57 protein-coding genes (2 of these 57 only partly in view) are annotated in these 57335 nt (G+C 58.2%); 29 read left to right on the forward strand and 28 right to left on the reverse strand.

The window, feature by feature from the left end; all coding sequences use genetic code 11:
- The 6 genes from AAF739_02195 to coxB form a co-directional block, all read right to left on the reverse strand.
- Positions 1-157, reverse strand: the start of a protein-coding gene (locus AAF739_02195; protein MEM6381458.1) for a cytochrome c oxidase subunit 3. Its footprint begins 671 nt before the window's first position; 157 of the gene's 828 nt are visible here — the first part of the coding sequence; the start codon lies at positions 155-157; its stop codon lies off the left edge, out of view.
- 57 nt (positions 158-214) lie between these two features.
- A complete protein-coding gene (locus AAF739_02200; protein MEM6381459.1) occupies positions 215-814 on the reverse strand; it encodes a cytochrome c oxidase assembly protein in 600 nt (199 codons plus the stop codon).
- A 9-nt stretch (positions 815-823) separates the two neighbouring features.
- Positions 824-967: a CoxF protein gene (locus AAF739_02205; GenBank protein ID MEM6381460.1), complete on the reverse strand. Its 144-nt coding sequence runs from the start codon at positions 965-967 to the stop codon at positions 824-826.
- Positions 968-1031: 64 nt separating this feature from the next.
- Positions 1032-2036 carry a heme o synthase gene (gene cyoE / locus AAF739_02210; GenBank protein ID MEM6381461.1) on the reverse strand — a complete coding sequence of 335 codons (1005 nt, stop codon included), beginning with the start codon at positions 2034-2036 and terminating at the stop codon, positions 1032-1034.
- Positions 2037-2117: 81 nt separating this feature from the next.
- Positions 2118-3728, reverse strand: coding sequence for a cytochrome c oxidase subunit I (ctaD, locus tag AAF739_02215; protein ID MEM6381462.1), 1611 nt, complete (start codon positions 3726-3728; stop codon positions 2118-2120).
- Between the two features lie 81 nt (positions 3729-3809).
- Positions 3810-4718 (reverse strand): cytochrome c oxidase subunit II, encoded by a 909-nt coding sequence (coxB, locus tag AAF739_02220; GenBank protein MEM6381463.1) that lies wholly within the window; start codon positions 4716-4718, stop codon positions 3810-3812.
- A gap of 378 nt (positions 4719-5096) precedes the next feature.
- Between coxB and AAF739_02225 the strand changes: the two genes are divergently transcribed.
- The 3 genes from AAF739_02225 to AAF739_02235 all read left to right on the forward strand — a co-directional run bounded on the left by AAF739_02225 (position 5097) and on the right by AAF739_02235 (position 9028).
- On the forward strand, positions 5097-5600 hold the full coding sequence (locus AAF739_02225) for an invasion associated locus B family protein (GenBank protein ID MEM6381464.1): 504 nt from the start codon (positions 5097-5099) through the stop codon (positions 5598-5600).
- A gap of 135 nt (positions 5601-5735) precedes the next feature.
- Positions 5736-7601, forward strand: coding sequence for a monovalent cation:proton antiporter-2 (CPA2) family protein (locus AAF739_02230; protein MEM6381465.1), 1866 nt, complete (start codon positions 5736-5738; stop codon positions 7599-7601).
- Positions 7601-9028 (forward strand): MATE family efflux transporter, encoded by a 1428-nt coding sequence (locus tag AAF739_02235; protein ID MEM6381466.1) that lies wholly within the window; start codon positions 7601-7603, stop codon positions 9026-9028. The genes AAF739_02230 and AAF739_02235 overlap by 1 nt, the downstream gene beginning before the upstream one ends.
- Here AAF739_02235 and AAF739_02240 read toward each other — a convergent pair.
- The gene (locus tag AAF739_02240; protein ID MEM6381467.1) at positions 9025-9930 is read right to left on the reverse strand and encodes a DMT family transporter; all 906 of its coding nucleotides are present in this window, start codon (positions 9928-9930) and stop codon (positions 9025-9027) included. The genes AAF739_02235 and AAF739_02240 overlap by 4 nt on opposite strands.
- Positions 9931-10078: 148 nt before the next feature.
- On the opposite strand from AAF739_02240, the gene AAF739_02245 reads away from it, so the two are divergent.
- On the forward strand, positions 10079-11023 hold the full coding sequence (locus tag AAF739_02245) for a patatin-like phospholipase family protein (protein ID MEM6381468.1): 945 nt from the start codon (positions 10079-10081) through the stop codon (positions 11021-11023).
- 113 nt (positions 11024-11136) lie between these two features.
- On the forward strand, positions 11137-11970 hold the full coding sequence (locus AAF739_02250; protein MEM6381469.1) for an alpha/beta hydrolase: 834 nt from the start codon (positions 11137-11139) through the stop codon (positions 11968-11970).
- A 77-nt stretch (positions 11971-12047) separates the two neighbouring features.
- Here AAF739_02250 and AAF739_02255 read toward each other — a convergent pair whose 3' ends face one another.
- From AAF739_02255 to AAF739_02310, 12 genes are all read right to left on the reverse strand, one after another.
- Complete coding sequence (locus AAF739_02255) at positions 12048-12614, reverse strand: cytochrome b (protein MEM6381470.1); 567 nt, start codon at positions 12612-12614, stop codon at positions 12048-12050.
- Between the two features lie 102 nt (positions 12615-12716).
- Positions 12717-13346, reverse strand: coding sequence for a uracil phosphoribosyltransferase (gene upp / locus AAF739_02260; GenBank protein MEM6381471.1), 630 nt, complete (start codon positions 13344-13346; stop codon positions 12717-12719).
- Positions 13347-13392: 46 nt separating this feature from the next.
- Entirely contained in the window at positions 13393-14430 is a 1038-nt protein-coding gene (gene add, locus AAF739_02265; GenBank protein MEM6381472.1) for an adenosine deaminase, read from the reverse strand.
- Positions 14385-15626 (reverse strand): phosphopentomutase, encoded by a 1242-nt coding sequence (locus AAF739_02270; protein ID MEM6381473.1) that lies wholly within the window; start codon positions 15624-15626, stop codon positions 14385-14387. Before AAF739_02270 ends, add begins: the two co-directional genes overlap by 46 nt.
- Positions 15626-16951, reverse strand: a complete 1326-nt coding sequence (gene deoA / locus AAF739_02275) for a thymidine phosphorylase (protein ID MEM6381474.1) — start codon at positions 16949-16951, stop codon at positions 15626-15628. The genes AAF739_02270 and deoA overlap by 1 nt, the downstream gene beginning before the upstream one ends.
- 30 nt (positions 16952-16981) lie before the next feature.
- Positions 16982-17785 carry a purine-nucleoside phosphorylase gene (locus AAF739_02280; GenBank protein MEM6381475.1) on the reverse strand — a complete coding sequence of 268 codons (804 nt, stop codon included), beginning with the start codon at positions 17783-17785 and terminating at the stop codon, positions 16982-16984.
- A 2-nt stretch (positions 17786-17787) separates the two neighbouring features.
- Positions 17788-18219: a cytidine deaminase gene (locus AAF739_02285; GenBank protein ID MEM6381476.1), complete on the reverse strand. Its 432-nt coding sequence runs from the start codon at positions 18217-18219 to the stop codon at positions 17788-17790.
- Position 18220: 1 nt separating this feature from the next.
- Complete coding sequence (locus AAF739_02290) at positions 18221-19192, reverse strand: ABC transporter permease (protein ID MEM6381477.1); 972 nt, start codon at positions 19190-19192, stop codon at positions 18221-18223.
- A gap of 17 nt (positions 19193-19209) precedes the next feature.
- Positions 19210-20358, reverse strand: a complete 1149-nt coding sequence (locus AAF739_02295; GenBank protein MEM6381478.1) for an ABC transporter permease — start codon at positions 20356-20358, stop codon at positions 19210-19212.
- 13 nt (positions 20359-20371) lie between these two features.
- Positions 20372-21220, reverse strand: coding sequence for a hypothetical protein (locus tag AAF739_02300; GenBank protein ID MEM6381479.1), 849 nt, complete (start codon positions 21218-21220; stop codon positions 20372-20374).
- A gap of 62 nt (positions 21221-21282) precedes the next feature.
- Positions 21283-22875, reverse strand: a complete 1593-nt coding sequence (locus tag AAF739_02305; protein ID MEM6381480.1) for an ABC transporter ATP-binding protein — start codon at positions 22873-22875, stop codon at positions 21283-21285.
- A gap of 71 nt (positions 22876-22946) precedes the next feature.
- Positions 22947-23951, reverse strand: a complete 1005-nt coding sequence (locus tag AAF739_02310) for a BMP family ABC transporter substrate-binding protein (GenBank protein ID MEM6381481.1) — start codon at positions 23949-23951, stop codon at positions 22947-22949.
- Positions 23952-24272: 321 nt separating this feature from the next.
- Here AAF739_02310 and AAF739_02315 point away from each other — a divergent pair, with 321 nt between their 5' ends.
- Both AAF739_02315 and AAF739_02320 read left to right on the forward strand, forming a co-directional pair.
- On the forward strand, positions 24273-24698 hold the full coding sequence (locus tag AAF739_02315) for a methylglyoxal synthase (protein MEM6381482.1): 426 nt from the start codon (positions 24273-24275) through the stop codon (positions 24696-24698).
- Positions 24699-24754: 56 nt separating this feature from the next.
- Positions 24755-25792, forward strand: coding sequence for an ROK family protein (locus AAF739_02320; protein MEM6381483.1), 1038 nt, complete (start codon positions 24755-24757; stop codon positions 25790-25792).
- 130 nt (positions 25793-25922) lie between these two features.
- On the opposite strand, the gene AAF739_02325 is transcribed toward AAF739_02320, so the two are convergent.
- Entirely contained in the window at positions 25923-27428 is a 1506-nt protein-coding gene (locus tag AAF739_02325; protein MEM6381484.1) for a hypothetical protein, read from the reverse strand.
- A 467-nt stretch (positions 27429-27895) separates the two neighbouring features.
- On the opposite strand from AAF739_02325, the gene AAF739_02330 reads away from it, so the two are divergent.
- From AAF739_02330 to AAF739_02350, 5 genes are all read left to right on the forward strand, one after another.
- Positions 27896-28138 (forward strand): hypothetical protein, encoded by a 243-nt coding sequence (locus tag AAF739_02330; GenBank protein ID MEM6381485.1) that lies wholly within the window; start codon positions 27896-27898, stop codon positions 28136-28138.
- A gap of 152 nt (positions 28139-28290) precedes the next feature.
- Positions 28291-29445, forward strand: a complete 1155-nt coding sequence (locus AAF739_02335) for a LacI family DNA-binding transcriptional regulator (protein MEM6381486.1) — start codon at positions 28291-28293, stop codon at positions 29443-29445.
- A 289-nt stretch (positions 29446-29734) separates the two neighbouring features.
- Positions 29735-31006, forward strand: a complete 1272-nt coding sequence (locus AAF739_02340; GenBank protein MEM6381487.1) for an ABC transporter substrate-binding protein — start codon at positions 29735-29737, stop codon at positions 31004-31006.
- Positions 31007-31013: 7 nt separating this feature from the next.
- The gene (locus AAF739_02345; GenBank protein MEM6381488.1) at positions 31014-32717 is read left to right on the forward strand and encodes an ABC transporter permease; all 1704 of its coding nucleotides are present in this window, start codon (positions 31014-31016) and stop codon (positions 32715-32717) included.
- A 55-nt stretch (positions 32718-32772) separates the two neighbouring features.
- A complete protein-coding gene (locus AAF739_02350; GenBank protein MEM6381489.1) occupies positions 32773-33429 on the forward strand; it encodes an ATP-binding cassette domain-containing protein in 657 nt (218 codons plus the stop codon).
- Here the strand turns inward: AAF739_02350 and AAF739_02355 are convergent.
- Positions 33421-34233, reverse strand: a complete 813-nt coding sequence (locus AAF739_02355; GenBank protein ID MEM6381490.1) for an alpha/beta hydrolase — start codon at positions 34231-34233, stop codon at positions 33421-33423. The two genes, AAF739_02350 and AAF739_02355, sit on opposite strands and share 9 nt — an antisense overlap.
- 80 nt (positions 34234-34313) lie before the next feature.
- On the opposite strand from AAF739_02355, the gene AAF739_02360 reads away from it, so the two are divergent.
- Positions 34314-35432 (forward strand): glycosyltransferase family 4 protein, encoded by a 1119-nt coding sequence (locus tag AAF739_02360; GenBank protein MEM6381491.1) that lies wholly within the window; start codon positions 34314-34316, stop codon positions 35430-35432.
- 110 nt (positions 35433-35542) lie between these two features.
- Positions 35543-36154, forward strand: a complete 612-nt coding sequence (infC, locus tag AAF739_02365) for a translation initiation factor IF-3 (protein ID MEM6381492.1) — start codon at positions 35543-35545, stop codon at positions 36152-36154.
- A gap of 80 nt (positions 36155-36234) precedes the next feature.
- On the opposite strand, the gene AAF739_02370 is transcribed toward infC, so the two are convergent.
- The 3 genes from AAF739_02370 to AAF739_02380 form a co-directional block, all read right to left on the reverse strand.
- Entirely contained in the window at positions 36235-37461 is a 1227-nt protein-coding gene (locus tag AAF739_02370) for a glycosyltransferase family 4 protein (GenBank protein MEM6381493.1), read from the reverse strand.
- A gap of 41 nt (positions 37462-37502) precedes the next feature.
- A complete protein-coding gene (locus AAF739_02375; protein ID MEM6381494.1) occupies positions 37503-38486 on the reverse strand; it encodes an NAD-dependent epimerase/dehydratase family protein in 984 nt (327 codons plus the stop codon).
- A gap of 272 nt (positions 38487-38758) precedes the next feature.
- Positions 38759-38962, reverse strand: a complete 204-nt coding sequence (locus AAF739_02380; GenBank protein ID MEM6381495.1) for a hypothetical protein — start codon at positions 38960-38962, stop codon at positions 38759-38761.
- Between the two features lie 225 nt (positions 38963-39187).
- Here AAF739_02380 and rpmI point away from each other — a divergent pair, with 225 nt between their 5' ends.
- The 7 genes from rpmI to AAF739_02415 all read left to right on the forward strand — a co-directional run bounded on the left by rpmI (position 39188) and on the right by AAF739_02415 (position 45441).
- Positions 39188-39388, forward strand: a complete 201-nt coding sequence (gene rpmI / locus AAF739_02385; GenBank protein ID MEM6381496.1) for a 50S ribosomal protein L35 — start codon at positions 39188-39190, stop codon at positions 39386-39388.
- Between the two features lie 33 nt (positions 39389-39421).
- Positions 39422-39778, forward strand: coding sequence for a 50S ribosomal protein L20 (gene rplT / locus AAF739_02390; GenBank protein MEM6381497.1), 357 nt, complete (start codon positions 39422-39424; stop codon positions 39776-39778).
- A gap of 136 nt (positions 39779-39914) precedes the next feature.
- Entirely contained in the window at positions 39915-41015 is a 1101-nt protein-coding gene (gene pheS / locus AAF739_02395; protein MEM6381498.1) for a phenylalanine--tRNA ligase subunit alpha, read from the forward strand.
- A 99-nt stretch (positions 41016-41114) separates the two neighbouring features.
- Positions 41115-41651, forward strand: a complete 537-nt coding sequence (locus AAF739_02400; GenBank protein MEM6381499.1) for a TIGR02281 family clan AA aspartic protease — start codon at positions 41115-41117, stop codon at positions 41649-41651.
- A gap of 107 nt (positions 41652-41758) precedes the next feature.
- Positions 41759-43282: a phosphomannomutase/phosphoglucomutase gene (locus tag AAF739_02405; GenBank protein ID MEM6381500.1), complete on the forward strand. Its 1524-nt coding sequence runs from the start codon at positions 41759-41761 to the stop codon at positions 43280-43282.
- A gap of 3 nt (positions 43283-43285) precedes the next feature.
- Positions 43286-44326, forward strand: a complete 1041-nt coding sequence (locus AAF739_02410; protein ID MEM6381501.1) for a histone deacetylase family protein — start codon at positions 43286-43288, stop codon at positions 44324-44326.
- Between the two features lie 71 nt (positions 44327-44397).
- Positions 44398-45441 (forward strand): PhnD/SsuA/transferrin family substrate-binding protein, encoded by a 1044-nt coding sequence (locus AAF739_02415; protein MEM6381502.1) that lies wholly within the window; start codon positions 44398-44400, stop codon positions 45439-45441.
- An 11-nt stretch (positions 45442-45452) separates the two neighbouring features.
- On the opposite strand, the gene AAF739_02420 is transcribed toward AAF739_02415, so the two are convergent.
- The 4 genes from AAF739_02420 to AAF739_02435 all read right to left on the reverse strand — a co-directional run bounded on the left by AAF739_02420 (position 45453) and on the right by AAF739_02435 (position 49603).
- Positions 45453-47105, reverse strand: a complete 1653-nt coding sequence (locus tag AAF739_02420; protein ID MEM6381503.1) for a hypothetical protein — start codon at positions 47103-47105, stop codon at positions 45453-45455.
- Between the two features lie 170 nt (positions 47106-47275).
- Positions 47276-47881, reverse strand: coding sequence for a TadE/TadG family type IV pilus assembly protein (locus tag AAF739_02425; GenBank protein MEM6381504.1), 606 nt, complete (start codon positions 47879-47881; stop codon positions 47276-47278).
- 59 nt (positions 47882-47940) lie between these two features.
- A complete protein-coding gene (locus AAF739_02430) occupies positions 47941-48495 on the reverse strand; it encodes a TadE/TadG family type IV pilus assembly protein (GenBank protein MEM6381505.1) in 555 nt (184 codons plus the stop codon).
- 253 nt (positions 48496-48748) lie between these two features.
- The gene (locus AAF739_02435; GenBank protein MEM6381506.1) at positions 48749-49603 is read right to left on the reverse strand and encodes a pilus assembly protein N-terminal domain-containing protein; all 855 of its coding nucleotides are present in this window, start codon (positions 49601-49603) and stop codon (positions 48749-48751) included.
- 299 nt (positions 49604-49902) lie between these two features.
- Between AAF739_02435 and AAF739_02440 the strand changes: the two genes are divergently transcribed.
- The 8 genes from AAF739_02440 to AAF739_02475 all read left to right on the forward strand — a co-directional run.
- Entirely contained in the window at positions 49903-50064 is a 162-nt protein-coding gene (locus tag AAF739_02440) for a Flp family type IVb pilin (GenBank protein ID MEM6381507.1), read from the forward strand.
- A gap of 290 nt (positions 50065-50354) precedes the next feature.
- Positions 50355-50864: a prepilin peptidase gene (locus AAF739_02445; GenBank protein MEM6381508.1), complete on the forward strand. Its 510-nt coding sequence runs from the start codon at positions 50355-50357 to the stop codon at positions 50862-50864.
- A gap of 251 nt (positions 50865-51115) precedes the next feature.
- Entirely contained in the window at positions 51116-51919 is an 804-nt protein-coding gene (cpaB, locus tag AAF739_02450) for a Flp pilus assembly protein CpaB (protein ID MEM6381509.1), read from the forward strand.
- Between the two features lie 4 nt (positions 51920-51923).
- The gene (locus AAF739_02455) at positions 51924-53384 is read left to right on the forward strand and encodes a type II and III secretion system protein family protein (protein ID MEM6381510.1); all 1461 of its coding nucleotides are present in this window, start codon (positions 51924-51926) and stop codon (positions 53382-53384) included.
- A gap of 36 nt (positions 53385-53420) precedes the next feature.
- Positions 53421-54170: a CpaD family pilus assembly protein gene (locus AAF739_02460; GenBank protein MEM6381511.1), complete on the forward strand. Its 750-nt coding sequence runs from the start codon at positions 53421-53423 to the stop codon at positions 54168-54170.
- Positions 54171-54185: 15 nt separating this feature from the next.
- A complete protein-coding gene (locus AAF739_02465; protein ID MEM6381512.1) occupies positions 54186-55463 on the forward strand; it encodes a CtpF protein in 1278 nt (425 codons plus the stop codon).
- A 3-nt stretch (positions 55464-55466) separates the two neighbouring features.
- Positions 55467-56948, forward strand: coding sequence for a CpaF family protein (locus tag AAF739_02470; protein MEM6381513.1), 1482 nt, complete (start codon positions 55467-55469; stop codon positions 56946-56948).
- A 19-nt stretch (positions 56949-56967) separates the two neighbouring features.
- On the forward strand, positions 56968-57335 hold the 5' portion of the coding sequence (locus AAF739_02475) for a type II secretion system F family protein (GenBank protein ID MEM6381514.1). The gene runs 643 nt beyond the window's last position; the window shows 368 of its 1011 coding nt (coding positions 1-368); the start codon lies at positions 56968-56970; its stop codon lies beyond the right edge, outside the window.

Raw genomic sequence — 57335 nt, forward strand, 5'->3', positions numbered from 1 at the left:
CACCAAGCATGCCGAGCGCAAACCAGATCCAGGCGCCACCATGCATCCAGACAATCGCTCCAACCGCAAGGACCAGTGCCGAAACGGAGCCGACAAACGGCCAAGGGCTTGGCGGGATAATATGATAGTCGTGATCTGTTGCGTGCCCTGAGGCCATATTCAGTTCCCCCGAAGTCTGTTTCAGTGCCGCATCGGCGAACAGACGGTGTTCAGCTTAATTCCTTTCGAGCGCGGATGGCGCGCTCGTTTCGTTTCCGTCATTACGAGCAGCAAGCTCTGCGCCGTCGGGCGCATCAGCTTCAAACATCGTATAACTCAGCGTGATCGTATCGATACGGTCGTTGGCAGGATCGTCGAGAATTGCAGGATCGACAAAGAACACGACGCCCATATCCATAGATTGTCCGGCCTCAAGGCCCTGCAGCTCGAAGCAGAAGCAATGCATCTTGTTGAAGTAAGCACCGGCCTGAGGTGGCGACACGTTAAAGGTCGCCGTACCCCAGCTTTCTGACGACCCCCAATTATGCGCTGCGTAGGCCGTTTCGTTCACCGCCCCAATCTGTACCTCAACCTCGGTCTCACCGGGCTCCAGGTCCCAGTTCAAACCGGCGGCCACATTGCCATCAAAACGAACCTTGATCGTGCGATCAGACACGTCTTCGGGCGCGACGTCTGCAACCTGCGTGGTGCCACCAAACCCTGTGACCTGACAAAACAATTCATAGAGCGGCACGGCTGCGTAGGCGACGCCAACCATAGAGGCGGCGAAAACACCCAGTGCCAATGCTGTCTTTTGAGGTTTGGAAGCAGACATCAGGCTACCTTACATCGGACGCTGCAGGATGGCCGGGCCCTGTATCAGGCTGACCACGTAAAACAGAACAACGACACCGGCCAACGCCAGAGCAAGCGCGATGGATCGCCCGCGGCGCTGTTTGTAGAAATGCGCCCGCTCTTCGGTGCCCATCACCAACGGCTCGGACTGTGTAGCGATGGGCTTCGGGGCGGCTGGTCGGGTACGAGCCATGGTCTCACATCCCCAGCGACATGGTCAGAGTTTCCGGCATTGCCAAAGTCCATCCCAACAATCCAGCGGCCAGTTCTTCAACGAGCATGACGATGAAAAGAGCAAAAAGATAGGTTATCGAGAAGCCGAAGAGCCGTCCGGCTGCGCTGTTGCGGGTCGCCAGGTCCGGTGCCTTGAGAAGGTTGAAGGCAAACCAAACGAACGCCAGGCCGCCAACAACTGCACTTACCGCGTAGATAACCCCGGTAAATCCCAGGAAAGCCGGTGCGGCGCCAAGCGGTGCGAGCAAAACCGAATAGACGAGTATCTGCACACGGGTATGCCGATCACCCATGACATTGGGCATCATCGGCACGCTCGCACGGCCATAGTCGTCCGCCTTCAGCAAGGCGAGCGCCCAAAAATGAGGCGGCGTCCACATGAAGATAATCGCGACCATCAGCACAGGTTCAAGCGACAGCGAACCTGTTGCCGCGAGCCACCCGATGGCGGGAGGAAACGCCCCGGCGAGACCACCGATGACGATGTTTTGCGGCGTGGAGCGCTTCAGCCACATCGTATAGATGACAACATAGAAGAAGATGGTGAAGGCCAGCAGTGCGGCCGATTGCCAATTGACCAGAAGGCCAAGAATTCCGACCGAAAAACACGACAGCAACAAGCCGAAAGCCAGTGCATCGCGCGGCCGGATGGCACCTGAGGGGACCGGTCGCTTGGCGGTTCGGCCCATCACCGCATCAATATCCGCATCGTACCACATGTTCAGGGCACCAGACGCGCCCGCGCCAACAGCAATGCAGATCAAGGCGGTCAGAGCCACGAACGGGTTGAGCTGAACCGGCGCTGCCACAAGACCGACCAACGCTGTCAAGACAACCAGCGACATCACGCGAGGCTTGAGAAGGTTTATGAAGTCTGCGGCAGACGCCGTCGATAACCCGGCGGCGCGCAGAGCATCCACGGCCAGTGCGTCAGGCTTTGCAGGGTTGGTAATGTCAGACAGGCTCATGGTTTAGCAGGCTTGGAAAGCTATCAATTTTGGCCTTAGGCCTGCGCTTTGAACGCGCAGACCACAGGGATTTACAGCCACCTAGTGCGAATCGAACTTGACCCGCGGCAGCTTCTCAAACTGGTGGAACGGGGGCGGTGACGACAAGGTCCATTCAAGGGTGGTCGCACCTTCGCCCCAGGGATTATCGCCTGCGCGGCGTTTGACAGCAAAGGCGTGCAAAACGCCGACAAGGAAGATCAAAACGCCAACAGCAGAGATGTATGAGCCGATCGACGAGACGTAGTTCCAGCCAGCAAAAGCGTCGGGGTAATCAGCGTAGCGCCGCGGCATCCCGTTGAGGCCAAGGAAGTGCTGCGGGAAGAACAACAGGTTCACGCCGACAAAAGTCACCCAAAAGTGCAGCTTCCCAATGAACTCGGAATACATGTAGCCGAACATTTTCGGGAACCAATAGTACCAGGCGGCAAAAATCCCAAAGACGGCTCCAAGCGACAGCACATAGTGGAAGTGCGCGACCACGTAATAGGTGTCGTGGAAGGCTCGGTCGAGGCCGGCGTTGGCGAGCTGCACGCCTGTGACCCCGCCAACCGTGAACAGGAAGATGAAGCCGAGCGCCCATATCATGGGTGTCGTGAACCGGATCGAGCCGCCCCACATGGTCGCGATCCATGAGAAAATCTTCACTCCCGTTGGAACCGCAATCACCATCGTGGCAGCAACGAAGTAGGCCTGAGTCTGAACCGAGAGACCAGCCGTGTACATGTGGTGCGCCCAGACGACAAAACCGACGACCCCGATCGCAACCATGGCGTAGGCCATGCCGAGATAACCGAAAATCGGCTTGCGCGAGAAGGTCGAGATGATGTGGCTGATGATCCCGAACGCCGGGAGGATCATGATGTAGACTTCCGGGTGCCCGAAGAACCAGAACAGGTGCTGGAATAGAATAGGGTCCCCGCCACCTGCTGGATCGAAGAACGCGGTCCCGAAGTTACGGTCGGTCAGAAGCATGGTGATCGCGCCCGCCAGGACCGGGAGCGCCAACAGGAGCAGGAAGCCGGTCACGAGGATTGCCCAAGCGAACAGCGGCATCTTGTGAAGACTCATGCCAGGCGCGCGCATGTTGAAGATGGTTGTGATGAAGTTGATGGCGCCGAGAATTGACGACGCACCGGCGACATGCAGCGACAGAATCGCAAAATCCATCGCTGGGCCAGGCTGGCCCGTGGTCGAGAGCGGCGGATAAATGGTCCAGCCTCCGCCGACGCCATTACCGCCTGGAGGCCCTTCGACAAACATGGAGGCGACCAACAGCAACAAAGCCGGCGGCAGCAGCCAGAACGAAATGTTGTTCATGCGCGGGAACGCCATGTCCGGCGCGCCGATCATGATCGGAACCATGTAGTTGGCAAAGCCGCCAATGAGAGCCGGCATCACCACGAAAAAGACCATGATCAGGCCGTGTGCGGTGACGAAAACATTGTAGCCATGGCCATCGGCGAAAATCTGCATGCCCGGCTCTTGCAGCTCGAGGCGAATGCCAATTGACAACGCTCCACCTATGATCCCCGCAATAATCGCGAAGATCAGGTAGAGGATCCCGATGTCTTTATGATTGGTGGAGTACACCCACCGGGTCCAGCCGCGCGGGATGTCATCGTGTGCCGATGCGTCTGCGTAACTTGCCATGGTTTAATTCAGTCCTTGTTTTGCGAAAACCGGGTCTCGCAAGAGAGGTGTATTGGTCGCCGCCTTGCGCGGAGCGACGGCTTAATTTGCTGCGACTTCCGTTGCGTCCGCCTCACGCAGCAGTTGCGCGAGCATTTCATTGGCCTCGGTCAGATCGTCGGATGCAACGGACGCCCACGCATCAAACTGCTCTTGGCTCACCACTCGGATGGCTAGCGGCATGAATGCGTGGTCGGTACCGCACAACTCCGAGCATTGCCCATAAAAAATGCCTTCACGCTCCGCGCGGAACCAGGTTTCGTTGAGCCGGCCCGGAACGGCGTCCATCTTCACGCCGAATGCCGGCAAAGCAAACGCGTGCAACACGTCCGCAGCGGTGACGATCAAGCGAACAGTGGTGTCAACCGGCACAACCACTTCGTTATCCACGGCCAGCAGTCGCGGAAAGTCAGCTTCTGTTCCGCCGCTCTCCTCGATCCGAGCCAAGCGCTCTTCGTCGTCCAACATAAACTGCAGAAAGTCGATGTCGTCATGGTCGGGGTATTCGTAACCCCAATACCATTGGTATCCGGTCGCCTTGATTGTGAGATCGGCCGGCGGGACGACCGCCTCTTCATATAGCAGGCGAAAGGATGGCACGGCGATGACAACGAGAATGAGGATCGGAACGACCGTCCAAACCACTTCGATCATCGTGTTGTGGGTCGTTTTCGACGGTGTCGGGTTCCGGCCTTCGGAGAACCGCCAGCAAACATAAATCATCAACCCCAAAACAAAGATCACAATCAGGGTGATGATGATGAGGGTGAAATTCTCAAACCAGTGGATGTGCGCCATCACCGTGGTCGCGGCCGCTTGAAGGTCGGTACCCCAAGGCGTTGGCTGGGCGGCCAGTGCACTGGTGATCGTGCCCAGCGTAACTGCGAGCAGCGTCCCCAGGAGAATTGCAAACCTAGCGAAAGGCTGACGAAATTTATCAGTCGAGATCATAAAATGGGCACTTTCCAACGACGTGGGCCGCCCAAGCGTTCATGCGCGGTTCGATAGACTGCACAAAACATCAGGGGGCCCAAAACAGGGCACACTGTGGCGCGCCCTCCTCCCGATATGTTTCTACCTATCCAAAGAGCGCACGGGATGGAAGCCCGAGAGCCTGTGGCAAATGCGCCAAATCCTCATGATACCCCCCTTCGATGGTCGAAGTAGCGGCGATGTTCCCCTTTAAACCGGCGATACGTGCAGTCTGTGCGCACAAAATGCCGTTTCAGGCGACCTATCGCCATATGGCGGACCCATTGCTAGGGTTTGGCGCCCATAGTGTACGAATCAATGATTTGAGGTCGCCCTAACATGATGGCGTGTGTGTCAATGTTGAAATTCCGGTCGTGGCTGGCGATCGCTGGCACCGCCTGTGCGCTGCTTGCACCCAGCCACGCAACCGCGCAGCCGGTCGTTCAGCAGCAGTTTGAAGCTTGGCAAATCCAATGCGAAACACCTACCGGAACGGAGACGGAGCTTTGTGCGCTCGTCCAGAACGTCGCGGCGGTCGACAGGCCAAACGTCGAGTTGCGCGTTACCATTGTTCGGACGCTCGACGGAGGCGCCCATATTCTGCGCGTTGCGGTGCCCTTGGGGGTCCTGCTTGATGGCGGCCTAGGCCTGCGGGTCGACGACACCGACGTTGGAACCGCTGACTATGCTCGCTGCCTGCCGTCTGGCTGTTATGTCGAAATGATCATGGATCAGGGTTTGATCGATACGATGGCGGGTGGCGAGACCGCTTGGTTTGTCATCTTCCAAACGCCAGATGAGGGCATTGGAATTCCGATAGAGCTCAGCGGATTCTCTGAAGGTTTCGCAGCACTGGAATAAGATTAGGCCGTCAAGATACGGCGCTGTCTGAACAAGCCCCGGTCCTGTGCAGCCGGTCACTTGATTTTCGTGCGCAACAAGCGCACCAGCCATAGGCATGCACGTTCATGTCCCACCTTTCACTGAGCTGACCCCATGAGCGAAGCATGGCTGGCTGCGCACCCGCTTGTCGTGGTTCTTATTCTTCTCGGCGCAGCCGTCATCGCGGTCCCGATCTTTCAGCGTTTCCGCCTAGGGGCAGTGCTCGGTTATCTGGTCGCCGGATTGATCATTGGCCCGGCAACCGGCCTCATTTCCGACATCGACAGCATCGCAACCGTCGCAGAGTTCGGCGTTGTCCTGTTTCTGTTCATCATCGGCCTTGAGCTAAAGCCCTCGACACTTTGGTCCTTGAGGCGCTCAATCTTCGGCTCTGGCGGCGGGCAGATGCTCGGGTCCACCCTTCTCCTCTCCGGTGCGGCGATGCTGCTGGGGTTTTCGTGGACTGCCGCCTTAATTATTGGTTGGTCTCTCGCCTTGTCGTCGACCGCGATTGCGCTTTCCATCCTCGATGAGAAGCGGGAACGTGAAACGGTCCATGGCCGCGCCAGTTTTGGAATTCTGCTTTTTCAGGACCTCACGGTGGTGCCTTTGCTAGCGCTGGCCTCCCTGCTTGCACCACGTGGAGAAGGCTCGATGGGCCTCACCGAAGCGGGTGTTGCTCTCGCTGCAGTGGTCTTTCTCGTCGCGGTTGGCCGGTGGGCGCTCAACCCGCTGTTTCATCTGCTGGCGAAAACGGGTGTCCGCGAAGTCATGACGGCGGGCGCCTTGATGATTGTGCTAGGTGCCGCGTTCCTGATGGATGAGGCAAACCTGTCATCGGCGCTGGGGGCGTTGATTGCCGGCGTGATGCTGTCCGAATCGGATTTCAGGCACCAGCTTGAAGCTGATATTGAGCCGTTTCGCGGTCTTTTGATGGGACTGTTCTTTCTCGCTGTCGGCCTTTCGATCGATCTTCAGGTTTTGATCGATCAGTTCGCCGTGGTGCTGGCCATCACCATCGGTGGTCTCTTGATTAAGCTCGCCGTGACCTACGCTGTTGAGCGCGCGATGGGCGAAGCGCATGCCTGTGCCGCCAAAGCAGCTGCCTATGTCTGCCAATTCGGCGAATTTGGGTTCGTCGTGTTCGGCGTTGCCCTCGCCGGCGGACTGCTCGACCCTGCAAGCCAAAGCATACTCGCCTCCTCGGTTGCGCTGTCGATGGCTTTCACGCCGGTGATCGTCAAACTCTCTTACAAACTTACCACCGCTCCGGAGAAACCGACGATCAACGAGGATTTCTCGGACGCCAACGCCCGGGTCTTGATTGTGGGTTTTGGTCGCTTTGGGCAGTTCGTCTCCCAGACAGTGCTTGCCGCCGGGGAACGTGTGACCGTTATCGACACCGATCCCGACAGGATTCGAGAAGCAAAACGGTTCAATGCCCGCATCTACTATGGTGATGGAACCCGGCTCGATATCCTCGCCGCCGCCGGCATAGGCCGGGCCGAAGCCTTGGTCGTCTGTACCGATGATCGGGCGACAACAACACGCATCATCGAAGCGGTGCGCGAAGCCTATCCGGAGCTTCCGGTTTTCGCACGGGCATACGATCGCGGGCACGCACTGGAACTTTTCAAGCTCGATGTGCAAGCCGCCGTCCGCGAAACCTACCATTCATCGCTCGAAATGGGGCGGCAGGTCTTGATGGGCATCGGGATACCGGAGGCGGAAGCCAATTTCCGGGTTCACGACGTCAAGGAACGAGACGCGGAGCGTTTGGCGATGCAACGCGAAAGCGGGATCATGGCCGGCTTGGACCTAATTTACGCAACCGGCAACGAACCGGTCGCGCCAATGCCCGTTCCCGAGCCGCTGTCAGGCAACGAAGGCGATGCGGAGGCGCTGTCGCCCGAGACGGAAGCGATTACCAATGAACCGCTGGCAGGCGAACCGTCATCCACCGAAAAAGCCGATAGCTGATGGCCGCGAACTCAAAAGACGATGACGCAAAACCTCGCTTCGTCACAGGTTCGACGATGCGCCACACGATCGTCATGACCGGCACGGCTTCGATCGGCCTCGTGGCGATCTTCATCGTTGATTTTGCGAACCTTTTTTACATCGCCCAACTTGGTGAGACGGAATTGGCGGCGGCCATTGGATATGCCGGCACGCTGATGTTCTTCATCACTTCCGCCGCGATCGGCAGCACCATCGGGATCGTCGCACTGGTGTCGCGGGCGTTGGGAGCGGGCGATCTTGAGAGAGCGCGCAGCATAGGCGGTACCGGGCTCGTTTTTATCACGTTGGTCATCACGACGCTCAGTGCCATCTGTTTCATCTTTCTCGAAACGTTTCTCCGCGGCCTTGGCGCCGAAGGCCGCACGCTTGAAGTCGCGGTCGGTTTTCTGCAGATCGTAATCCCATCTATGCCGCTGCTCGCGCTGGGCATGGCCATGTCTGGCCTGCTGCGAGCGGTCGGTGATGCAAAACGAGCCATGTATGTGACGCTTGGCGCTGGAATCGCAGCGGCGATCATGGACCCGATCTTCATCTTCGGTTTCGACCTTGGGGTAACGGGCGCCGCAATCTCAACAAATCTGTCGCGGCTGTTTCTGTTAGCCCTGGGGATACATGGCGCGATCGTCGTCCATGGCCTAGCCATATGGCCGAGCCATACCAGCTTTCGGACGCATCTTGTCGCGATAACCGGGATCGCAATTCCGGCCATTTTGACCAACGTCGCAACGCCGGTTGGCAACGCAATCATCACACGGGCGATCGCACCTTTCGGTGACGACGCTGTCGCCGGATGGGCAATCGTCGGTCGAATTATCCCCGTTGCTTTCGGTGCGATCTTCGCACTTTCCGGCGCGATCGGCCCAATCCTTGGTCAGAACTACGGCGCAGGTCAGGTTGACCGCGTGCAACGCGCATTCCGAGATGCGCTGACACTGATCATCCTGTACACGGTGGCGGTTTGGGGCATTCTGTTCATCGCCCGCGAACCGATTGTCGCGATGTTTGATGCGACCGGCGATGCCGCTTCGCTTGTTATCCTCTTCTGCACATGGGTTGCTGCAAGCTTTGTCTTCAACGGAGCTCTGTTCGTCGCCAACGCCTCATTTAACAACCTCGGCTACGCCACCTATTCGACGGTCTTCAATTGGGGCAAGGCGACGGTCGGCACGCTGCCCTTTGTCTGGCTCGGTGCCAGCTGGGGCGGGGCCGCAGGCGTCTTGATCGGTCAGGCAATCGGCTCAGTTGTCTTCGGCGTCGCGGCCGCTGCCACCGCCTGGGTCACCATGCAAAGGCTCGAACCGCCCATAGATCGTGATCCCGACCATCCATTGCCCGCTCGCGCCGAACCGGCCCCATTCGCTTCGGGCAAAGCGGCATTGAACTAGCCGCCTTTGTTGACCGTCTGCCGCTTGCCGCCAGCAAGGACCAACCAATTGCCCATCAGCGCAAATGCCACCCCAACGGCCGCAAATATGGTCCACTGGTAGCCCTCAAACACAGTTGAAGATGCCAGCGCGACTATGGGAAAGATGACGGTCGCATAAGCGGCGCGTGCCCCGCCGATCCGGCCCAACAGGCTCAGATAGCTCCAAAAGGCGATCACCGACGAAAACACGGCGAGCCATATCAAGGAGCCGACGTAAGCACTGGTTGCTTCAAAGATGAAAGGATGCCCTTGGGCAACCGTCAATACCAAAAGCCAAAGCGTTCCATAGAGCATTCCCCATGCGTTAGAGGCCAAAAGCGGCAGACCCTTTTTCTGGGCTCGCGCTGACAACACGTTGCCCACGCAAAAGCTCAACGTCCCCAACAGGCAAAGGCCAAGGGCTAAGATAGCCTGGCGATTGAATGTCGTTCCGACGATCTCGGGCCAGAACAGAAAACCGACCCCCAAGGCGCCGAATAGTGCACCTGCCAGCCTTCGCGGTTCCGGTCTTTGGCCAAAAAACAGGATCGCGATCAGGAAATTGATCACGGATGCAAGCGAAAAAACGACCGCCAGGAGACCGGCCGTGATCGTCAGCCCACCGTAGTAGAAAAAGAGAAAGTTGGTAGAGAACAGAAAGACGCCCATAGCCGCACACAGGCCATGCTCACGTGCGCTAAAGCGTAAACGCTGACCGGCGTAGGCCGCCCACACGAAGACTATGGCGCCGGCCAACGCAAATCGCCAGACCAACGACACCTCTGGCGCCACGACACCCAACTGCATGCGCAAGGCCAACCAGCTGGTGCCCCATACGAAACACGTTACCGCGAAGAGCGCATAATCGGACGCCGTGAGCATTGCATCATCATTGCTCGCTGCACTGCTCGAGGTGTCTGAGTTGGCTTGCGATGACACGACAGAAGACCACATAAGTGCGGACGGTGACCGCGATCGATGCCGTGCTCACCATGCCTTGCCCCTGTGTCATAAAATCGAAGCGATGACCATGACCCCTTCACAGTCTCATCCAACATCTTCGGGCAGCTTAGCCGACGTGCTTGAAACGCCGTTGACGGCGACAACCCGAACGCAAAGCGATCTTCCAACGCTGGGGCTTGCGTTGGGTGGCGGTGGTGCGCGTGGTCTTGCGCACATCGTTGTGCTGGAGGTCATCGATGAATTGAAGCTGCCCGTCTCTTGCATTGCCGGCACGTCCATCGGATCGATCATTGGTTGGGGCAGAGCATCCGGGATGACAGGCGCGCAGATGCGCGAAATCGCGATGACCACGTTTCTCGACAGCCGGGAAGTCGCTGCGCGCGTCTGGAAAATGCGCCCCAAGAATTGGGGCGCGCTCAGGGGCATGAGCATGCAGCTTGATGCGGACGCGGTGCTGTCAGCCTTTCTGCCAGAGGGCCTCAAGGCCACTTTTGAGGAACTCACCACGCCGCTAAGCGTTACCACGACCGACTATTATGGCTGGAGCTCGCACACAATCACCGCCGGCCCCATCAAGGCGGCCGTCTCAGCGAGCATTGCGATTCCCTTTGTTTTTCGCCCCACAGTTCTGAACGGTCGCGTCCACGTTGATGGTGGCGTGGTCAATCCCTTACCCACCGGAGCCTTGGGGGCTTGTGATCTGACGGTGGCGGTTGACGTTATTGGCGGGCCTGAGCCGGCGGGCGAGAACAGCGGCGATGCGGTTGACGAGCCACCATCGCAATTGGAGAGCATTCTCGGCGCCACACAGCTTTGCATGCAGACCATCACCAAGGCGCATCTTGAACGCCACCCGCCAGACATTCTTATCACCCCGCCAATCGCCAATTTTCCCGCGCTGAACTTTCTCAAAGCGCAAGAGGTGCTGATGGCCGCCGACAGTAAGAAAGAGCTTGTCCGACGGCAGATCAGCGAGGGTGTTGAGAAGTGGCTGAGGCAACGCACCGCGTGAACGGGGTCGGATGACAGCTTGGCCGAAGAAAGAACAGCTGGGCAAGCGAGGCCTATGGGCGACCGCAAAACCTGCCGCTTAGGCGAACCGTGCGTGTGAGAACTGGGAACGGAATGGCTAGTTGGGCGCTTGATCAAACCTTTCGCACGTCTGCAGGATCAGTCGCCGCCGGGCGCGCGGGCGACGGACCGGACCTGGTTTTGGCGCATGGATGGCCATGGTCCTCCTACTCGTGGCATCGCGTGATCCCAGAACTGGCCAACGCGTTCACGGTGCATTGGTACGACATGCCTGGCTATGGAAGGTCGGACAAATCTGAGAAGCAACGCACGTCCCTTGATATTCAGGGTGAAGTCTTTGCCGAGATGATGACGCATTGGGGGTTATCAACGCCAACCGTTGTTGCGCACGACTTCGGAGGCGCGACGACGCTCAGGGCGCATTTGCTCCTGGGAGTGGATTTCAAGAGATACGTGCTCATGAACGTGGTGGCCATGCGTCCCTGGGGCTCGGATTTCTTCGAGCATATGAAGCGGCACGTCGACGCTTTCCAAGGCTTGCCACCGCACATCCACAAGGCTGTCGTGGAAGCCTATATCAGGGGAGCATTGGTCAACGATTTGGCTCCTGAGGACTTCGAGGCGCTCGTCGCGCCATGGCTGACCGATCAAGGAGCGCCTAGCTTTTATCGACAGTTTGCGCAGGCTGATGAGAGGTTCACTGCCGAAGTCGAACCGCTGTTCGGAGAGATCCGATGCCCGGTCAAGATAGTGTGGGGCGAGGACGATCCATGGATACCGCTTGAGAGGGGCACGGCATTACACAAGCGGATACCGAGGGCGGAATTTGCGACCATAGCCGGCGCTGGCCATTTACCGCAGCTCGAGAAGCTCGATGCGGTTCTCAGAGACCTAGTGGAATTTCTCGTCCCAGCGGATCAGCCTTGAAACAGTTCGTCGGAAGCAAGGCCGCATAGCAACGCGATCAGCTCCTTCTAAAATGCGCTCAACCGATCCCAGCGCGGTTAACCGCGCCGTCCCGGTAGCATGCGCCACAAGAGCCCATCACGCATGAAGAATTGATGGCGCAGCACAAGAAGCACGTGACCCGCAACGGCGGCGGCGAGGACGTATCCCGAGACGATGTGCACCCATTTGGCGGCGAACTCGAGCCACTCACGCTCGCCAATGGGGTTCGGCAATCTCCACTCGCCAAACAGCAAGACGCCAAAGCCGCCAGCCATGACGTACAGATAGCCGCTGACCGGCATCACGAACATGGCGAGATAAAGCAGCTGCTCCGCGCGGTGGATAAAAACCTTCTCGCCGTCTCCCAATGTTGGCGCCCAGTCCGGTAACTGACCAATCGAACGGTTGATGATCCGGAAGATAGCAATGGCCAGAGCGACAAGGCCGATGGATTTGTGCCAATTGAAGTAGGCGTTTTGGTCCAATCCGGCGACGAGCGTACCGCGTTCCATACCAAGCATGATGTTGCCGCTGGCGTATTGCCACGCGAACAGTACCACGATCAGCCAGTGAAAGAGCTTTGTCAGGGCACCGTAACTGTCCGCAGAGTTGCTCAAAGCCATGACTGGAACCCCATCAATGTTGCCGCGCTGGTTGGACCGGACAAGGCTGACGGAAGGCGATGAGAAGCACAAGACCTTCACAGCCGGGTTGGGCCCCCAAAACTACTTCGTCCCGAACATCCGGTCGCCGGCATCGCCAAGGCCAGGCACAATGTACCCATGGTCATTGAGATGACTGTCGATCGCGGCGGTCACCACCGGCACATCCGGGTGGGTCGTTGTGAACTTCTCGATGCCTTCGGGCGCAGCGAGAAGACATACGAACCGGATGTTGTGCGCGCCCCGTTCCTTAAGCTTGGTCACCGCTGCCGACACTGAGTTTGAAGTCGCGAGCATGGGATCGAGCACGATCACCAAACGGTCTGAGAGATCTTCAGGTGCTTTGAAATAGTATTCCACCGGCTGAAGCGTTTCGGGATCGCGATACAGACCGATATGGGCAACACGGGCTGCCGGCACGAGGTCGAGCATGCCTTCGAGAAGCCCGTCACCGGCGCGCAGGACCGATGCGAACACGAGCTTTTTTCCCGACAGTTTCGGTGCCTTCATCGGTTCGAGCGGGGTCTCGATATCGACCTGCTCGGTCTCAAGATCGCGGGTCGTCTCGTAACAGAGCAAATGGGAGATTTCGAAAAGGAGCCGGCGGAAAGAAGCGGTGGAGGTGTTCTTGTCCCGCATCAAGGTGAGCTTGTGCTGAATGAGCGGATGATCAACGACGGTCACACCTTGCATTAGGGGGCTCCTTATTGGCTTTGCAGATGTGTTGTGGCGCAGGCTGCTAGGCGGACGCAACTGCCTCGTCTAGTTTTGCCAAGAGTTTTGCGCGGGTTTCCTCATCCATGAAGGCCGAGTTGAGCGCATTGCGCGTCAGCATGGCGCGCAAGGGGCGGTCGGCTCCGCCCAACAGGCGGACCATCGTCGCGTAGTCCTTTTCAAGCGACGTATGAAAGTGTGGCGGGTCATCGGAGTTGGCGGTCACGAGCACACCTTGATTGTGCAGCCGCATGGCAGGATGTGCTGTCTGCGATCGAACCGCTTGCAGCACCAAATTGGATTGCGGACAGACCTCGAGCGTGATTCCGCGCTGAACGAGCTCGGCCACCAGCAGCGTATCGTCGGCAGCCCGGATACCGTGGCCAATGCGCGTGACACCCAGCGTGAGCGCATCACGGATGGTATCTGGCCCGGTCCATTCACCGGCATGGCACGTCAGTCCCAGCCCGGCCGCGGCACACCTGTCGAAAGCCGGGCTGGCATCGTTGACGGTTCCTGCCGTTTCAGAACCAGCAAGGCCAAAACCCACAATGTGGGAGTTCGACTTGGCTGCGTGCACGGCTATCTCGGCAGCCCGATAGATACTGACCTTGCCGAAATGACGGACACCCGTTGGGATGATGCGGCACGCAATGCCATGCTCGGCTTCGGCGCGCTTCTGCCCTGCAGCAAGGGCATCGAGGTAGGCGACGGGGTCCACGCCGGCCTGTTCGGCATGGTCCGTCGATGCGAAAATTTCCGAATAGATCGTCCCCTGCTCCGCCAGAGCACAAGCATAGGCATAAGCGAGTTCGGCGTAATCCTCGGGCCGAGTGAAAACGCTTGCAGCCCGATCGTAAGCGCCGAGAAAACTGTCGAAATTCGACCAGATGTAGCCGTCATCTTCATCGATCAGTCCGGTGATGTCCTGCCCATTGCGTTGAGCCAGTTCACGCACGAGCTCTGGCGGCGCAGCCCCTTCGATGTGGCAGTGCAGTTCGGCGAGCGGAATGGCGATCACAGGATCGACACCCCATGGCGCCCTGCAGGGAGACCAAGCCATTTCGCAGCCGTCTCCCCGATGTCTGCAAACGTGTCGAGCACGCCTGCATCACCTGGCTTGAGCCCATGGGCGGTTATCAGAACCGGGACCCGTTCGCGGGTGTGGTCGGTGCCGACCCAGCTGGGATCATTGCCGTGATCGGCGGTGAGGATCAGAAGATCGTCTTCGCGCAGCGCATTCAGGAGACTTGGGACCAGCTGATCAAAGCGCTCAAGCGCATCGGCATAACCGGCTATATTCCGGCGGTGACCAAACTCGCTGTCGAAGTCGACAAAGTTCGCGAAGATCAGATCACCAGGTTGTGCTTCTCTATCGCCGTCCACTGTCTCCAAAAGAACCTCGAATAGGCCTTTAATGCCAGGGCTCTTGCGAACCTCGTCGATCCCGTTCATCGCGAATATATCGCCGAGCTTACCCAAGGCTATGACCTGCCCGCCCGCATCCTTGACCCGGTTGAGCACGGTCGGTTCCGGGGGCGGAATCGCAAAATCCTTGCGATTGGAGGTGCGCTGGAACGTCTGCCCGGTTTCGCCGACGAATGGTCGTGCAATCACCCGGCCGATATTCATCGGATCGACAAGGCGACGCGCCACTTCACAGATTTGATACAGGCGCTCGAGCCCAAAGTGGGTCTCGTGTGCCGCGATCTGGAAGACCGAGTCCGCTGAGGTGTAGACGATCGGCTTGCCGCTTGCGATGTGCTCCGCGCCGAAGTCCGCCACAACAACTGTGCCCGATCCGTGAGCGTTACAGAGCGTGCCGGGCAAACTCGCTTCAACTATGAAAGCTTCCATCAAATCGGGAGGGAAGACGGGCTGCGTCTTCGGAAAATAGCCCCAGTCGAACGGCACAGGAACACCCGCAATCTCCCAATGGCCAGAAGGCGTGTCTTTGCCCCTGGAAACTTCGCTTGCCGCCGCGAAGCGCCCCTTGAGGTCTGCTACACGCAAATCAGGATGGTCGACCCCGCTTGCGATTTCCATCGCACGGCCCAACCCAAGTCTTGCAAGGTTTGGGACGCGTAAGGGACCGGATCGAAGACCGACCTCATCGCCCCGACCCTCGGCGCAGGCTTCCGCAATGTGGCCCACAGTGTTGGCCCCTGTGTCGGGCACATCACCGTTGAAAAACCGGTCTGCATCAGGTGCGCCACCTATCCCGACACTATCGAGGACCACAAGAAAGACCCGGGCCATCACGACGTACCTGTGGGCGCCAAACGGCGATAGATCGCTGGTCGCGGATCAGACGCGTTACCGATGGTGACGGCCGCCGACACCCGGCGCTCGGCCTCGTCGGCTGCTTCAGGCGTACGCGCCAGAACCCGCGCCAGCGGCTCGCCCTTTTCGAGCCTTTGCCCGCAAGCGATGATGTTTGTGAGTCCGACAGCATGATCGATGGAATCTTGCGGATTTATCCGCCCACCACCGAGAGCAACAACGGCGTTTCCAACCGCTCTGGTGTCCATTGCGACCACTTCGCCGGTCTGCGGTGCCGGAATGTCTCGGACGACTTCCGGGGTGATCAGGTATGCGCGGTAGCGCTCAACGAAGTCCGAAGGTCCACCTAACGTCTGCACCATACGCGCGAACATCTCTGCGGCTTGACCGTTATCCAGTGCATCAGCAACTTTCGACAGTGCGTTTGTTTCGTCCGCCAAGTCCCCCAAAACCAGCATCTCAGCACACAGGGCCAGCGTCACCTCACGCACGCGCGGGTCTTGGGCTCGGCCGGTCAAAAATTCCACGGCGGTCGCGACCTCAACTGCGTTTCCGGCAGCGTGACCCAGCACTTCATTCATGTCGGTCAGGAGGGCCGAGGTCTTGGTTCCTGCGCCGTTCGCCACGGCCACAAGACTGTCCGCCAGCGCTTCGCTTTGCGCATGGGAAGGCATGAAAGCGCCCGAGCCGGATTTGACGTCCAGCACCAAGCCATTGAGGCCCGCAGCAAGTTTCTTTGAGAGGATGGATGCGGTGATCAGGTCGATGCTTTCGACCGTCGCTGTCACGTCCCGCACGCCATAAAAGCGCTTGTCCGCAGGCGCGAGGCTCGCGGTCTGCCCTATGATCGCGCACCCGCACGCTTCGACGGTTCTCCGAAAGGTCTCATTGTCAGGTTGGGTCTGATAGCCGGGAATGGAGTCCATCTTGTCGAGCGTGCCGCCCGTATGGCCCAAACCGCGTCCGGATATCATGGGAACGTAACCACCGCATGCTGCGACGATCGGGGCGAGCATCAACGACAGATTGTCGCCAACGCCTCCCGTTGAGTGCTTGTCGAGCGCGGGACCATTGAGATGCGACCAGTCGAGGACATCGCCGGAGTCGCGCATCGCCAGCGTCAGCGCAACCCGCTCGTTCATCTGCATGCCTTGAAAGAAAACAGACATGGCAAACGCCGAGATCTGGGCGTCGGTCACACCTCCGGATGTGATGCCATCGACCAGGAAACCAATCTCATCGGTTGTCAGCGTGCCGCCGTCGCGCTTCTTGGCAATCAACTCTTGGGGAAGGAAGTCCATGGGTGACTGTGTCAGGTGCGCCGCGCCAACTCAACTGGCGGCGCGATCAGCAACCAGGGCGCGGATCAGACGGCTGAGTTTGGGAACAATGGTTGCGCCGACATCTTTGGTTTCATGGTGCGAGAGCGCGTCACCCGTCATGCCAGCACCCAGGTTTGTGATCGACGAGATGCCCAGCACCTTTATATCGTGCAGCCGCGCAAGGATGGTCTCGGGCACTGTGGACATGCCGACAGCGTCCATCCCCAAGATGCGGGCCATGCGAATCTCAGCAGGCGTCTCGAATGACGGACCAAGAAACCAGCCATAGACCCCTTCGTGCAAATCGATTTTTTGTTCGGCGGCAATTCGCTTGGCGATGGAACGCCATGCGGGGTCGTAAGCATCGACCATATTGGCGAAGCGCCCATCACCTTCAACGCCGATCAGTGGGTTGCGCCCGGAGAAATTGATATGGTCGGAGATCAGCATCAGCGCGCCCGGCCCCATTTCTTCATGCAACGAGCCGGCAGCGTTCGTCAGGATCAGGTGCTCAACGCCAAGCGCCTTCAGTGTTGCAATGGGGGTCGCCATCGCATCGGCTGACCCGGTTTCATAGGCATGTACACGCCCCGCAAGCACCGCCACCTCGACGCCTTCGAGCTTCCCTATCACCAGTTCGGCCGCATGAGATGAAACGGTCGAAAGCGGGAAATGCGGCAGGTCCGTGTAGGGGAAATGGGTCGCGCCCTCGATTTGGTTCACCAGACCACCCAGGCCGGATCCAAGTACCAGGCCAAGCTTCGGCGCCGCGTCGGGAAGCCGAGCTCGAATGACGGAAGCGGCGTCCGACACGTCTACTCCTCCACCAAATTAAACGCGTGGGGCAGCAAGTCCCCGATGGTTGTCTCAAGCATCACGGTCTCCGGCGACACAATGATTACCGGTGTTTGTGCGCTTTGGGCGAACTCTGCAATGCGCTGCCGGCAACCGCCGCAAGGAGAGCAAAGGTCCCATGGATCGGTTTCAGGTTGATGATCAGCTCGTCCACCGGCGACCGCAACAGCGAGGATGCGGCGTTCACCGGCGAGGGCCATGGCTGAGATCGCCCCCGCCTCTGCACATGTGCCTTGAGGGTAGGCCGCGTTTTCGACGTTACACCCAGGGTAGACGACACCATCGGCGCCCAAGATCGCGGCTCCGACCCGGTAGCCCGAGTACGTGGCGTAGGCCGTTTCGCGGGCAGCGCGAGCGGCCTTGATAAGCGCCTCACTTTGCTCGGGCGACATCCTAGCGTTCCTTTACATAAGGGACGCCACCTGCTTTCGGGGGCTCAGCCTTACCGATAAAGCCGGCCAAAAGGACAACGGTCAAAATGTACGGCAGAGCCTGAATGATCTGCACGGGGACTTCACCAATGCCTGGGAATTCATAGCCCTGCAGGCGAATACCAAGCGCATCAAGGAAGCCAAACAGCAAGCACGCATAGAGCACCGGGACTGGTTTCCATTTGGCGAAGATCAATGCCGCAAGTGCAATGAACCCTTTGCCGGCAGACATGTTGGGGACGAAGCTCGCCGACTGCGCAGTGGACAGATAGGCGCCGGCAAATCCACATAAGACACCGCAAATGATTACGGCCTGATAGCGCATGAGGGTGACCGATATGCCTGCGGTATCGACCGCTGCGGGGTTCTCACCGACCGCACGCAACCGAAGCCCGAAGCGCGTGCGGAAGATCACGAACCATGTGACGGCCACAAACGCAAAGCCCAAATAAACAAGCAGATTGTGCCCGGAGATGAGTTCCTCATAGACCGGCCCGAGGAACGGCACGCCAGCAAGCGCCTCTGCCGCGGGCCATTCGATCGGCAGGAAACGCGCTTCGGTATCAAGGCGGGGCGTGCGACCACCCTGGCTGAAATAGGCATGCCCGATCAATGCGGTAAGGCCAGCGGCCAGGAAGTTGATAGCCACGCCCGACACGATTTGGTTGCCTCGTGCCGTGATGCAGGCAAAGCCATGGACCAGTGCCAGCGCAACCGAAATGGCGATACCTGCCAACAGGCCAAGCCAGACGTTCCCGACGACTGCGCCGACAGCGGCGGCGGCGAACGCAGCTGCGAGCATCTTTCCCTCAAGACCTATATCGAAGACCCCTGACCGCTCCGAATACAGGCCCGCCAATGCAGCAAACAGAAGCGGCATGGAAAGGCGGACGGTCGAGTCGAGTAAAAGAATAAAGCTCTCGAAGGTTCCCATGATAGCGCCGCCCCGCCCTACTCAGCCGCCTGCGCGCTCTCGGCCGCGCGTTCGCGGGCGCGGCGGCGGTCATAAAGGGCGTTGAAGAAGCCAACGATGGCCGGACGGAACAAACCTTCCAGCGCGCCAGCAAACAGAATGACGAGGCCCTGAATGGCAACGATCATGTCGCGCGTGATAGAGGGCATGGAGAAGGCGAGTTCTGCCCCGCCCTGGTAAAGCGCGCCAAACAGCAAAGCGGCAAGTACGATTCCGATGGGGTGACCTCGGCCCATAAGCGCAACGGCGATACCGACAAAGCCCGCCCCGCCGGCGAATTCGAGGATCAGCCGACCGTGTACACCCATGATCTCGTTGATGGCCATCATACCCGCAAGCGCGCCGGAAATCGCCATTGCGATCATGATCAGACGCGGGGGGCGCATGCCTGCATAGACTGCCGCGGTCGGGTTCTGACCGAGCGTACGCAAACGATAGCCAAGCCGGGTGCGCCATATGAGAACCCAGACAAGGAACGCCATGACCAGCGCGAGGAAGAAGGAGATATTGAGCTGCGCGCCGCCAAGATTTGCACCGAACCAATCGAACAGCCAATCGAGCCGCGGGATGCGCCCCCCGTCTTCAAAGGTGCGCGATTCGGGCGCCATGGCCCCCGGTTGCCGGAACACATTGACCAGCATATAGGTCATCAACGCGGCGGCAATGAAGTTGAACATGATCGTGGTGATCACGATGTGGCTGCCGCGCGTCGCTTGCAGATAGCCCGGAACAAACGCCCAGAAAGCGCCGACGGCGCAGCCAGCAGCGAGTGCAAGCGGTGCTGCGATGAACCATGGCACATATTGGTCGAGCATGAGCGCGACGATGGCGACCCCGAGCCCCGCAACATAGGCCTGCCCTTCGCCACCAATGTTGAAGAGACCGGCGTGGAAGGCAACGGCGACCGCAAGACCGGTGAAAATGAAGTTGGTTGCGTAGTAGAGGGTGAAGCCAACGCCCTCACCGTAACCGAAAGCCCCGAAGAGCATCAGTTCGACAGCCTCAATCGGATTTTCTCCGACAGCTATGACGACAAGGCCCGCAACAAAAAATGCGGCCGCGAGGTTCAAAAGCGGGATCAGGCCGTAGTCGACCCATTTGGGCAGTTCGCCGCGGGACAGGCTCATAGCATCCGACCCTTCACGGTGCCGCCTCCAAATAGCCCTGTTCGACCAGGTGACGCGTCAAAAACTCGACGAAAGTGAAACTGCGCAAATACTGTTCGTCGCAGGAAAAGCGCGACCCGCCCTTCAGGCAAACCTGGTAGGGCCAATCGACAGTGGCGTTGGCAAGCCTGAGGCGTTCGATCGCCTCTTCGCCGTGGCCCAAACGGGCGCGCATCGCTGCCCAGCCGGCAAGCGCGCCTGGCCGCTCGATATTCTGCTCAGGTATGAAATCGCCGATCTCCTCGGTGAAAGCCGACGCATACCCGTCGTCCGCGGAAACATCCAAAACCTCACCATCGCGAAGCACGAAAATCTGCGGCGGTGCCCAGGACCCCGCATAACCGTCGAAAGTATACAGAAACGACTGGTCGCGAACGGTGATCTCACCGACGCCATCGCCATTGTGGTCGGACAGATAAAAACCACCATCGTACAAGCCGAACTCTTCCAGCCACCAAGTCCCCTCTGCCTGAACCCACGCAATCTGAATGCGATCGCAACAATGCGCGCCACCCGTGTAGCTCGTCGCGACGAGCTCAGGTTCCGGCGTGTCAGGATCAAGCTGCGCCAGCGTCACGCGAACCGGCAGGAAATCGAAATAGGTTGGTTCGCCCTCGAATTGCATCACCTGGTTGTCATTGTGGAAGAGCGTGAAGATCGGGGTGACGGTGTCGTGTTCGCTCGGGCGATCGGTCACCCGCAACGTCCAGTTTTCAAAGGTCATCTGACGTAAGGTGTCGTCTTCCACCAGATCGATCGAGACACCGGAGAAACCCTCTTGTGAATCCGCCTGCCCTTTTTGTGCCAGAGAGTTCGTCGCCATCAGGCCGCTTACGAGCAGCGCAACAAATGCAAAAGCCAGCCGAGTAAAGCGGGAACAAGTGGTCATTCGGCCGCCTCAGGCGCCGCTTTGGCGGGCGTATCCTGGTTGGCGGCCCCGTCGATGCCCGCCATCATCAATCCGATTTCATTCTCATCGGTTTCATGCGGCAAACGCTCACCAACAATTTCACCGCCACACATGACGAGGATCCGGTCGGAAAGACCGAAGATTTCGTCCAGTTCAACAGACACAAGCAGGACCGCCTTTCCTGCGTCGCGCATCTCGATCAGACGCTTATGGATGAACTCGATCGCGCCAATATCCACCCCACGGGTCGGCTGCCCGACCAACAGAACATCGGGGTCCTCCTCCATCTCGCGAGCGATGACGATCTTTTGCTGGTTACCGCCTGAGAAATTGGCGGTCTTCAACCGGCAATTGGGGGGGCGGATGTCGTATTTTTCGATCTGGCTTCTGGCGTGCGTTCGGATGGCGTCGACGCTCATGATCATCTTACCGCCGATATCGGACGCATCATGATAGCCAAGAACCGAGTTTTCGTTCTCTTCGAAGGTCTTCACCAAACCCATGCGCAGGCGGTCTTCAGGGACGTGGCCCATGCCCAAGGTACGGGCTTCTGCTGGATCACCGGTGTGCGACAGGATCTTCCCATCTATGAGCACGCGCCCAGACGCCGGAGCCTCAATCCCCGAAACAGCCTCGAGAAGCTCGGATTGACCATTTCCGGAAACGCCTGCAATTCCCACGATCTCACCGCGTCGCACGGTGAAGGAAACATCCTTGACCCGTTCAACGCCAAAGCGATCACGAACAGTCAGGTTCTCCACCACCAGAACACCGTCGCTAGGTGCGGCTTCACCTTTGTCAACTTGCAGCAGAACCCTGCGGCCCACCATTTGTTCGGCGATCTCGGCGGGGCTGGTGTTGGCGGTTTGCAAGCTTGCGACCATCGCGCCACGCCGCATCACCGACACCTCATCGGTGACCGCCATGATCTCCCGAAGCTTGTGCGTGATCAACAAAATGGTCTTACCCTGATCGCGAAGCTGCCGCAGGATCTTGAAAAGGTTGTCGGCCTCCTCAGGGGTTAGCACGCCCGTGGGCTCATCGAGGATGAGGATTTCGGCACCTCGGTACAGCGCCTTGAGGATTTCGACGCGCTGCTGAAGACCGACAGAAAGCTCCGAGACAATAGCGTCCGGGTCGACCGTCAGACCGTAAGTTTCGGAAAGGTGCTTAAGCTCCTGCCGCACTTTCTCCCGCCCGGTCTGGAGGGTAGCAGCGCCCTCTGCCCCGAGCATCACATTCTCGATCACCGTGAAATTATCCACCAGCATGAAATGCTGATGGACCATCCCGATCCCGTTGGCGATGGCATCGTTGGAGGAACGAATGGATGCCTTTTGCCCAGCAACGTAGATGTCACCCTCATCGGCTTCGTAGAAGCCGTACAGAATGGACATCAAGGTCGATTTTCCTGCTCCGTTCTCGCCGACTATCCCATGAATGGATTGCCGCGCGACCTTGAGATCGATGGCCCGGTTCGCGTGGACAGCACCAAAGCGCTTATCAATACCGCGCAATTCGATTGCGAGCGGTGTGGAGGGCGTTTCAGGTTGAGGTTCAGCGCTCATGCCGTTGGCCGCAGGTCCGCCAGGAAAGCGCTGGTTCCCGGCTTCGGGCTGGGAACCAGCGGCTGCCAATTCTAGCTGTCAGTGGCCGGGCACGTGTTGTCCGACATGTAGTCGTGGACAACAACATCACCGGCAATGATAGCTTCCTTCGCCGCATCCACTGCGGCGCGCATATCATCTGTGATCAGCTCTTCATTGTTCTCGTCAAGCGCCCAATCAACGCCGCCTTCAGCAAGGCCAAGAACTTCGAAACCGTTGGTCCACTCCCCGTTTTGCGCATCGGTGAAGGCGTCGGAAACCGCAACATCAACTCGCTTGAGCATGGAGGTCAGAACCGACCCTGGCTGCAGACCGTTCTGGTTAGAATCAACGCCAATGCCAAGAATGCCAGCATCCGCCGCAGCCTGGAGAACACCGATACCGGTACCACCTGCCGCATGGAAGACGACATCGGCGCCAGCTGAAACATGGCTCTGGGTGATCTCGCCGCCGCGCACCGGATCGTTCCACGCGGCCCCTGTGGTGCCTGTCATAGCGGTCAGAACCTCGGCACCATCGCTGACCGACAGCACGCCTTCAGCGTAACCGCAGGCGAACCGACGGATCAACGGAATGTCCATGCCGCCAACAAAGCCGACAGTATCCGACTGTGACGCCATCGCGGCGAGAACACCCACCAGGTAGGACCCTTCATGCTCCTTGAAGACAATCGACCGGACATTGGGTTGCTCCACAACCATGTCGACGATCGCAAAGCGTGTGTCAGGGAACTCTTGGCTGACGGTATCGACGGCAGTGCCGTGCGAGAACCCGATCGCGATGATCGGATCATGGCCGCGGCGGGCGAAGTTGCGCAGTGCTTGCTCGCGTTGGCTGTCGTTCTGGATCTCGAAATCGACATACTCAATGCCGGTTTCGTCTTTAAAGGCCTCCGCGCCGGTGAACGCCGCTTGGTTGAAGCTTTCGTCAAAGCGTCCACCCAGGTCATAAACCACCGCAGGGTTGATGTCCTCGGCAATGGCTGGCGCTGTCAGCAGCGCGCCAAGGGCGGCCGTCGCAAGAAACTGCTTGATCATTGTATTCACCTCCATCTGAACCCTTTTTGGGTTCGGCCTTCCAGGCAATCCGTTCCGGAACGCTGCGCACGGCCTTGTTGACTCTGTTGAGCTTTATGAGCCAGCCGTTGCTGCGGCGGCTCTGTCGCTAAAGCTGGACCCTAAGCCATTGGGCGCGCCACGCAAGAGGTTCGCGAACCGCGTGCTGCACTTTCGCAAACCAGTTTTCACACTGGTCTGCCGCTTTCGCAGGCATCGTCGATGACCCATGCACCTGCGTTCGCGCAGGATAGGTCACGCCATTTGGTTTGCACGGACGGGAAAACGCAGTAGAGCGTGTCCATGGACAGCAATCTTTCCGGCGACCCTGACCGCCCCTCTAGCTTGACCTTGGCGCTCGTCGCGCATGACGCCAAAAAGGCAGCGATGGTCGAGTTTGCCATGCGGCACGCCGATGCGCTTAGCCAGCATGAGATCGTCGCGACGGGAACGACCGGCGGGCAGGTCAAGAAGGCTGCACCAAGCATTCCGGTGCGCCAACTCAAGAGCGGTCCGCTAGGAGGCGACCAGCAGATTGGCGCGATGATCGCTGAGGACGCGATTGATGCGTTGTTTTTCTTTGTCGATCCGCTTTCTCCCATGCCGCACGACGTCGATGTCAAGGCGCTCATGAGGCTGGCCCTTGTTTATGACGTCCCGATGGCTCTCAACCCCGCGACGGCGGAAGCGCTTTTGTTCGATCTTGTAGCATCGGTTCGCGACCGCTAAGGCAAAAGGATACCCATCTGTCGCGCCTCGTCGCGCCTTCATAATTGAACTCGCTCATGCCCGATCGTCGCAGCCTTGATATCGTCACGCCCTTTCCCGTCTTGATCGCTGATCTTGGTGGCACGCACGCGCGTTTCGCTCTGGTCAGTGATTCCCATGCGACAGAGCAGGGGTTCGCTCAGGTGCGAACACGCGAGCATCCAGATGTTCAGAGCGCAATTCAAAGCGGGGTGCTCGATCAGACCTCGTTAATACCGAGAACAGCGATCCTTGCCGTCGCCGGTCCGACCCTCGGTGAGGCCTTCAAGCTGACGAATGCGGATTGGGTTATTGAGCCAAAGCGGATCATGGACCAACTCGGCTTCGATTGCGTGATTGCGTTGAACGACTTTGAGGCCCAAGCGCTGGCGCTTCCCGACCTTACCGAAGACGATTGGGTTCTGATTGGCGAGCAGCAGCCACCAAAGCGCGGCACCAAGCTTGTGCTTGGGCCTGGGACGGGTCTAGGCGCGTCCGTTCTGGTGGATAGCATGGGGATGTGGATTACGGTACCGGGCGAAGGCGGCCACATCGCGATACCAATCGAATCGGAAGACGATGATCGGCTGGTTGCCCACATTACGCAGGGTGGGCAGCACCGGCTCGGCGGAGAACAATTGGTTTCCGGTGACGGGCTTGAGCGCCTTTACCGTAGTCTTGGCGCACTCGAAGGTACGGACACCCCTTTGCAAAAGGCCGCTGACATCACGCAGGCCGCGCTGGCCGGGGAGCCGCTCGCGGTCCAATCAGTCGAGCGATTTGTCGTCTACATGGCCCGCGTCGCACGCGAACTGGCGCTTACCGTCATGCCGGCAGGCGGCGTTTTCATAGCGGGCGGCATTGCTCCTAAGATCTTGCCGTTCATCGAGAACTCTGAGTTTCGCTCGATCTTCGAGGCTGCCTATCCGCATGAGGACAAACTCAGCGCGTTCCCGACCGTGGTGGTTACGCACCCGCGCCCGGCGCTTTCGGGATTAGGGAGCTTTGCCCGCACCCCAGGCCGTTTCATGGTCGATGTTGCAGAGCGTATGTGGAAGACAGGTGCCGACGTCTAACCGTTCGATCAGCATCGCCGCTAACCGCAGCCAGGTGTGCTAAACAAGGCACAGGCCGCGATCACACGGAGTTCGAGCAAGGGTCGCGGTCGGCTACCACCAGTTACCACGTCAAGCTCGAAAGACCGATCTAACGATCTTCCGGCTTTTCGGTCAGTGACACGACATTGTCGGGCAGACGGTCGCGGTCAAGCGACAGCTCTTCCTCGACGGTCAACTCGTCGAGATGATCCTCTTCGCCAAGCAGGTCGTCGAGATCACTGGTCATTTGCGCATCAGCTTCGGAGAGTGGCTGGAACGACGAACGCCCTGCGGCGATCAGCTTCTGGTAATCGGCAACCAGTGATTTGAACTCTGATGCCTGCACCATCAACTCGTCATGCTTGATCTTATATTCCTCAAGCTTGCGATTTTCGGAGATCAGCGTCTCAACACGCTGCTCGAGAATCTCTCGCTGCTTGCGCTGATGGTTCAAATCCGAGATCGCAGCGTTGTAGCGCAAATTGAGTTCGGCGACTTTGGTATTGGCGCGCGAGGCTTCATGCCGTTCGGTCTCTTTTGAACGCTGAAGCGAGTCCAATTTGGCCGTCACCGAGCGAAGCTGGGCTGTCAGGTCACGTATCTCGGAATTGAGACTGCGAACTTCGTTTTCCGCTTCCTTCAGCGACTGCCGAAGTACGCGTCGCTCGGAGCCCAGATTGTCGATATCTGTCTTGAAACCGAACAGACGATTGTCGAACGTCCGGCGCTCATCTTCGTGTGCCTGCTTCATGAACTCTGCTTCTTCACGCAGCGTCTCGATTTCCGAGCGCGCGGCGGTCAAGGCGAGATTCAATTGCGACAGTTCGCGCTGCGACGCCGAAAGCTCGTTGGCGTTGTTCTGCGAGCGCAGTGTCTCGTTTTCAAGAAGCGCGTTCGCTTCAGCAAGCGACTGCCGCAACTCGGTTTCGCGCTTGTTTTGGCTGTCGAGATCGTTTTTCAGGTCAACGATCTGGCGCTCTTGGCTTTCGTACCTGCGCGCATACTCATCGTTCTGCGAAACGAGTTCGGATATGCGGGCGTCCAGAGCGGCGATCTCTGTCGTCTTGCCTTCAATTGTGTCCAGATCATCGTTGCGCTGCTGGCGCATCGCTAGGATCGAAGAGCGGGCAACCTCGAGGGCGTTTCTATATTTCGAGGCGCGTTCTTTGAGGACCTGCAGCTCACCGGCATACTGATCGATCTGACGACCCTGCCGAGCAATCGTGTTGTCTTTCTCGATATTCGCGACAGACAACTTCGCGTTCTCGGACTGAATGCGTTTGTCAGCCTCAGCATCGATTTTTGACTGTTCGATGAACTGTGCAAGCAGACCAGCCGACTTTTCAGAGTTCAGCAGAAGGGTCGAAATCTGCGAAAACGTATCTTCGATGTCGGTGACGCTTGAGGAGAGCAAATCAAGCCGACGGTTGCGCTCACGAAACTTGATGTCCAGTGGCGAGGAAACCGGCGACATCTCGCTTGCTTCAAGACCTATGTCCTGCTCGGCAGCAGATGTCTCGCCTGTCAGCGCGGAATTGAGGGCCTGAAGCTGCTCGGAGCGCTCCTCTTCCTTGCCCTGTTCATTTGGCTTTTTAGAATTTGAAAATAGGCCCATAAACTCGCCTCAGGCTTCGTCAATGGCTGCAGTTCAGGATGCTACCCGGCACGCGCAGTACAGAGGTCAAAGGTTTCGGTGCGATTAAAAGCGCACCAAACTATCAAAACGCGAACGGCTTTACTGACCACACACAAGCGCACAACAGGCCGAGCGTTATCCCGAGCCCAGCACTGTCTTCGAGTTATCGGCACATCTATAGTTAAGTCAATGCCGGACGCCCCGTACTGTGGGGTTTTCAGCGCTTCCGCGACCCTCCAGACTTCCTGTGTTGCTAAGCGGATACAAGGTCACGCGCGGTGATCTGGACCGCCCTTGGGTGCTCAGCGCTGACCACATCGATAGAGCGTTACGGCTCCTTAACGCTGCTTGTTTACCTTCCAATTTACAGGACGCAGGGCAGGGTCGAGTTACGGGCCAGTGTGCCGCGCCTCCTGATTCTGTGCCCATTGCTTGGTGATCCCCCGATGCAAGACCCCCAAGATACCCGTTCCACCGCTGCCAAGCGGCTTGGCCCGTTCATGCTTCGAGCCTGCCTCACTGGTCTGGCTCTTGGGCTAGCTGGGATCGGCCTCGTGGAGAACAGTCAGAGGTTTTCCGATCCGGCCTCGCTGCGAACAGCGCAAGCCAGCTCAAGTGCATTGGAGCTGCCGGAGACGGACGCTGTACCGGGGGCCGCAGCTGCGCCACGTGGTGACCGTCTGAACTGATCTGCGCGGCAGGTTGATGCCACGAACCACGCGGCCGGACGGCCGCGGTACGGACCCGCATGCGTGCAGGAAAGCATTCGACTTTTCTTATATTGGAAATAATCTTGAGAATTATGTCCTAGAGTGCAATATTCAAGGCAAGGAGCCTTGCCATGAGTCATGACCGCCGAGAAACTCGCGCCGACGCAAAGCCGCTGGACGGCGATAAGCGCAGCGCTACGGACGTTCGCCCCAAACAAACGGTCGATCTGCGCGCCTTGTCTGAACACTTAGGTTTATCCAAGGGCACTATTTCGCGGGCGCTAAACGGATACCCCGAGATCGCCGAACGCACCCGCATCCGCGTTCTGCAAGCCGCCCAGGAGCTTGGCTACAAGCCAAACAGGGCTGCAAGGCGTTTGGCGACGGGCCGCAACGATCTGATTGCTTACATAGGCGTTGGTGCTGACTGGATGACGGTAGACCGAGCCTTCTTGGGCAGCCTGTCAGAAAATCTTGCAGCTAGCGGGTACGGCCTGCTCGTGAGCCTTGCCGACAGCATTGATCACGCCTGCGAAGCGATGACACAGCTTCTGGATGAGCAGCGCGTCGATGGCTTCGTTTTCAACAGCCCCAACCCGTTTGATGGACGACTGGACCTGGTTTCACAGCGCAGCGTACCGTCCGCGATTGTTGGCGCCTCAGGCGCTTACGGATCTTCGCCCCACCTCACAGACCAAGGCATCCCTGTCGTGGGCTTAAGTGATTCGGTCGTGCTTGATGGTTTGGTCGACTACCTAACCTCCATGGGACATAGCGCAATCGGCTACTTCGGATGCGACGCGCCCGACGTCTTGCAAATGCACCACACCAAAACATTGGCCGCCGCTGCGGGCAACCGGAACGCAAGCTTCTCAAGCTCACTGCTGAATGGCGATCGACTCAACGTCGAACAGCGCACCGCCCAGCTCGCCACCGAGAGTGCACAATCGCTTTCGAAACGCGCCACCGACCTGCTTAAGGAGCGCCCCACGGCCGTCTTTTGCGGATGTGAGCGTACAGTGGTTGCTTTGTACATGGCTGCCCGCGAGCAGGGGCTTAGCGTGCCGGCGGAGCTTTCGATCATCGGAATAGGTTCCAGCCAGCTCGCGTCGTGGTTGTCTGGAGGCTTGTCCACCGTATCGTGGTCGCTGGGTGAAGCGGGGCGCCTCGCAGCCGACTGCGTGGTCGCGCAAGTCGAAGGTAACAGCCTTCCCGAATTGCAGGCCGGGATCGAAGCTACGTTTTTAGCACGCGCAAGCCACGGGCCGGCGCCGCAAATCAGGTAGAGCAAGCAGCCCCCTCTCAGGCCTAGTGACGCGGTATGGATCAGGCAGGCGAAACGCACGCCCTCAGTTTCATCAATCGGCCCGGCGGGGTCTTCGCCGAAGATCGCCGTGCTGCTTCCTCCCAAATAGAGCTCTCACCGGTTTGTGATGTGCACGTGACGCGTGCGCTTGGCATGAAGGCCAAACCCGACCAATCTTCGCCTACGCTGTCCTGGTTCTAACTATCGCCCGCCGCTTAGGTTTTTTCTGCTTCGACCTCTCGTCATTGTCTTCAATAGGCCCGTTATTCATGTCTTCCAATTTTCCCACCAGCGCATGCAAGAGTGCGCACTTCCGGACCCGGCCGACTGCATCCGGGGTCGCCGCCGCACTCCTGATGTTGGCTGCCGCACCTGCCGCAAACGCAGCCTCGCTTGCCGATTTCGATGCGCTGGTCGCCCAGACTGAAGGCCAAACGGTGTTTTTTCATGCCTGGTCGGGGGACCCCACCATTAATGCCTACATCGACTGGGCTGGAGACGAGATCGAAGCGCGCTTCGGTATTGAACTGGAGCATGTTCGGGTCACCGACACATCAGATGTCGTGGGCATCGTGCTGGCAGAGACTGCAGCAGGTCGAGACAGTGGCGGGTCGGTCGATCTGGTGTGGATCAATGGCGAAAACTTCATAGCCCTTAAGGAAGCCGGGCTCCTGTTCGCGCCCGATGACGACGGCTGGGCTGACCGGCTACCGAACTGGAACTTTGTAGATGACGAAGGTAATCCTTCGCTCACAGTGGACTTTACGGTTCCGGTCGAAGGGCTTCAGGCTCCGTGGGGAACCGTTCAGTTCTCCTTCTACTATGACGCCAACCTTATTGCAGAAACACCGGATAATCCGCTGGCGCTTCTAGACTGGGCGCGCTCCAATCCGGGTCGCTTCACGTATCCGCAGCCTCCGAACTTTCTTGGATCAACTTTCCTCAAACTACTTTTGGCTTACACGGTCGATGATCGTTCGCGTCTTGCGGAGCCGCTTGAAGCAGCCGATGCAGACGATGCTCTGGAACCGCTTTTTGCGTACCTTGACGAGCTGCATCCTCATCTGTGGCGCTCGGGCAGAACCTTCCCCGCCAATCAAGCAGCACTGCGGCAGCTTTTCGCCGATGGTGAGATTGAAATAGGATTTGCGAACAACCCCGCCGAAGCATCGGGCGCTGTAGCGCGAGATGAGTTTCCCGCAAGCACACGCTCGTTCGTTTTCGACGACGGGATGATTGCCAATTCGCATTTCCTGGCGATCCCAGCGAACGCCAACGCGCCCGAGGCCGCGATGGTGGTTGCAAACTTCCTGATGAGCCCGGTGGCCCAGTTGCGTAAACAGGACCCCGCAGTTTGGGGCGACTTCACGGTGCTCGATATCGAGGCTCTCGATGACGCAACCCAGGCAGCCTTTGGCGCTCTCGATCTCGGCGTTGCCACGCTTGGCCCCAGCGAGTTGGGACCGGCGATCTCAGAGCCGCACACCAGTTGGCTTGAAGCGATCGAAGCGCAATGGGCGGCGCGCTACCAAGGCGGTTAAGACACCCATGCCGGCCGCCCTGCCAAGGCTCGTTCGGCTCGCGCCATCAGCAGCAATCGGTCTTTTGGTTTTTCCCGTTCTGGTTGGATTGGCAGGCGCTGCCCTCCCCGCTTTCGGTTTCTTCCCCGCCCTCGGTGGTCATACACTGTCGTTGGAGCCACTGCGCGACGTCTTCGCCCAACCTGGCATCTGGAAGTCGATTGGTTTGAGCGCATTGGTCGGTCTGTTCAGCCCACTGATCGCTCTGGTTCTGACGTTTGTCCTGCTTGCTGCAACCTGGGGAACGCCCGCATTGGCCGCCGTTCGGCGGCTCATAGCGCCGCTTCTTTCAGTCCCGCACGCGGCTGCGGCCGTGGGCTTGGCTTTTCTAATCGCGCCTTCAGGCTTTCTGTTCAGGCTTATCTCGCCAGAGCTTAGCGGTCTTACGCGCCCACCCGACCTGCTGATCATTCAAGACCCGCTCGGCCTTGCGATGACAGCCGGCCTGGTGGCGAAGGAGATGCCATTCATTTTGCTAATGTCTTTAGCGGCGCTCCCAGCACTTGATGGTCGCAGACGGCAGATGGTGATGACGTCGATTGGCTATGGGCGAGGCATGGGCTTTGCCCTGGCAGTTGCGCCGCAACTCTACCAGCTCATCCGACTTCCGGTTTTCGCGGTCATTGCGTATGCCTCATCGGTCGCCGATGTGGCCATCATTTTGGGTCCGACAACACCAGCTCCGTTGTCTGTCCGCATCCTTGACTGGGCGTCTGATCCCGATCTGACTTCGCGCTTTATGGCTGCTGCAGGGGCCCTTGTTCAACTCGCTCTGACGGTGTCGGCTCTCTTGATATGGTTCGCGGCCGAGAAGATTTTGGGGCGACTTTGGGAGCTGTTTGCAACGTCTGGGATTCGGTCGGGCCGGGGTGGCAAAGGCTGGCAAGCGCTGGCGCTGGCTGTTCCGCTTGTCCCGATGCTTGCCATCGCGGCCGGGCTGGCCCTGTTGCTTGTCTGGTCGTTCGCTGGGCCGTGGCGATTTCCCGACACACTGCCATCCAGTTGGAGTCTGCGTGCGTGGATGCAGATGGGATCGGACGGGTTTGAACTCGCTCAGACATCCATGCTCATCGCCCTCGTGCCCACACTGGTTGCCGCGATCCTTATAATCGGTTGCCTCGAGGTTGAGTTTGCGACAGGTCGAACGGGCGGCAGTCGATCGCTTCTGATCCTCTACTTGCCATTGCTTATCCCACAGGTGACGTTTCTTTTTGGCCTGCAGTTCCTTGCCATCGTGCTGCGCGCCGACGGCATGATTGTTTCGGTTATGATGGCGCATCTGGTTTTTGTGCTACCGTACATGTTCCTTTCGCTCGCAGACCCTTACCGTCGATTCGACCGCCGAGTGATTCAGGTCGCTTCCGGTCTCGGGCTGGGTTTTTGGCGCAGGCTTTTTCAGGTTCGTCTGCCTATGATGATCGCACCGATCCTGACAGCTCTGGCGATCGGCATCGCGGTTTCAATTGGTCAGTACTTGCCTACACTGCTGGTGGGCGCTGGTCGCGTTCCGACACTGACCACCGAAGCGGTCGCACTTGCCGCGGGCGGAGATCGGCGCGCGTTAGCAGTCGCTGCCACGCTGCAGTCTGTCCTGCCGTTCGTCGCATTTTGGATGGCGTTGGCACTGCCGGCTTTCGTCGCACGCAAACGCAAGGGCATGCAGATCGCATGATACCCTTGGCTCTCAGCGCGCGATACGATCAGCGGAACCTCGAAAGGTGCATCCGATGAGGGGGATGGCCCAGACGCAGGAGGCCTTGGTACTCGATAAGCTGTCGGTCAGCCTTCACGGCCGTAGTCTACTGGAGTTGACCGCGCGCATTGAGTGCGGCCACGTGCTGACGGTCATGGGGCCGTCCGGGTCAGGCAAATCGACCTTGCTTCACGCTCTGGCCGGCTCGCTGGCTCCTGTCTTCAAGCTGCACGGTAGCGCCAAGCTCGGCGCACAGAACGTATTGGCTCTGCCTGCGGAGACCCGACGTATGGGCCTTCTTTTCCAGGACCCTCTGCTTTTTCCGCACTTGTCTGTCTGCGGGAACCTGATGCTCGCCATTCCGCGTACCGCTGCAAAGGGCCGCAAAGCGCGTCAGGCACTTGCCGAAGACGCCTTGGCCGCAATCGGCCTGAAAGAGTTTGGTCCACGTGATCCCGCGACCCTGTCGGGAGGCCAAGCAGCGCGCGTTGCGCTTCAACGCACCTTACTTTCGCAACCCCGCGCGCTGCTCCTCGACGAGCCTTTTTCAAAACTCGACGTTGCCCTACGCGAAGACATGCGCCGTTTGGTGTTTGAGCACGCCAAAGCGCGAAACCTGCCGGTCATACTCGTTACGCACGATGCGGACGATGCACATGCGGCAAACGGAGAGATTTTCTCGCTAGAGTAAAGTTCCGCCTGCCGTGGTGCCGATGTTGTGCATCAGAGCCTCAAGGGTTCGGTTCAAGACTTCGATGTCTTCCGGGCGTGACAGCCGATGGTCACCGTCCTTGATCAGGGTCATCTGCACATTCTCTCCCACCAGTGCATCAAACAATTTGAGCGCGTGTGTGTGTGGCACATCGGGATCCGCAACACCCTGAATGATCCGAACCGGGCACTGCGTCTCAATCGTGCCATCGAGAACGAGGTTTTGTTTTCCGTCCTCAATCAAGGCGTGGGTGATAATCGTTGGCTCATCATCGTACGGACTTGGCTGAGACAGCTGTCCAGTAGAAAGAATGGTTTGGCGCTGATCCTCAGTGAAGCGTGGCCACATCAGTGTTTGCGTAAAATCCGGCGCTGGCGCAAGCAGAACGAGCCCCTTGATCGGCGATGGGACGTTTGTCTGTTTGGCGCGAAGGGCGGCATCACGAGCCAGAAGCAGCGCGATCCATCCACCCATAGATGATCCTATCAGCACAACCTCGCCGGCCGCTTTTGCGTTTATCATCGCCTGTGCGTCATCGGCCCACGAGCTGATGGTTCCGTCCGTGAAGGCACCGGTCGACTTTCCGTGTCCGGCGTAATCAAAGCGCAAACATGCCTGCTGCCGCTGCCGCGCGAAGGCCTCCAAGGCCAGCGCCTTCGTGCCGTCCATGTCTGAGCGAAAACCGCCGAGCCAAACCAGCGTTGGCCCGCTGCCCTTTAAGCCGTGGAAAGCAAGTTGATGCGTTTGCCGGTCCAAGAATTGCGGCTTCGATTCAGCGTTCATAAGGAGCAAGCCCGTTGCACATCTGTCGATCGTCGGTATAGCAGGCCGCATGGTCCAAGCCAGCGCCCCGACCGCGTAAAATGCGTGTACTGCAACTCATCCCCGAACTTGAGACCGGCGGAGCCGAACGCACGACGATTGATATTGCTATCGCCCTGGTCGAGGCGCGGAAAGGCGCTTGGGTCGTCAGCGAGGGCGGACGCATGGTGCAAGAGCTGCCAGCCGAAGCTCACCATCGGACCTTGCCGGTCAAATCGAAAAATCCGCTTGTTATCCTTGCAAACGCAGTCCGGATCGCTCGGCTGTGTCGGCGTGAGAACATTTCGATCATTCACGCTCGAAGCCGTGCGCCGGCCTGGTCCGGGTTGATCGCTGCGCATTTGGTCGGAGCCAGATTCGTAACGACCTACCATGGTGCTTATAGGGGCCAGAACGCCGCCAAGCGGTGGTATAATTCGGTTATGGCGCGTGGAGATGCCGTTGTTGCGAACTCAAAGTTCACAGAAGCGTCTATCGCCAAGGTCTATCCGTTCGCCCGCAGTCAGCTTGTTACCATTCCCCGAGGAACAGACCTCGGTCAGTTCGATGGGCATGCGAAGCCTTATGACTGGCGCCTGCCGGCCAACGCACGGACGATTGTCCAGATTGCCCGGCTGACCGAATGGAAGGGGCAGGCCGTGGCGATTGAAGCGCTTCAACTGCTCGACGAAAACACCCACCTTGTCCTGTGTGGTGATGATCAAGGGCGAGCCGGCTACAAGAAAACGCTCGAAGAACGAGCCGAAAGACACGGTTTGACCGATCGCGTGCATTTCGTGGGCCACGCCGATCCAGCCCGAGCGCTCGCCTCAGCGGATGTGTGTATCGTCCCATCAATTCGGCCAGAGGCCTTTGGGCGGGCTGCAGTGGAAGCGCAGGCCGCCGGCGTTCCGGTGGTTGTTTCGCAACTCGGTGCTGTTGGGGAAACGGTCATGGCACCCCCCAATGTTCCCGAAACAGCCCGGACAGGCTGGCACGTCACTGCAAACGATGCGTCGGCTTTGGCTCAAGGCATCACCGAAGCGCTTACTCTTGCGCCCGCTGCACGCGATGCCCACGTCAAGCGGGCAAGCGAGCACGCGCGGCGACATTTTTCACTCAGCGCCATGCGATCTGCTACTCTCGCCGTTTACGAACGCTTAGCCGCATCAGGCAGCTGATCAGACCACACGCTTCAAAGGTGTATTTTTGGTCGCAGGACTGCTTGCAAGCGGGCGTTCCATGCGGCACAAACTGCATCCCATCATTCAACGTTCAAGGAGACAAAGCCATTCGCCGTCCGCACCGTAGTCAAGCCGTTGTCAAAGAAGGCCCTCGCACAAACGACAAAATCCGCGTCCCCACCGTCCAGCTCATAGATGAAAACGGTGACAATCGCGGTGAGACCGATACCAGTGAAGCTCTTGAGATCGCGATGGCCGCTGGTCTCGACCTGGTGGAGATTTCACCGAACGCCCAACCACCGGTCTGCAAGATCATGGATTTTGGGCGCTTCAAATATCAGCAGCAAAAGAAGGCTGCCGAGGCGAAGAAAAAGCAGAAGACCGTTGAGGTCAAAGAAGTGAAGATGCGGCCCAACATCGACATCCATGATTACGATGTGAAAATGCGCAACGCGCGCCGCTTCTTCAACACAGGCGACAAGGTGAAATTCACGTTGCGGTTCCGGGGTCGCGAAATGGCCCACCAAGAGCTGGGCATGAACGTTCTCATGCGCGTGAAGGATGAGACCGAAGACTACGCAAAGGTCGAGGCGCATCCGAAAATGGAAGGCCGTCAGATGATGATGGTTCTTGCGCCCATCCCGCAAATGGTCGGCAAGATCGACGTCAAGGGTGAAGTCGAGCCCGAAAATGACGGCCCGGAGCACGATGAGGACTAGAGCGGCAGCAAGGACACACGATCTGGAGCGCTGCTTGCCCTGGAATTATTGACGACGCTCTAAAGGCGGTGATGCCTGTCTCAATCTGCCAAGCTCGCCTCAACAAGCCTGTTCCATTCGCCGGTAACTTTAGCGCGCGAAAACTGTGTTTGGTAGGTTTCAAAGCAACGCTGCTGGATACTGGCCAAGGTTTTTGGATGGTTTGAGGCTTCTTCCAGCTGGCTAGCCACCAGATCAAGCGTTTCCGGTGTCAGTGTCCAACCTATATCGTAGCGATCAATCCAATTGGCGATCGCGCTGTCCTGCGGACCCGCGTAGAGCACCGGCCGGCCCGTCGCCAAACTACCGAAGAACTTGGACGGAACGGCAACGCCGGACCATTCCGGGAAGAGGCTGGCCATATGGATGTCAGCGCTCCCCAGCCTCTTCTCAAGCATCTCAATTGGCGCGAACCCGGCAAACGAGATGTTGGTGTCCTCTTCAGTCACCGCCGCTTTAAGGGCATCCGCCCTATTGCCTCGGACTGCGAAGCAAAAATGGATATCGGGTCGATGCCTCAACCGTCGCGCAAGGCGTAATATCTGCTCATGGTCGTGCGCTTCGCCGAAATTGCCGGAATAAAGGACGCCAACTCGGGCGTCTCCGAAAAGCTCGCGGCGAACCTCTGCGTCTTGGCTAGTGGGCTGCTCCGGCTCGACCAGCGCCCATGGCGTGAGCTCGAGCTCGCGCGCACCGTGGTCGTACAACCTCAGTAGGCGCCGCATGCACACGCCAATGTCGACGATGGCGTCATACCTGCGGTAAGCCATGCGCATTGCGGCTTTCACAGCTTTGAGCGCTGCGGAAGTTTGAGCGACCGTACCCGACACTTCCGCTGCTTCCGGGTGCAAGTCAAAGCACCAATGAACCAGCTTGATGTTTGGCGCGAGAAGCCGCAGCGGGATCGCCACGAGAGCACCGAACATCGGGTCTGTTCCTACAATGACGAGATCAGGCCTCCGGCTCTGTGGGCGAAGGGCCAAACCGGTCCATTTGGCGATCATCCAACAGGAATTCGCGAGCCGTCCAAAGAAGGACGCCTGCCGGAAACGGGGGCGGCTCACTCGGTTGTACGTAACCCCGTTATGCACCTCATGGCGGCGATAGGTTTTGGTTTCATCGCGGCATCCGCGGTTGCACGGTAGCGCCTCGACCAACCAACCTTGGGCTGTAAGGTCCTCGGCAAGCCCATCCAGATGCTGCGCGCTGACGACATCGTCTGGATGCATGAAGTGATATAGGATCGCAACCTTGCGCCTCGCCTGCATTACCTAACCTATAATGCTGACGTGCTTAATCGAACGGTGGTTCACGCTGCGTCGCGGTCCTGCTGCGGAAGCACTTGGGCGGAAATCCAATTGTAGGTCTTCTGCATGCCAACTGCCAAAGGTAACTGAGGTTTCCAGCCCAGCTTCTCCGCGATCAGGCGATTGTCCGAGTTTCGGCCACGAACGCCTTCGGGGCCGGGTACGTTGTTGATCTGTAGAGACTTATTGGTGAAGCCGATGACCATGCGCGCCAAATCATTGATCGAAATCATCTCTTCGGAGCCAACATTCACCGGACCTTCGAAGTCCGACCGCAGCAGACGCGTTGTGCCTTCAATGCACTCATCGATGTACAGAAATGAGCGTGTCTGCAGACCATCGCCCCATATCTCGATATTGCCGCCGTCCGGCGCTTCGGCCACCTTTCGGCAAACGGCAGCAGGCGCCTTCTCCTTGCCCCCTGTCCAAGTGCCTTCGGGGCCGAAAATATTATGATAGCGCGCCACACGACACTGCATGCCATGATTGCGGTTGTAGGCGAGATATAGGCGCTCTGAGAAGAGCTTTTCCCAGCCATACTCACTATCGGGATTAGCCGGGTATGCGCTATCTTCGGCACAGTTGGGGTTATCGGGATCGAGCTGGTTATGCTCGGGATACATGCAGGCGGACGACGAATAGAAGACGCGCTTGATGTTGCGTTTGTAGCAAGCGTCGAGGACGTTCAGATTGATCGTCGCTGAGTTGTGCATGACGTTGGCGTCATTCTCGCCGGTAAAAATATATCCGGCCCCGCCCATATCGGCAGCAAGTTGGTAGACCTCGTCAAATCTGCGGTCGACAACCTGGGAGACGAACCGTTGGTCGCGCAGATCACCAAGCGCAAAGTCATCGGCTTCCGTCTCGGCGTGCTCATGGAATTTAATGTCAGCGCCTCTGACCCAGAAACCTTCTTGTTTCAAACGCTTAACCAGATGGCCACCAATAAAGCCACCTGCACCACACACCAACGCTGTTTTTGCCATTGACGGCTTGCCTTCTCACTTTGCCGAACGGACGCTCGATCTCCGAATGGCTTGACTGAATTTTGCTACGGCTGCCGATGACGTAAGAGAGAATTTATGTCGCGGCTAGGTAACGCTTATAGCTGATGGAAGGCTTCGAGCAATCCAAGCCGACGTGCCTTGGTAAATGTGTCAACTGTTAGGGCAGATGACCGCTAGGGGACCGGTTACTGCTTGGATCGCCTGGTTACAACATTGTTTTCGAGCCCATGCGCGGGCGTAACTATCCACCCTCAAAACTCAGCATTGGAACAGTTGTCGATAACGTCCATCACCGCGAAACTCGATCCGGTTGCCGGAAACTCACTGCGCGCGGATCGCTGATCGTCAATACCGACGGAAACCGAAGCAACACTGCCCGCTTGACCTAACGCCAAAGCATCATCCGCTCCCACATCGGCAAGCACGACCGCCGCACCGTCACGCCGCAAATGCATCGACGCTTCGTACGACCTTTCGTGCACCCCATCTGATCGGGTTTCTGATGAGCCGTTTTCAACCCCTTGCCCCGTTTCCCTGCTTTCGCTATATGCATGTCGTTGTCAGCGATCCGGCCAGTGTTGGGCTGCCGTGTTCGCTCGAACCGCTCAAGCTAGATGGTAATCAAGCAGCGTCCTAATCGCCCGCGCAGTTTTCCGCTCGGGCCAACATGAGATGAGCAAATGCCCAAGATGAAGACCAAGTCAGGCGCGAAAAAGCGCTTCAAACTGACCGCGACCGGCAAGGTTAAGGTTGCGCAGGCTGGCAAACGGCACATGATGATTAAGCGGACAAACAAGTTCATTCGGAACGCCCGCGGAACCATGGTGATGGCCGAACCAGACGCCCGGGTTGTCCGCAAACACTTCCTGCCGAACGGCTAACGCCGCCCACCTAATCAGTTTGGAGAATTCACAATGTCTCGCGTTTCCCGCGGCGTAACCAACCACGCTCGCCACAAGAAAGTCCTCAAGCGAGCCAAAGGCTACTACGGACGGCGCAAAAATACGATCCGCGTCGCCATGCAGGCAGTCGAAAAGGCCAATCAATATGCCTACCGAGACCGCCGTACGAAAAAGCGGACCTTCCGTTCGCTCTGGATCCAACGCATCAACGCCGCAGCCCGTGAGCACGGCATGACTTATGGCAGCTTTATAAATGGCTTGAACAAGGCTGGCGTCGAGGTTGATCGAAAAGTCCTCGCCGATCTGGCCGTTCGAGAACCTGCCGCCTTTAACGCGCTGGTCGATACTGCGAAGGGTGCCTTGGCCTGACAGCTTGCTCCATTGAAAGAGCCTGCCAAAGCCCCGCCCACAGGTGGGGCTTTTTTCTAGGATGATGGCCCTACGCTTGCACTTTTGCGGTTCAAAGCTACAACCGCGCCAACCGTTTACACCCGAGTGAATGATCATGATCGAAGCCGCCACGCCAGACACCCTAGCTGCGCTGGAAGCCGATATATCGGCGGCCATTAAGGAAGCAGCCGACGAAGCGGCGCTCGACGTAGTCCGTGTCGGCGCGATCGGGAAAAAAGGTTCGGTGTCCGAGCAGATGAAGACGCTCGGCAAAATGACAGCGGAAGAGCGGCAAGTGATGGGGCCAGCGCTTAATGGTCTCAAGACGCGCGTTGCCGACGCGATAGCGGCCCGGAAAGCTCAGCTAGAAGAAGAAGCGCTCGAGGCACGTCTCGTAACAGAGCGCGTCGACGTCACACTGCCTGTTCTGCCCGGCCCCACAGGCGAAGGCCGCATCCACCCTGTCAGCCAAGTCATCGATGAGATCACGGCCATCTTCGGTGACATGGGCTTCTCAATTGCAGAAGGACCCGACATCGAGACAGATGAACTGAACTTTAGCGCGTTGAACTTTGCCGATGACCATCCGGCCCGCGAAATGCATGACACGTTCTTTTTCAACGAGAAGGAGAACGGTGAGCGCCTTTTGCTGCGAACCCATACCTCACCGGTCCAAGTCCGAACCATGCGATCCCAGGAACCGCCCATCCGGATCATCATTCCGGGGCGGACCTATCGCTGCGATAGTGACCAAACCCATACGCCGATGTTCCATCAGGTCGAGGGCCTTGTGATCGACAAGTCGAGCCATATCGGACATCTCAAGTGGATCATTGAGGAGTTCTGCAAGAGTTTCTTTGAAGTGCCGTCGGTCAAGATGCGCTTCCGCCCATCCTACTTCCCCTTCACCGAGCCTTCCATGGAGGTCGATATCGGCTGTGACCGCTCAGGCGATGAGGTTCGGCTTGGCGAGGGCGACGATTGGATGGAGATTCTCGGTTGCGGCATGGTGCATCCAAACGTCCTGAGCAATTGTGGTCTCGATCCGGACGAATATCAGGGCTTTGCATGGGGTATGGGTATCGATCGCATCGCGATGCTGAAGTACGGTATGCCGGACCTGCGCGCCTTCTTCGAAGCGGACGTCCGCTGGCTGACACATTATGGCTTTCGACCGCTCGACATGCCAAGCCTAGTGGGTGGGTTGAGCCGGTAAGGCCCTATTAACGCAACACAAAGTGTAACCGAGGCTCCGCCGACCATTAGCTAATGCGTCATCACCATCCAGTACCTTCCGCCCAAACAGGGGGTGCGTATGCGCGGCTTGATGATGCTTTTTGGCGGCTTTGTGCTTGGTTTTGCCAGCGCTACGGCGCTGCTGGTGACAATCAGCCCTGAGGGCGGCACACAGCAGGCAGTTGCGCAGACGGCACAGCAGCCAGCACAACGATCGCAGACCCCTGCCCGGCCGGCGGCGACCGGCGGCGATGAGGTCTTTCGTCTCAACGGCCGCGGCCATGTTGAAACGTATGCCGAGATCGACGGAGCCGATATGCCGGTTTTGATCGATACAGGTGCGACTTTGATCAGCCTGCGAGAGAGCGACGCCAGGCGTGCCGGATACCGCCTGCGCAACAGCGACTTCAATGTTCCGGTCAACACGGCAAACGGGCGCAAGTACTCGGCACGGATCGTGCTCCGATCGGTTGAGATTGGATCGATCCGTGTTCGCAATGTTGAGGCGCTTGTCAGTCGAGATGACCAGCTTGGGATAAACCTGCTGGGCATGTCGTTTCTAACCCGTCTTGATGGCTTCCGCGTGGAAAACGGAATGTTGATCCTCGAAAACTAGGCCGGTTCCGCCCTCGCGCAGCATTTTGCCCTTTAGCAGGTGTCGCTTCCAAGCAGCTAGCCGCCGCGCTAAGGGAAGCTCAAACGTCTGAGGGAGGACACCGTCACATGATTTTTCCCGAACCTGCCAGCGCTCTCGCCCCCAATACGTCGGAGTTCGAGTCGACGCCGCTGGTGAAACCGACTGGCTTTCGCGAGTACGACGCGCGCTGGTGGTTTGGTCATCCAGGATCGGACGTCCCACCAGAGCTGAACCTAATGGGCGTTCAGGCACTTGGGGCTGGTCTGGGCACGCTTATCCAGCAGGAAGGGATCAAGCCCGAAATCATAGTCGGGCACGACTTCCGAAGCTACTCGGCGTCCATCAAATACGCGCTAATCGCCGGCCTGATGACGGCGGGCATCAAGGTTAACGATATCGGGCTCGCGCTGTCACCGATGGCCTACTTCGCGCAGTTCGCTCTCGATGTACCAGCTGTCGCTATGGTGACGGCTTCGCACAATGATAATGGCTGGACCGGCGTCAAGATGGGGATGCAAAGGCCCGTCACCTTTGGGCCTGAACAGATGGGCCGACTGCGCGACATAGTCTTGGGTAATTCGAGCGTCAGCGCACCAGGAGGCAGCTACACGTTTGTTCCAAATTTCGGCCAAACCTACCTCGACGATCTAAGCGTTGGCACCGTTCTGACCCGAAAGCTTAAGGTCGTGTGCGCGTGTGGGAATGGCACGGCTGGAGCGTTTGCTCCACACCTGCTGAAACGGATTGGATGCGAAGTCATCCCGCTCGATGTTGACCTCGATCACACCTTCCCGCGCTACAACCCAAACCCAGAAGACATGCAGATGCTGCATGCGATGGCAGACGCAGTTCGTGAACATGACGCTGATCTGGCCCTTGGATTCGACGGCGATGGCGACAGATGCGGTATCGTTGACAATGAAGGCAATGAGATTTTTGCAGACAAGATCGGCGTGATGCTCGCTCGTGATCTCTCGGCCACGCACCCAAACTCAACCTTCGTTGTTGATGTCAAATCAACCGGCCTTTTTCTGACCGACCCGGTACTCCAAGCGAATGGTGCGCGAGCTGAGTATTGGAAAACTGGGCACAGCTACATCAAGCGCAGAGTCGCCGAGACCGGCGCACTCGCAGGCTTTGAAAAGTCGGGGCACTTTTTCTTCAATGATCCCATCGGCCGCGGCTACGATGACGGCCTGGTAACCGCTCTGGCGGTTTGCCGAATGCTCGAGAACAACCCCAGCAAAAGTATGGCTGAGCTCTATCGCGACCTTCCGAAAACATGGGGGTCTCCGACAATGAGTCCCAAGTGCGCCGATGAGGTCAAGTACGATGTCATCGATCGGGTGGTCAGCCACTTCAGAGCACTTGATGCCAATAATGAGACTGTCGCTGGCCAACAGATTCGCGAATTGATCACCGTAAACGGCGTTCGCGTCGTAACGGAAGATGGGACGTGGGGCCTGATCCGCGCATCTTCGAACAAGCCGGAACTCGTTGTTGTCGTCGAGAGCCCGATTTCCGAGGCGCGTCTGCGCGAGATGTTCGACGCTATGGACAGCGCCCTGCGCCAAAACCCCGAGGTTGGCGCTTACAACCAGACAATTTGACCCGTGCTGCAGACGATTTATCCTCCCGATCACGCGTTGCATGACCCTCAGGTGGAACTTGCCGACGGAAAAGTGGTTCCAGCAGTGGAGGTGCCCGCTCGGGTGAATATGGTGCACAAAGGCCTTCAATCCGAAGGCCTTGGTTCAATTCAAGGACCCGAGCCACTCGATCGATCGCTCGTGGAGCGCGTGCACCGAGCCGACTATGTAGAGTTCATCGAGACGTTTTGGGATTTATGGCTTGCGAGTGGTCGCGACCCCGCCACACATGATGTCTTTCCGTTCGTCTGGCCTGCATCGGGGCTAAAGGGTCGGCGCCCGCGTCACATTGATGGCTTGATGGGCTTCTACTCGTTCGATGCTGGCACGCCGATGGGGCCAGGAACGTGGGCCGCCGTGCAAGCAAGCGCTGCTTGCGCACAAACCGGCGCAAACAGGCTTCTGAGCTCCGACGGACCGGTCTTCGCGCTCTGCCGTCCGCCGGGGCACCATGCCATGCCGAGCGGTTATGGCGGGTACTGCTTTCTCAACAATGCAGCCATCGCCGCTCAATCGCTGCGCGATGCAGGTGCCCAGAAAGTCGCAATCCTTGACGTCGACTATCACCATGGCAACGGAACCCAAGCCATTTTCGAAGCACAGCGTGACGTCCTGTTTGTGTCGATCCATGCCGATCCGCGTGACGAATATCCCTATTTTTCGGGGTATGCAGACGAATTCGGTATTGGAGAGGGGGAGGGTTCGACCCTCAACCTACCGCTGCCCTTTGGAACAGATTGGGTATCGTACCGATCTGCACTGGGCCACGCGCTGACAACGGTCCGCCACTTCGGGCCCGACGCGCTGATTATTTCGCTCGGTGTCGATACGTTTTATGACGACCCGATTTCCCATTTCGCTTTGCAGTGCGACGACTTTGTGCGGATGGGCGCTGACTTAGCGAGCCTGAAACTGCCCACCCTGTTTGTGTTCGAAGGGGGCTACGCAGTGGAAGCTCTGGCAGGCAACACGCTCGGGGTGCTCAAGGGTTTTTTGGATGCCTAGGATAGGGCCGCCCGGCGGCTTATGTGGTAGCCTGACACGTTTTCTTCACAACCAAGTCGCAAGGTCGGACCATGCGTAGTTCGTCCAAGACTCGTTCCGCCAGGCCAAGACTAAGATTGTCTTATGGTCTCGCCGCACTTGCACTCGGGCTCTCCGGCGCGACAGTGTTTAAGGCAAGTGCCGAAACCACCGGTACAATCGACAGGCGCGCGCCGCCGGCTGGCCTAACGCTGACCCTGCCCACAGTCCAAGAGCCGCAAGGCCCTACCCTTGAGGGCGAGGTTTTTCGCGTAGGGGTGTTGGCCAGTGTCACGCCGGATCGTCAACGTGCACGATTGGACCCTTACAGGCGGCATTTAGAAAGCGTGCTTAGCCGTCCCGTTGAGTTCGTTCCCTATCGTGAGGCGCGCGGATTGATGCTTGCGGCTAGCCGTGGGCAGTTGAGTTACGCGATCGCGCCGGGCAGTCTTGTCGCGGCAACGGCCTCACTGTGTGGTTGCGTGGAGCCGTTGGCAGCGCAACCCACGCATTTGGGGCTAGCTGGTCTGTTTGCTGCTCTTGCTGTGCCGGCTTCATCGTCCATCACATCGCCTGGCACCCTTGAGACACTGACTGCCGACCGCCTGGTTATCGTAGGTGAGAACAGTGTGGTTGCCCATCACATCGGGTTATCCGAACTGTCTCGCGCTGGCTTAGGGGTACGGGCAGATGCGAACTACCAATTTGCGTCCTCGCTTACGGATGCCGCTGAAGCGTTGACGGACGGACGCGCCGACGCGGCCCTGTTCTGGACGCCACAGGCGGCTGGACCCCAGATGTCTGCTGGGGTCCCCGCACATGATTTGACGGCCGATCAACGCAATGAGCTGCGCATCGTGTGGCGCTCACCGCCTGCGATTGGAGAGACGCATTTTGCGCACACGCAGCTTTCGGCGGACGTCCAGCAGGCTCTGCAATCGTCTCTGATACTGCTGGCAAATCAAAACGGCGCGGCTTTCGACGCGATCGACAATGGCTCGGGCAAAGCCTTCGTCACTACCACGTTATCCGATTATCGCCCGTACACCGACGCCTTACGGTTTTGGGCCGTCATCCCGCGATCACTGGAAGACTAACGCCCTGTGTATCAGCCGGCCTTCAGCAGAGCATCACCACCCTCGATTGGGTTCAACGCTTGGCCTGTGCTGGGCAAACTGATGCGAAGAATTGTCTCGCCGTCGCTGATGTTTAAGTCGACAAACTGTCCACCGGCTTGCATCAGGGCTTGTGTCAGCGCCGCGCGAGGAAGGGTTGGATCAATGCTCTTGACGCGTCTTTCACCGCCGGAAATTCGCATGGCTGAGATGTCCTTGATGGAGATCGTCACAGTGTTCTGGTCGCTCTCGTGCGCATCGACCTTCAGGAATGGGCGTTCCGCTGTGGTGTTGGCGTAAACGAGCAGCAGGGCTTGCCGCAGGGCGTTGCGCAAAGCGGTGGGCTTGGCCTTCATTCTTGGCAAAAGGCCATGCTCAAGCTTGCCAGACACCAAACCGTCCCGTGCTGCCTCATTGTACCAGCCGTTGAGGATCCGATCAGGCAGTATGGACTGCGGTTGTTCAGGATCTTGTGCTGAAGAATTGGCTTCGAGCAGGCACAAGCAGGACTCCAAGAGCCTGCGCATCTCTTGTAGTTCAGCCGAGTGCGCCTGAGAACGCGCATCGGCACGTTTTGCTTCAAGCAATGCCTTGCGTGCATCGCGCATCAAATCATCGATGATCACCAGGGCAACAAAGCGCATACTGCCGCTATCCGCATCGCGCTTCACCTCGACCTGGTAGCCCAAAGCGGTGACCATTCCAGCGTAGACGTGTAAACCGAGCATGACCGGCGCTTTGCCTTCACCAAGCACCTCGAGGATTGGTCTCGGCTCGGCTTTTTTTGCTCCCAAGACCGATGCGCAGTTCGGGTACGATTTGGCGAGCTCCACCACATCATCACTGGCAAATAACCGCAGAGCAGCCGCATTTGCCGCCATCGGTTGACCGTCCGGCCCGTACTGGATCAACGCAAACTGGAAAGCATCATTGGCGGCACGAAGGATTGCCAATTCATCCTGATAGACTGCCGCAATCGACTTCAATAACTGGTCGACGGCATCGCCTATGGAACCGATCTCGTCTGATCGTGAGAACTCCAACTGATAGTCGGCCGCGTGCATCGGGTCGCCGATTGCGTTCCGAAGCGCAGTGTTGACGCGCTGCAATGGACGAATAACAAGCCAAAGTGCACTCCAAAGGAATAGCACTGCAGCGCCCCCCGATACTATCAGGACACTGATGCCGAATTCGATCGCTTGGGCACGCGTCCCCTCAACAACAGGGGCGTTCGGCAGCCTGAGAATGAGGTGATGACCAGCACCGGTCTCTTCAGGTGTGAGGTGAATGTCGAAGGCGTCCGCGTTCAAGCTTTGCTGCTGCTTGACACCCGATATGCGGGCGTGGTTGAGGTCAAGGACAGGCTGTTCCCCAAACACCGACACCGGTTCACCGGCTGCGTCGTAAACCACGCCGCCTTCGATCAGGCCGTCGCCGACCATACGGCGACCGATCTGACGCTTTTGCTCGGCTGTTAGGAACGTTCCGGGAGCGACAGAATGGTACCAAGCCTGTCGGACCTGCTCGATCGCGGCAGCCCGATTGGCATCCCCCCAAATCAGCATTGACGGACCCAAAAACAGGGCTTCTGTCACAACCACGGCTGCGACCATACAAGCAGCCATGGTCGCCGACAGCTTCTTCAAGCCCCGGTTCTTTGCGAGAACTTTGGTGCGGATACCGTCAGATGCCACTGACCAACTCACAGACTGTGTCTAGGTGAGTTGACAACAATATGGTTAACAAAAAATGTTTAGCCACACCAATGGCTTAGGTCACAGTGATCCTGCAATCTGCTCCTGGATCAAAACCCGCTCTAGACGCAGCCAGGAGCCGTAATTGTCGACGAGCGGCGCGGTCTCAAGTAAAACGCATCACTCAGCGTAATCGAGCCAGTGATGACGGACGTCGTTGTGGGCGTGTGATTGTAAAACAGTTGCGCCGCCACAAGAAAGGTATCGGGCTGCAACAGTGTTCCGGGAACCGTATAACTGCCTCCAACGCCTGGACGGCCGCGATTTCGCGCACAGGACCACTCCACGGTGACATCGCGCGATGCGTTTATTCTCAAGCCAACCATTTCGATGGACAGATTGGTCACATCATAAGGCTGAAGGATCGCGACCGTCGCATCCATGATGTCGTCGACCTCGGCAGCGGTTAGGTTGGACTGTTGTGTCACGAGATCAGCAAGTGCAGACGACGCATGCGATACTTTTCGGTCGATCGAGACAGCTTGGCTTAGCTCAATCGAGCCAAGCCACAAGGCGATCATAAACGGTGCAATCAGCGCAAACTCGGTTGCGGCAATCCCTTTACGATCAACAAGAAAGCTACGCGCGCGCGCCAGCGAGCGCATAACGCCCTGTGCCTCGGACGTCCGATCAGTTCTTTTGCTGGTGCGGTGAAACAGTTTACGCATGTGACTACTCTGGCTTTGCGATCGTGGAAGGCCTAGGCGCGGAGACGCAGCCTAGCCACCTACTCAAACGGCTCATTCCTGAAGGCGGTTGTCGCAATCAGCAAACGCTGGCGCCCTCCGATATCGGAGGCATCAAGGCCGAAAAAATTGAAAAGCAGCGGCCAACGATAGAACGCCCGGACAATTATCGTCTCGCCGCCGGCTCCGGGCGTGTAATCAAAACCGCCGTTGAAGTTGCCCGCGCCATCGACAGCAGGCCGAGCAAGATCTGCATCGTCGAACGATACGGCGCGCTGAACATCGACACGCAATCGATCGTTACAATCGAAGAGACTTCCTGCCGACGCGCAGACAAGTTGGCGAAAGTCTTCCGCTCCTACGCCCCGCTCCTGCACCTGGCCGGTGCGGATCTGTCGACCCGCCTCGTACACACCCGATTCAAGCAGCTGGCCGGCCCAGAAGACCATCGCAGTTTCGATGATCGCCATCTTCAAAAAGAAGAAAGGTACAGCAATAATCCCGAATTCGACGGCAGTTGCGCCGGAAGGTTGGCGCCAGAAACGCTTCGCCGCACCGCTGAGTGCGCGAACTCTGTCTCCCGTTGCCTGTATCATCGACTACAACCTCTCAGCGCTATGTGAGCGGCGGTGGTTTCACTTCATCGATGCGCTTCTAACGAAGTTTGCGACCCACGATGACCCGACGCTCGGGCCAAGTGTCACACGGAAAAGTAAAGCGATGGCTTGCAATCAGAGTAAACGTAAGCTTTTCACTTGCCTGCGCAGCGGCTTAAACCGGCTTCATCATGCCGGTTTTTGGCCACCGCAGGTAAGCGAAGCGTCAACGCCGAAAAACGTATTTCGCAGTTTATTCACCGTTTGCGGCGCTGAGCGCGGCGGCATTGCGTGCTTCAAAAGCGGCGAGTGCCGCATCAAGCTGTTCGGTGTCGTCGCCAGGAGTTGGACGAACTTCGCATGTCGGTGAGCAAGCAAAGGTCGTCCGCTGGGTGCCACGAAAGACAGAGACTGTGTTCTGCCCACGGGTGGTCACTTGGATCGTTTGCTCAGCGATGATTTGGCCTTCCGGATCGAGCATAACAAGATTGGTCTCACCGAAGCTCTTGCCAGTCAGGATCATGGTGCTCGGATCGGGCATCGACACATCTGCGATGGCCGGGTTGCCAATGATAATGGTTCCGATGTCGGCCATGACCCGCATCACGCGGGCATGATCAAGCGCAAGGGTGACCATACCACCTGAAATCGCTGGCGCCGAGCTACCGGCCAACGGTTGAGCACTTGCGGCCATAGTGTCTGCGGTATCACCCGTCATAGTATCAGGTTGCGCCGTCGAACCAGACACAGCCATCCGGGCCGCTGACTGCGGTGGTGTGACCTGCTCAGCTGCAGCTTCGACCTGCATGTCTGCAGTTACCTCGCGAGCGGGCGCAATCATAACTGGTTCTGCCTCAGGCAGTATTGTGCGAACAGGCTTAATCTCTTCCTCGGCCGCAATCTCCTCCGCGGTGAGAGCTGGCGGAAGCTCAGCGTTGATTACTTCGCCTGTGTCGACCTTATCGGCAGAGGCAGTAATGATCGACGCATCATCGTGCCCATTGAGCGCTGTTGCTATTGCTGGCACAGACGCAGCAACGCCGAGTCCAAGCAGGGATAGGCCGGCAAGCTTTTTGCGCAGCGAAACGTTTTTTGGGCCGATCGGCACGGGAGGTCCCTCCATCGATATTAGGTGCCAACCAGAATGGACATTTTTGGTGAACGGCGAGTTAAGGCCTGGTTGAAGGCGGCTTTTTCTGAAATTTATCGAATGTTTTTAATTATTTACGCCGTTCTTTCCTGCGCGGTCACTCGCCTGCTGTTTTGGACGGCACATTGGTAAATGCAAATAAATGCAATTTAACCACCGCCCCTCACCTTGCCTTAACGTGCGTTCGCTAGGTTGTTGAGCATTCCGGACGCCAAATGCCCGGAATTGAACAAACACAGTGTGTATGGAGTCTGGACATGAAATCTCTCGCAAAGTTCGCCAAGGACGAATCTGGCGCAACCGCAATCGAATACGGTCTGATCGCAGCCGGCATCGCCGTCGTTATTATTGCCGCTGTTCGCCTGTCGGGCACGCGCCTCAACACGACTTGGAACCGGATCGCGGCTGGCCTTCTCTAAGAGGTCACCATCTGGTGTTATCGAAAGGCGACGAAGCTGCGGCTTCGTCGCCTTTTTTGTCTGGCGGTGGGTCGGTATTCCCGCCGCTGGTCGCGGCATGATGTTTCTGAAAGCCGTCTATTCGTGACCTTTCAGAGCGGAGAAGCGGTCTTGGTTCGCCCGCCTAATCTGTAGCCAACGGCTGATCGAATTAAACCTTGCTTCACGGCAAGCGGTTAGTGTGCGCCATCGCTGGGTGGCGACTGCCCCCAGCTTTTGTTTGCTTACACCAAGACGAAGGATTTGGTACGGTGCTTGAGCTTATCGTTTTGGGCTTATTCCCAGGTCTGGTGCTGTTAGCGGCCACGACCGACGTGTTCACGTACACAATACCCAACAAGCTCAATCTCGTCCTAGTCGCACTCTTCTTTATTGCCGCACCTCTCGCTGGGCTGTCCCTTGAGATGATAGCTTGGCATACCGGTGCCGCGCTTGCTGTCCTTGTGCTTACATTCATCTTATTCATGACCGGGACCTTCGGCGGCGGAGATGCAAAGCTCGTAACCGCTGTGATGCTTTGGTTTGGCCCGGCGGCGGGTCTCGATTACCTTTTGTATGCATCGCTGTTAGGCGGACTAATTACGGCAGCCATTGTTCTTGGCCGGACGCAAGCGTCATCGTTGATGTTTTCGCCCCGCGCGGCATGGCTGGTGCCGTTGCTGAACAAGGAAATGGGTATCCCATACGGCATCGCTTTAGGCGGCGCCGCTATGTACCTGTGGCCGCAAACGTTTTGGTTTGAAATGGCGATCGGCTTCTAACCTCCCATACCACTTGGGAGGTTTGTCCGTTGATCGGCCCACACTACCAAGCCGTGGGCTCGATATCACTCGGTCTTACCGTGCTGAATCAACTTGGCCGCCTAACGGCCTGCAATTTGATCACTTTCGATTAACCTTACCTATACCTTTCCAGCGCAAAGTCTGGCCGAAGCAAGCGTAGGCCACCCGGCTCTTTAAGTAAGAGTTCCGTAACGGAGTGCCCTCGCCGGATTGTCGGAAGGGACGAGAGTATGAAAGTTGCCCGGATCGCAGTGCTAGGTGTTGCCGTCGCCGCCGGCGGGCTCGCCTTTTTGATGTTAAGCAATATTTCGACGCCGCCTTCAGAACCGGTTGCCGAGGTCGACACGTCGGCCGAGCTTAATCGGGTCCTCGTTGCGCGGTACGACCTTTCCATCGGAGAGCGGCTGTCTTCCGCCTCGATGGAGTGGCGCGAGTGGCCCCAACAGAACATCACGGACACATTTATTTCGGAGTCGGCGAGCCCCGACGCCATGACAGATTTCGATCAAGGTATCGTCACCTCGCCGATCTATGCAGGCGAACCCATCCGATCACCCGTCATCGCGACTGCAGAGCGCGGCTTTATGTCGGCGCTGCTTCCATCAGGCCGTCGGGCCGTCTCTATTCGCGTGGAAACCGAAGCGCGGGCGGCAGGCTTCATTCTGCCGAACGACCGCATTGACGTCATTCTGACGAGGGTCGAGCGCGGGGGAAGCCGTGACGGCGGCGACGCGTTCAGCTCCGAAACCATTCTCCAGAATATCCGCGTCCTAGCGATCGACCAGACGTTCGAGGAGCGCGATGGGGAGAAGTTTGTAACCGGAGAGATTGCAACCCTGGAGCTTTCGCCCGGCGAGGCTGAATTGGTTGCGCTTGCAAACGAGATGGGCTCGCTCTCCCTCGTCCTCCGGTCAATTGCCGATATCGATGCCGAAGCTGATGGCGTCGATGAAGATCTTGAACGTCGCTTGCGGGGTGGAGGCAGCGATTCTGGTGCCGTTCGCACGATCCGCTTCGGCGTCGAAGGGGGCTGAGGCCATGAAATCTGTTTCCGGTTCTTCTTCACGCCAGCTTTTTGAGGATACGATCATGCGCTGGATTGCCCTGTGCGCCCTTGCCATCACTGTAGTTTTTGCGAGCCTGCCAATCGACACGGCGCGCGCGACGGGGATGGATTCATTGACCATCTCAAGCTTCGGGCAAACCCGCACGCTTTCGCTCGGTATCAACAAATCGATGGTTGTTGAGTTACCGGCAGACGTCCGCGACGTGCTAGTCTCCAACCCCGAAGTGGCCGATGCGGTGGTCCGCACAGCACGGCGTGTCTTCATCGTGGGTGTCGCGGCCGGCGATACGAACATTTTCCTGTTTGATGGCGCCGATCGTCAGATCGCAGTCCTCAACATCACCATTCAACGCGACGTCACCGGAATTCAGGCAACGATTGCCGATCTGATGCCCGGCGCCAACATCTCTGTTGAACCGGTCAACGATGGAGTCGTCTTGCGCGGCGTCGTCGAAAGTGCCGCCCAAGCTCAGACAGCCGTCGATGTGGCGACCCGCTTTGTTGGTGACGCGGAACGGGTGGTGAATGCGCTGCAGATCGCAGGCGGCGAACAGGTGCATCTTCGCGTCACGATTGCCGAGGTCCAGCGCAACACGCTGCGTCAGCTGGGCGTAAACCTTGGGGACTTTGTCAACGGTCAGCCTATCACCACCACAATCGGCGACGTCTTGCTTTCCGGTGCAACGGTCAACCCGTTCTCCATCTCCGGACAAGCGATCGCAAGTTCTAGGCTGGACATCGTTTCGAATGGTATTTCTGCGCAAATCCAAGCGCTTGAGCAGGATGGTGTCATCCGGACACTCGCAGAACCCAACCTGACCGCTGTTTCCGGCGAGTCCGCATCGTTCCTTGCCGGCGGGGAGTTCCCTGTCGCATCGGGCCTCGATAGCGAGGGTAACGTCACGATCGAGTTCAAGCCCTACGGTGTCGGGCTAGGCTTCACGCCCGTCGTGCTCGCGGGCGACCAGATTTCGCTGCAAATCGAGACCGAGGTTTCGGAACTCACCTCCGATGGAGCTTTCACCCTGCAAGGGGTCAATAACAATGCGTTGACGATCCCTGGTTTGCGGGTCCGTCGTGCCTCCACAATGGTTGAACTGCCTTCGGGCGGATCCATCGTCATGGCTGGCCTGCTTGATCAGCGTCTACGGCACAACGTTGACGGCATTCCAGGCCTGATGAGCCTCCCGGTCTTGGGACAGCTGTTTCGTTCATCCGATTTCCAGCGCTCGCAAACAGAACTGGCAATCTTCATTACGCCCTATCTGGCCCAAGCTGTGTCTCGGCAAGAACTCGTTCGTCCGGATGAGAATCTGCGCCCGACAAACGATCTTTCGACGCTCTTCTTCAACCGCCTGATCGAGCAGTACGGCGTGACCGGGCACTCTCCGCAGGGCCGCTATCAGGGCCATGCCGGTTTCATCATCCATTAATCACGCTCAAGCGCAGCGCGCGAGGTATCGAGTCAGATGACCAAGACAGCAATCATCCCGGCAGCTAACGGCGCCGAAGCGAGCAAGTGCCGAGCTATGCTACGCGCAACTCTTGCAGGGACTGCCCTGCTGACGCTGGTAGCGTGCAACGCACACACATCATCCGTTGGCAGCTATGACCCACGGTTCCTGAACTATGATCAACGTCATCCGCTGACGTTGCAACAGCAAGAGCGGATGATGCCGCTTCTCGTTGGCGCAAATGCTCAGCGCCTTACACAAGGCGATCGGACCGCGCTGACGGGTTTCGTTCGCAGCTATCAGTCGCAAGGTGAAGGATCATTGAAGCTTCGCGTTCCAACCGGTTCGCAGAACGCTCACGCAGCCCGAGCCGCGCTGCCTGACATCCACGATGTCGTTGCAAGCGCTGGAGGCCATCCTGGTCATGTTCGTGTCGAGTACTACAGCGTCGGTGACCCGAACGCGCATGCACCCATCATGGTGATTTACGACAGGCTTGCTGCGGTCACAAATCAATGCGGACAGTGGAGTGACAGCTTCAACCCGCCTTTCGAACACAGCGACTATTACGATTACGGCTGTGCCAGCCAATCGAATTTGGGCGCGATGCTCGCGGATCCGCGAGACCTGGTTCGACCCCGCGGAATGGGCCGCCCAGACGCTGGACGGCGTGCTGAGGTTTTGGCTGCCTACAGGCGTGGCGAACCCACGGCCACACAGCAAGATAGCGAGTCCGAGGCAGCTGTCGCCGACGTGGCCAACTAGTTTCAGGAGCGTCACATGCATGACGATCAGGGGCAAACGCCCGATACGCAAAGCGATGCAGGAGCGCCTGCTTCATCAATAGCGCCGGTGCCACGTATTTCGCTTCAAGCGTTCTGCGAGACGCCCGACCTATTGGACGCGGTTCAAGAAGCATCGCGGGATCGTCGCATGTCAAAAGCACATGTGCGTGCGCATCCCGGGGGAATCGCAGCGGCGTTGGAGTTTTACGCCGCATCACCAACGCCCAATCTCTTGATCCTCGAAAACAGAGCACCGGCTGAAAGTCTGCTTGAGCAACTTGGTCAACTCGCCGAAGTCTGCGACCCGGGCACAGAGGTCGTCGTTGTCGGGCATGTGAACGACGTTATTCTTTATCGCGAACTCATCCGCGAAGGGGTGCGCGATTATGTGGTCGCACCGCTGGCGCCAATGGATATCGTGCGGCTGATATCGGAGCTTTACGACTCCTCGCGAGACAAGCGTCTTGGCCGTACCTACGCCTTCATCGGCGCGCGGGGCGGCGTCGGTTCTTCAACGATCGCCCACAATGTCGCTTGGTCGTTTGCCAACGAACTCGAGACTTCGACGGTGCTGGCGGACTTTGACCTACCTTTCGGTACAGCAAACCTTGATTTCAACCAGGATCCGCCAACAGGCATTGGCGACATCGTATCGGCCCCGGACCGTCTTGATGAGACATTTCTCGATCGTCTTCTGGCAAAGTGCTCAGACCGTCTGAGCTTGTTGGCATCGCCGTCCACGCTCGACAAGGTGACAGACTTTCCAGAACATCAATTCGATCAGGTCATCGATCTTTTCCGGGCGTCCGTGCCCGCGACGGTGATCGACCTTCCTCACCACTGGTCCGGCTGGGTGCGCAAAACGCTCGTCGATGCCGATGAGCTGATGGTGGTGGCTGCACCGGACCTTGCAAGCCTTCGCAATGCGAAGAACCTTATTGACGCGGTCAAACAAGCTCGACCCAACGACGGCCCCCCTCGCCTCATCCTTAATATGGCTGGCATGCCGAAAAGACCCGAGATTGAAGCAAAAGACTTCGCCGATGCGCTCGGCATGGATCCCTTAGCTGTCATTCCGTTTGATGCGGAAACCTTCGGAAACGCTGCCAATTCTGGCCACATGATAGCCGAAGTCGCCGCCCGTCACGATGCGGTCGAAGCGTTTGATCATATTGCGTTGACCATCAGCGGACGTGCCGACGCGCGCGCGCAGAAAAAAAGCCATTTGCCCCCGTTTGTTAAGAAACTTTTGCAACGCAAGAAGGCATCTTAAGCCATGTTTGGTCGTCGCGGCACATCTGATCCCAACGCTCCACGCCCCCAGGACGCGGGAAGTCCGACACCTGCGGCTGCGCATGCTGCGCCTGCGGACGAACCGGCGAGTGGGACCTATACGCCGGCGGCACCGCAGCCTGAGCCTGCACCTGTGGTCGAGGACAACACCCCAGACCCTCGCGCGCGACGTGCGGATTACTATGAAATCAAAACTGACGTTTTCTCAGCGCTGATCGATACAATCGATCTTGCTCAGTTGTCCCGGATGGACACCGACACGGCCCGAGAAGAAATCCGAGACGTTGTAACGGAAATCATCGCGCTTAAAAACCTCGCCATGTCCATCGCCGAGCAGGAGATGGTACTTGAGGATATTTGCAACGACGTCCTCGGCTACGGCCCGCTCGAGCCCCTGCTTGCACGCGACGACATCGCCGACATCATGGTCAATGGTGCGACGACGACCTTCATTGAAGTTGGCGGCAAAGTCCAAAAGACCAACGTCAAATTTCGCGACAACCAGCAGCTTATGAATATTTGCCAGCGGATCGTTAGTCAGGTGGGTCGTCGTGTCGATGAGTCATCACCGATCTGTGACGCGCGTCTTTTGGATGGCTCGCGCGTCAATGTGATTGCGCCTCCACTTTCCATCGATGGCCCTGCACTCACCATTCGTAAGTTCAAGAAGGACAAGCTGACCCTCGGTCAGCTGGTCCGCTTTGGGTCAATCACCGCAGAAGGTGCGACCGTCCTTGATATTATCGGAAAGGTTCGGTGCAACGTTCTGATTTCCGGTGGTACAGGCTCTGGTAAGACGACACTCTTGAACTGTCTGACTGGCTTCATCGAGCACGATGAACGCGTCATCACCTGTGAGGATGCAGCGGAGCTGCAATTGCAGCAGCCGCATGTCGTCAGGCTTGAGACTCGCCCGCCCAACCTTGAGGGCGAGGGCCAGGTTACCATGCGTGACCTCGTCAAGAACTGCCTACGTATGCGTCCAGAGCGCATTATCGTCGGTGAGGTTCGTGGCCCGGAGGCCTTTGACCTTTTGCAGGCGATGAACACTGGCCATGATGGCTCCATGGGCACCTTACACGCGAACTCACCGCGCGAAGCTCTTCAACGTATGGAATCGATGATCACCATGGGCGGATTTTCGCTACCGTCGCGGACGATCAGGGACATGATCTCCGGTTCCATCGACGTGATCGTTCAGGCTGCGCGGCTGCGTGATGGTTCGAGACGGATCACCCACATCACCGAGGTGCTCGGTATGGAAGGTGATGTGATCATCACTCAGGACCTGTTCGTGTATGAAATCCTTGGCGAAGACGCCAATGGCAAGATCATCGGCCGGCACAAATCAACCGGCGTCGGGCGCCCCGCATTCTGGGACCGCGCTCGCTATTTCAATGAAGAAAACCGCCTTGCGGCTGCTTTGGACGCTTCGGCGGTTGAAGATGGTCGAGCGTCGGCCTAACGCTCGGTAGGAACCTCCCATGTTCGATCCGCAGACTGTCTCGATTGCAATCGGCATCCTTTCGGCGCTGTCAATCGCCGGCATCGTTTACGTTGTCCTTGCCCCTTTGATGGATAGGGAAGAGAAGAAAGACCGCATCAATAAGGTCGCGGTTCTCGACCGTCGTGCGCTTCAAGCCCAGAAGCTCGCCAAGGAGGATGCCGAAACCCGGCGGAAATCCATCGCGACGAAGGTCAAACAACAGCAGGACAACATCGAAGAAAGAACCAAGGGGGCCAATACGAGCAAAGCGCCTCTGAACGTTCGCTTGGAACGTGCCGGTCTTAACTGGAACGTCCGCCAGTTTTGGATTTTTTCGGCTTTCAGCGGACTGATGTTCACCTTGGT

The organism is Pseudomonadota bacterium (assembly GCA_039024915.1).
Taxonomy (GTDB): domain Bacteria; phylum Pseudomonadota; class Alphaproteobacteria; order Rhizobiales; family MH13; genus MH13.

Excerpts from the sequence above, each read along its gene's own strand:
- AAF739_02455 (MEM6381510.1), top strand. The coding sequence starts at position 51,924 with ATGAAATCTGTTTCCGGTTCTTCTTCACGCCAGCTTTTTGAGGATACG.
- AAF739_02355 (MEM6381490.1), bottom strand. The coding sequence starts at position 34,233 with ATGAACGCTGAATCGAAGCCGCAATTCTTGGACCGGCAAACGCATCAA.
- AAF739_02205 (MEM6381460.1), bottom strand. The coding sequence starts at position 967 with ATGGGCACCGAAGAGCGGGCGCATTTCTACAAACAGCGCCGCGGGCGA.
- AAF739_02315 (MEM6381482.1), top strand. The coding sequence starts at position 24,273 with ATGGACAGCAATCTTTCCGGCGACCCTGACCGCCCCTCTAGCTTGACC.
- AAF739_02415 (MEM6381502.1), top strand. The coding sequence starts at position 44,398 with ATGCGTAGTTCGTCCAAGACTCGTTCCGCCAGGCCAAGACTAAGATTG.
- AAF739_02440 (MEM6381507.1), top strand. The coding sequence starts at position 49,903 with ATGAAATCTCTCGCAAAGTTCGCCAAGGACGAATCTGGCGCAACCGCA.
- AAF739_02300 (MEM6381479.1), bottom strand. The coding sequence starts at position 21,220 with ATGGCGACGAACTCTCTGGCACAAAAAGGGCAGGCGGATTCACAAGAG.
- AAF739_02325 (MEM6381484.1), bottom strand. The coding sequence starts at position 27,428 with ATGGGCCTATTTTCAAATTCTAAAAAGCCAAATGAACAGGGCAAGGAA.
- add (MEM6381472.1), bottom strand. The coding sequence starts at position 14,430 with ATGGCTTGGTCTCCCTGCAGGGCGCCATGGGGTGTCGATCCTGTGATC.
- AAF739_02255 (MEM6381470.1), bottom strand. The coding sequence starts at position 12,614 with ATGGCTTTGAGCAACTCTGCGGACAGTTACGGTGCCCTGACAAAGCTC.
- coxB (MEM6381463.1), bottom strand. The coding sequence starts at position 4,718 with ATGATCTCGACTGATAAATTTCGTCAGCCTTTCGCTAGGTTTGCAATT.
- ctaD (MEM6381462.1), bottom strand. The coding sequence starts at position 3,728 with ATGGCAAGTTACGCAGACGCATCGGCACACGATGACATCCCGCGCGGC.
- rplT (MEM6381497.1), top strand. The coding sequence starts at position 39,422 with ATGTCTCGCGTTTCCCGCGGCGTAACCAACCACGCTCGCCACAAGAAA.
- AAF739_02340 (MEM6381487.1), top strand. The coding sequence starts at position 29,735 with ATGTCTTCCAATTTTCCCACCAGCGCATGCAAGAGTGCGCACTTCCGG.
- AAF739_02460 (MEM6381511.1), top strand. The coding sequence starts at position 53,421 with ATGACCAAGACAGCAATCATCCCGGCAGCTAACGGCGCCGAAGCGAGC.
- AAF739_02230 (MEM6381465.1), top strand. The coding sequence starts at position 5,736 with ATGAGCGAAGCATGGCTGGCTGCGCACCCGCTTGTCGTGGTTCTTATT.
- AAF739_02345 (MEM6381488.1), top strand. The coding sequence starts at position 31,014 with ATGCCGGCCGCCCTGCCAAGGCTCGTTCGGCTCGCGCCATCAGCAGCA.
- deoA (MEM6381474.1), bottom strand. The coding sequence starts at position 16,951 with ATGGACTTCCTTCCCCAAGAGTTGATTGCCAAGAAGCGCGACGGCGGC.
- AAF739_02295 (MEM6381478.1), bottom strand. The coding sequence starts at position 20,358 with ATGAGCCTGTCCCGCGGCGAACTGCCCAAATGGGTCGACTACGGCCTG.
- AAF739_02430 (MEM6381505.1), bottom strand. The coding sequence starts at position 48,495 with ATGATACAGGCAACGGGAGACAGAGTTCGCGCACTCAGCGGTGCGGCG.
- AAF739_02305 (MEM6381480.1), bottom strand. The coding sequence starts at position 22,875 with ATGAGCGCTGAACCTCAACCTGAAACGCCCTCCACACCGCTCGCAATC.
- AAF739_02245 (MEM6381468.1), top strand. The coding sequence starts at position 10,079 with ATGACCCCTTCACAGTCTCATCCAACATCTTCGGGCAGCTTAGCCGAC.
- AAF739_02375 (MEM6381494.1), bottom strand. The coding sequence starts at position 38,486 with ATGGCAAAAACAGCGTTGGTGTGTGGTGCAGGTGGCTTTATTGGTGGC.
- rpmI (MEM6381496.1), top strand. The coding sequence starts at position 39,188 with ATGCCCAAGATGAAGACCAAGTCAGGCGCGAAAAAGCGCTTCAAACTG.
- AAF739_02380 (MEM6381495.1), bottom strand. The coding sequence starts at position 38,962 with ATGCATTTGCGGCGTGACGGTGCGGCGGTCGTGCTTGCCGATGTGGGA.
- AAF739_02425 (MEM6381504.1), bottom strand. The coding sequence starts at position 47,881 with ATGCGTAAACTGTTTCACCGCACCAGCAAAAGAACTGATCGGACGTCC.
- AAF739_02250 (MEM6381469.1), top strand. The coding sequence starts at position 11,137 with ATGGCTAGTTGGGCGCTTGATCAAACCTTTCGCACGTCTGCAGGATCA.
- AAF739_02235 (MEM6381466.1), top strand. The coding sequence starts at position 7,601 with ATGGCCGCGAACTCAAAAGACGATGACGCAAAACCTCGCTTCGTCACA.
- upp (MEM6381471.1), bottom strand. The coding sequence starts at position 13,346 with ATGCAAGGTGTGACCGTCGTTGATCATCCGCTCATTCAGCACAAGCTC.
- AAF739_02465 (MEM6381512.1), top strand. The coding sequence starts at position 54,186 with ATGCATGACGATCAGGGGCAAACGCCCGATACGCAAAGCGATGCAGGA.
- AAF739_02370 (MEM6381493.1), bottom strand. The coding sequence starts at position 37,461 with ATGCAGGCGAGGCGCAAGGTTGCGATCCTATATCACTTCATGCATCCA.
- AAF739_02470 (MEM6381513.1), top strand. The coding sequence starts at position 55,467 with ATGTTTGGTCGTCGCGGCACATCTGATCCCAACGCTCCACGCCCCCAG.
- AAF739_02240 (MEM6381467.1), bottom strand. The coding sequence starts at position 9,930 with ATGCTCACGGCGTCCGATTATGCGCTCTTCGCGGTAACGTGTTTCGTA.
- AAF739_02200 (MEM6381459.1), bottom strand. The coding sequence starts at position 814 with ATGTCTGCTTCCAAACCTCAAAAGACAGCATTGGCACTGGGTGTTTTC.
- AAF739_02285 (MEM6381476.1), bottom strand. The coding sequence starts at position 18,219 with ATGTCGCCCGAGCAAAGTGAGGCGCTTATCAAGGCCGCTCGCGCTGCC.
- AAF739_02330 (MEM6381485.1), top strand. The coding sequence starts at position 27,896 with ATGCAAGACCCCCAAGATACCCGTTCCACCGCTGCCAAGCGGCTTGGC.
- AAF739_02405 (MEM6381500.1), top strand. The coding sequence starts at position 41,759 with ATGATTTTTCCCGAACCTGCCAGCGCTCTCGCCCCCAATACGTCGGAG.
- AAF739_02350 (MEM6381489.1), top strand. The coding sequence starts at position 32,773 with ATGAGGGGGATGGCCCAGACGCAGGAGGCCTTGGTACTCGATAAGCTG.
- AAF739_02335 (MEM6381486.1), top strand. The coding sequence starts at position 28,291 with ATGAGTCATGACCGCCGAGAAACTCGCGCCGACGCAAAGCCGCTGGAC.
- AAF739_02225 (MEM6381464.1), top strand. The coding sequence starts at position 5,097 with ATGTTGAAATTCCGGTCGTGGCTGGCGATCGCTGGCACCGCCTGTGCG.
- AAF739_02310 (MEM6381481.1), bottom strand. The coding sequence starts at position 23,951 with ATGATCAAGCAGTTTCTTGCGACGGCCGCCCTTGGCGCGCTGCTGACA.
- AAF739_02360 (MEM6381491.1), top strand. The coding sequence starts at position 34,314 with ATGCGTGTACTGCAACTCATCCCCGAACTTGAGACCGGCGGAGCCGAA.
- pheS (MEM6381498.1), top strand. The coding sequence starts at position 39,915 with ATGATCGAAGCCGCCACGCCAGACACCCTAGCTGCGCTGGAAGCCGAT.
- cyoE (MEM6381461.1), bottom strand. The coding sequence starts at position 2,036 with ATGAGCCTGTCTGACATTACCAACCCTGCAAAGCCTGACGCACTGGCC.
- AAF739_02320 (MEM6381483.1), top strand. The coding sequence starts at position 24,755 with ATGCCCGATCGTCGCAGCCTTGATATCGTCACGCCCTTTCCCGTCTTG.
- AAF739_02270 (MEM6381473.1), bottom strand. The coding sequence starts at position 15,626 with ATGGCCCGGGTCTTTCTTGTGGTCCTCGATAGTGTCGGGATAGGTGGC.
- AAF739_02400 (MEM6381499.1), top strand. The coding sequence starts at position 41,115 with ATGCGCGGCTTGATGATGCTTTTTGGCGGCTTTGTGCTTGGTTTTGCC.
- cpaB (MEM6381509.1), top strand. The coding sequence starts at position 51,116 with ATGAAAGTTGCCCGGATCGCAGTGCTAGGTGTTGCCGTCGCCGCCGGC.
- AAF739_02290 (MEM6381477.1), bottom strand. The coding sequence starts at position 19,192 with ATGGGAACCTTCGAGAGCTTTATTCTTTTACTCGACTCGACCGTCCGC.